The sequence below is a fragment of the Propylenella binzhouense genome (genome assembly GCF_009866965.1).
Classification (GTDB): Bacteria; Pseudomonadota; Alphaproteobacteria; order Rhizobiales; family Afifellaceae; genus Propylenella; species Propylenella binzhouense.
In genome coordinates this window covers 1-57,060 of sequence record NZ_SPKJ01000007.1, presented here as the reverse complement: position 1 = coordinate 57,060, position 57,060 = coordinate 1, and the positions used below count along the sequence as shown (strand labels likewise).

Genomic DNA, 57,060 nt, shown 5'->3' with positions numbered 1-57,060 from the left:
GCCGAGCGCTTCGTAGGACAGCAGCTCCTGGTAGGGCGTGACGTCGGTGAGCTCGACGAGGTCGAGCGACTGGCGCGGGTCCGAGATGCCGGCCTCCTCATAGGCCCGCCGCGCCGCTTCCTCCAGCGCCGGCGCCTTGGACAGCTCGCGGTCGCCGAGGAAGCCCGCTTCCGTCGCCCAGCCCATGCCGCGCACCCAGGCGGGATTCTCGATGCCGTGCTTGTCGACAAAGTCCTCCGAGGCGATCACCAATGCGACGGCGCCGGTGATCGGCTCGGACACCATGCCCTTGCGGACCGGCCAGCGGATCGCCTCGGAAGATGCGATCTCCGCCTCGCCGGCCGGGGCCTTGGCTGCGTCCGGATAGGCATGGGCGCCGTTGGCCCGGTTGCGCGCGGCGATCCGCGGTGCCAGCTGATGCGCCTGCGGCGCGGCCACGGCAAGCGCGGCAGCCTGCAGCGCATTGCTCGACAGCTCGTCCAGCGGCAGGGCGCGGTGGAAATAGGGGTCGGCGCCGAGGCGCTGCGCCTCCGACAGCGACGACGCCTCGGTCGGGCTCCAGGAGACGATCAGATGCGTGTCGTATTGGCCCGACGCGATGCGCAGCACGCCCATGACGAAGGCGTGCTCGCCGGCAGAGGGGGTGGACAGGATGTCGCGATCGACGCCCCCGACGGAACCCGAGGCGGCCATGATCGAGATCGCGCGGCCGTCGAACTGGTCGTTCGAGGCGACGACGATGCCGTCGATGTCATCGATGGTGAGGCCGGCGTCCTTCAGCGCGGCCTGGGCTAGCTCGTACAGGATCTCTTCAAGCGCTCGATCCTGCCGCGTCACCGGAGCGAATATCGCGCTCCCGATGACCGCAGTCTTCCGGTTCAGGGCCATGACTTTCCTCTTGCTTCATCGGATTCGGCCGCCGGCTCGCCACCGGCGAGCGCGGAGGCGCGCCTGGCGTACTCGCCATTGGCGGTTTCGGAATTGCCGGCCACGACCGTCGCCGGGCGCGATGCCGGCGGCTCGCCGTTGATCCAGACGGGCAGCAGCGCCTGCAGATCGCCCGCAGGTCCCCTGCGCACCAGCCTGCGCTCGTCGACCTGTTTCCCGGCCAGGGCCTCGCCGAGATCCTTCACGAGGGTGAAGCAGCAGTCGACCGATCCGAACCGGTCGGCCGCCTCGGCGCTGTCGATCCGGCTGAAAAAGTCCTGCACTTCCTGCCGCAACGCCTGCTGCGGGAAGGAATCGTCGTGGCGGGCGATCCAGTCCGGCCGGCCGGCGGCCCCGCAGAAAGCCCGCCAGAACTTCGGCTCGACGGCAGCCAATACGGCAAAGCGGCCGTCGCCGGTGCGGTAGACCTGGTAGTAGGCCGCCCCGCCGTTGAGATAGGTCGTGCCGCGCTTCGGCACCGTGCCGTTGGCGCCGTGATCGGCGACCTGCATCATCTGCAGCGGCATCACGGTGTCGGCGAGCGCCAAGTCGATCTCGCAGCCCCCGCCAGTGCGGTTGCGCCCGTGCAGCGCACCCAGGATGATCATGGCCGCGAACAGCGATCCGGCGACATCGGAGACCGGCGGGTCGAAAAAGGCCGGACTGTCGCCGCCGTTGCGGTCGAGCACACCCATCATCGCCAGGTAGTTGGCGTCATGGCCGGCCATCGAGCGCTGCGAGGCGTTCGTGCCGTAGCCGCTGATCGAACACAGGATGATCGCCGGATTGGCGCGCTTGAGCACCGGATAGTCGATCCCCAGGCGCTTCATGACGCCGGGGCGGAAGCCCTCGATGACGACGTCGGCGTCGCACACCATCTCCAGGAAGAGCGCACGCGTGGCATCGTCCTTGAGGTTCATGCGCATCACGGTCTTGCCGGCGTTCATGGTGCCATAGAAGACCGGCCGGCCCTCGGCGTCGCGGGGTCCGAGACGCTGCATCTCGTCGCCCTGCGGCGGCTCGATCTTCAGCACCTCCGCGCCCATGTCGGCCAAGAACAGGCTCGCCATCGGACCCGGGATATATTGCGACAGGTCCAGCACCCTGACGCCGCGCAGAAATCCCCCGAGCTCAGACATCGGATCGCCTCCCGCCCGTCACAGCACCGCCACCGGCGCGACCGGGCTGCCCGTGCCGCCGACGATCCGCAGCGGGGCGCAGAAGAACAGGAAGGTTTTCGCGCCGGCCTGCGCCAGTTCGCCGAGCACGAGGCCTTCGAGGATCGGAATGCCGTAGTCGCGGATCAGGCGCTGGTGCACCGGGAACACCTTGCCCTGCGGGAAAGGCAACGCCTCGAGCGCGAAATTGTCCGCGCCGACGACCGACACGCCGCTTTCGGCCAGGAATTCCGCCGCTTCGACATCGATGCCCGGCTCGGCATTGAAATCGACGTTCGCGCCCGGCGCCTGCCGCTCCTGCCATCCCGTCCGGATGAGGATCGCGTCGCCTTCGCGCGGCTCGGCTTCCGCTGCCGCCAGGGCCTTGCGGACGAGGTCGAGGCCGATGCTCGCGCCGTCGACAAGTTCGCCTCCATTGGCACGCACGCAGTCGAGCAGCACGCCGCGGGTCACGAGCGGGGGAAGCTTGTCCACGCCACAGCGGCCGGCGCCGAAGCTGCGCACCGTGTCGCCGGAAAAGCCATTATAGAGCTGGTCGTCATACCAGCAGTGGCACAAGGCATCGATATGGGTGCCGGAATGGACGGGCATCACGATGGTGTCTTCGGAGAACTGGAACCCGCCCGGCCGCCGGGCTCCCGCGGCATAGTCGCCGCCGTCACGGCCCAGAAGATGCAGGATGCCGGAGCGATGCTTGGGCACCGCGGTCGCGCCGGAGATCGGCTGGGCGAGGTTGAAGGCCCTGCCCTCGCGCACCAGTGCCGCGGCGTCGCAGACCTGCCGCGCGCCGATGGCGTTGACCGCGCCGGCCTCGTCCTCCTCGCCCCATCTCGCCCAGGCTTCCTTCACGAGGAGGCCTCCGCCTTGCCGCCGGCCAGCGCGATGGCGCTCGCCTTGAGCTGCTTGCGATGGAGCTTGCCGGTCGGGGTCAGCGGCAGCGCATCGCAGATCTCGATCCGGTCGGGGATCTTGTACTTGGAAAGCTGCCCCTTCAGGTGCCGCACCAGTTCCTCCGGCGAGACGCCAGCGCCCGGGTTCTCAACCACGAAGGCCACGATCACTTCGCCGCGCTCCATGTCGGGCACGCCTATCACCGCGGCGCGGGCGACCTTGTCGTGCTGCAGCAGCACTTCTTCGATCTCGGCCGGCGAGACGTTGATGCCGGCGCGCTTGATCATCTCGGTGCTGCGGCCCACGAAGACGAACGCGCCGTCGGCGTCGAGCCGCCCGAGATCGCCCGTGCAGTAGAAGCCGTCATCGGTGAAGACCTTGGCGTTGAGTTCGGCGCTCTTGCCCGAATAGCCCGGCGTGATGTAGCCGCGCACCTCCAACAGCCCCGGCTGTCCGGGCGCGACCAACTCGCCCGTTTCCTCGTCGCGGAAGCGGAACTCCTGTCCGGGGAGCGGAAAACCCTGGCAGGCGGCGCGGCGCGCCACCGGCCAGTAATGCCAGGTGACGGCGCAATTGCCGTAGGTCTCAGTCGCGCCGTAGATGTTGCAGAGCTCGGGCACGCCGAGCTTCTCGACGGCAACCATGAATTCCTGCGGGCTGCCGATGGTGAGCCCGGTGCGCAGGCTCGCGGTCCGCTTCAGGTTGAAACCCTCTTGACGGACCATTGCGCTGGTCATGGCCGGCAGCGTGTAGATCGCGGTGCAGCCCAACCTTTCGATCGCGTCGAGCGCGGCGGCGGGATCGAACTTCTCGAGCAGCACCAGACAGGCGCCGTGGGTGAATGCCGCCGGCAGCGCGTTCGCTCCGCCATAGGACCAGAATAGCGGCGCGGAAAGAAGCACGCGGTCGGAGGGACGCAGGCCCTGGCGCTCACCGATATTGAAGCCGTTCTCGACCACGCCGTGCTGCTTCAGGCGAACGGCCTTCGGCGCGCTGGTCGAGCCGGACGTATAGAGGACCAGGGCGTCGTCATCCGCGGTCGGCCCTTCGCCGGGCGGCAGCAGATCGTGGCTCGCAACTTCCTCGGAAAAGCTGGCGAAGTCGCCGAAGCCGTCGGGAAGCCCGCCCGTGGCTCCGACGATCACCACATCGATGTCGCCGACATCGATCTCGGTCAGGTCGGAGAGGAAGTCGCGGTCACCGAACCGGGCGAGCGAGAAGAGCACTTCCACCCGCGAATCGGGCAGCAGGAATTCCAGTTCCTTGCGCGTCGACCAGGTGCTGAACGGCACCACCACCGCGCCCGCCATCGACGCGCCGAAGCAGATCTCCAGCCACTCGATGCGGTTGCTCATGATCATGCCGACCCGGGCGCCGCGCCGGATGCCGAGGCGTCGTAGCCGGGCGCACACGCTCGCCGCGCGCGCGGCGAGTTCGGCATAGGTCACGGTCCGATCACCGCAGATGGCGGCCGGGGCATCGCCGCGGCACGCCGCGTTTTCGCGCAGAAGGTCAGGATAGGTTCTGCTGAAGGGAGGATTCATGCCAATGTCGTATTGATCGAACTGCCCGTTCGGCCATCTGACGAAATCAGGAGCCGATTACCGATTGGTATATCTTTCTTCCGGTCGGTACACAAGTCCGAAAGTGCCCCCCGCCGCGCCTGGAACCCGCGGCGACGGAGTTTGATCCGATCCTATTTCTCGGCTTCCGCCATATCGGCGCGGAATTCGGCCAGGACCGCGGCGGGATCTTCCAGCCCGTTCGCCTTGGCCTTGGCGACCCATTCGGCCTCGACAGGCGCGAGCGCCTGCTTCAGTTCCTGGACGAGCGAAGGGCTGGCGTCCTGGATGGTTACACCCGCCTGCTTGAGCTTGGCGTAAGCGGCCTCCTCCGATTCGGCGTAGTTCTTTCCCGCGGCGGCGGCGAGTTTCTCGCCGGAAACCTCCATGATCGCCTTGCGGTCCTCTTCGGAAATGGAGTTCCAGGTCGCCTCGTTGACCAGGAAGGCCATCACCGGCTGGCCGATACCGCCGGGAACCTTGGTCATGTAGGGCAGCAGCTCGGCGAGCTTCCAGTCGTTGATCGCCGTCGCGGCGAAAAAGGTGCCGTCCACCACGCCGGTTGAGGCCAGCTCGTACATTTCCGAGACCGGCTTCTGTACCGGCACCGCGCCAAGCGCATTGATGATGGGGATGCTGGTGACGGTCGGCGCGCGCAGCTTGAGCCCGCTGAAATCGGAGAGCGTCTCGATGATCTTCGTGTCGGTGACGAGCTGGTTCGGCGTCGTGGAGAAGATCGTCAGCACATGCGTGCCCTTAAGCGGTTCCAGCGCCGCGAAATGCTTGAAATAGGACCGATAGAAGGCCGGCGCGATCACAGCCGCATCGCTCGACAGAAGCGGGAGTTCGCCCATTTCGAGCAACGGGAAACGGCCCGGCGTGTAGCCCGGCAGGATGACGCCCATGTCGGCGAGGCCGTCGCGGACGACGTCGAACTGGCTGGCGGCCGTACCCACCGCCTTGGGCAGGAACTCGACCGAGACCCGGCCCTCCGTCACCCGCTCAACTTCCTTGATCCAGGGGCGGATCAGCCCGTCATGCACGGCGTGGTGGGCCGGGAGCCACGGCGAATAGCGGATCACCGTCCGCGCCGCGGCCGACCCCACGCCCACGGCCAGTGCAGCCGCCATGCCCAGGAGCGTCACGCCCAGGCGCGTCGAAACGAATCTCATCCTGATTTCCTCCTGTGAGATCCAGGGCCCTCTCGCCGCCTTGCCGGCAGGTCATCCCGGACTTACCGTCCAGTATAAATTCATTCGTGATAAAACCAAGTGGTTCCGGAAGGTAAAGAGGCCTCAGCGGCCCCGCCAGACGGGCGCGCGCTTCTCGGCGAAGGCGGAGGCACCCTCGCGCGCATCCTCCGATTCCAGGAGCTGGCCTGTGATCGCCTTCTGACGCTCGAACATCTCGTCGAGCGGCCAGTCGACCTGCTCGGTGATGACGCGCTTGCTGGCGGCGACGGAAAGCGGCGCGTTGGCGGAGATGGCGCGGGCAAGCTCGATCGCTCCGGAGAGCGCATGGCCCGGCTCGGTGAGGCGGTTGATCAGCCCGAACTGGTGCATGCGCTCGGCCGTGACCATCTCGCCGGTGAGCGCCATCTCCATTGCGACGCGCTGCGGGATGAGGCGAGGCAGGCGCAGCAGGCCGCCGGCCGCGGCCGCAAGCCCGCGCCGCGCCTCCGGCAGGCCGAATTTCGCGTCCCTGGCCGCCACCACCAGATCGCAGGCCAGCACGGATTCGAAACCGCCGGCAAGCGCATAGCCCTCGACAGCCGCAATCAGCGGCTTCTTCGGCGGCGTCTGGGCGATTCCCAGGATGCCGCGGCCCTCGACGCGCGTCACCTCTCCGGCCAGGAAGGCCTTGAGATCCATGCCCGCGCAGAAATTGCCGCCGGCGCCGGTGAGGATGCCGACCCGCAGCTCGTCGCTGGCGTCGAGCTCGTCCACCGCGGCGCACACCCCGTAAGAGACCGCGCGGTTCACGGCGTTGCGAACATGCGGGCGGTTGATCGTGATGATCATCAGCCCGTCCGTCTTCTCCACGAGAACTTCGTCGGTCACGGTCCTGCTCCTCGTCATTCCTTCGGCTGCAGCGCGACCAGGCGCTCCATCGCCTCCAGATATTCGAGCTGCATCTGGTACATCACGTCCTTCACCGTGGTCTCGCCGGCCATGGCGCCGACCACCTGGCCCGCGGGAAAGGAGAACAGGTCGCCACGCTGGGCACGCACCACCCGCGCATGCGCCTCGTTGTAGAGGATGCCCTGCAGCGGCGGCAGGAGATAGGACGGCGCGCCCGGCTCCTCCCAAGCCTCCGACAGCTTGCTCTTGAGCATGCGCACCGGCTTGCCCGTGCGCGCGCGTCGGCGCACCGCGTCCTCGGTGCGGGCGCGGAAGATCGCTTCCTTCTCGAAAGTGTTGAGCTCGCTCTCCTGCGTGCCGAGCCAGATCGTCCCGCACCACACGCCTTCCGCGCCCAGCGCGAGGGCCGCCGCCACCTGGCTGCCGCGGGCGATGCCGCCGGCCGCCAGCACGGGGATCTCGTTGTTCACGGCGTCGATCACCTGCGGCACCAGCACCAGCGTGGAGATGTCGCCCGTGTGCCCGCCGGCCTCCGTTCCCTGCGCGATGATCAGTTCGACTCCCGCCTCCTTCTGCCGGACCGCATGCGCCGGCTTGCCGCAGAGCGCGCCGAGCATCACGTCGCGCTGCTTCAACTCCGCCACTATATCGGGCGGAGGAGCCCCGAGCGCGCTGACGACGAGCTTCACCTGGGGATGCGCCAGCGCGGTGCGCACCAGTTTGCGCGCGCCTTCCGGCGTCATGGCGCCGCGCCCCTCCATGATCTCGCGGTGGACCCGCTCGCGCTCGTCCTCGGGCAGTTCCGGCACGCCTGCCTCGTCGAGGATGCGCTTCATGAACGCCTTGTGCTCGGGCGGGATCAGGTCGTGCAGGTCGGTCCTGCCCGTCTCGGCCTCCGCCTTGGCGTCGTATTTGGTCGGGATGATCACGTCGACGCCGTAGGGCCGGCCCTCGATATGGTCGTCGATCCAGCGCAGCTCGGCTTCGAGCTGCTCCGGACCGAAGGTTGCCGCGCCGAGTACGCCGAAGCCGCCTGCCTTCGTCACCGCGACCACGACGTCGCGGCAGTGGGAAAACGCGAAGATCGGCACGTCGCAGCCGAGCCGCTCCGCGATCCTGGTTCTCATCTGTCGTTTCTCCTCGTCCCGGCGGGGCGGAAACGCAGCACCGGCGTACCGTTCTCCTCGACATGGAAGCCGGCTTCGACCGGGAATCCGAGCCGCAGCGCACCGGCCTCCATGCCCTCCAGGCGCCCGAGCGCGCGCACCCCTTCCGCGAGGTCCACCGTCACCAGCGCGTAGGGAACCTCCCCGGCGAAGCCGGGATGGAAGACGTGATGCGCCACGGTCCAGGAATGCACTTCACCCTTGCCGCTCGCCTCGACCCACTCCACGCCCAGCGAATGACAGCGATCGCAGACGAGTTGCGGATAATGCCGCAGCTTGCCGCAGTTGGCGCACTTCTGGATCAGAAGCACGCCCTTGCGCGCCGCGTCCCAGTAGGGGCGCGACAGCTCGGTCTCGTGCGGTTCGGGTTTGGCCGCCATCGTCACCTCCTATGCCCGGGCCATGATCGTGAGGGCGCCGTCGCCGAGATCGCCGTAGCCGGTCGCGAGGCCAAGCCTGGCATCGGCGACCTGGGTCCTGCCGCCCTGCCCGCGCAACTGCCGGACCAGCTCCACGATGTGGTTCATGCCGAGCATGTGCGCCTGCGACAGGAGCCCGCCATGGGTGTTGGTCGGCAGTGCACCGCCGAGCCGCAGCCGGCCGCCCTCGACGAAGGCGCCGCCCTCCCCCTTCTTGCAGAAGCCCATGTCCTCGAGCTGGCAGATCACGATGTAGGTGAAGCAGTCGTAGATCTCGGCGACCTGGATGTCCTCGGGCGTGACGCCGGCCATGCCGAAAGCCTTGGGCGCGGCCTTGGCAATGCCAAGCCGGGTGATGTCGGGGCGCTGGGTGATCGAGCTCGGCGAGTCCGGGTGGCCTTCCGCCACGCCCAGGATCTCCACCACCGGCTGCCTCATGTCGCGGGCGCGCTCGGCCGCGCTGACCACGAGGGCCGCGCCGCCGTCGCTTTCGAGGCTGCAGTCGAGCAGCCGGAACGGGTCGGTGATCATGCGCGAATTCTGGTGGTCCTCGACCGTGATCGGCTTCTTCATCACGGCGTTGCCGTGCAGGATCGCATGCTCGCGCATGGCGATCGCCACCTCGGCGAACTGCCGGCTGGTCGTGCCGTAGAGTTCCATGTGGCGCCGCGCCATCGGCGCATAGAGCTGCGCCGGCGATATCGCGCCCAGCGGGTATTCGAACTCGGTGACGAGGTGGAACTGCGGCATCTGGTGGATGCGCACCCCGGCGCGCGCGCCGGAGGACACGTTGCGGCCCGAGGGGATCAGGACATGGTTGCAGATGCCGGCCGAGATCGCCGCCACCGCGGCCTGCAGCGCGGCGATGCCGCTTGCGCCGCCGAGCGGCGTGATGGCGGAGAAGCGGAGGTCGGGGATGCCGAAATTGGTGACGAAGGCCTCGGCCGGCGCGCCTGTGATGCCGATCGGGATGATCCCGTCTATGTCCCTCGGCGAGAGGCCCGCATCGGCGATCGCCTTCAACGATGCCTCGATCTGGAGCTCGAAAGCGTCTTTCGGCGAGGCCCGCATATAGTCGGTCTCGCCGATGCCGGTGACCGCACCCTTGCCTTTCAGCGACATCGTCTCTCGTTCCTTACCCGGCGTTCCAGTCGAAATAGGCGTCAAGCGCCTCCACCCGGTCGCCGCGCACCCAGAGCGGGTTGACGTCCAGGGCGGCAAGCTCTGGCCCTGCGGAAAGCGCGGCGCGCCCGATGGCGGCAACTGCCGCGGCGACCGCGTCGAGGTCGGCGGGCGGAATGCCGCGCTGGCCGTCCAGCAGCGCCTTGCCGCGCAACTCGCCCAGCATGCGGCGGACCTCCGCCTCGGAGACAGGCAGAAGGCGCAGCGACACGTCCTTCAGCACCTCCACGAAGATGCCGCCGAGCCCGACCGCCAGGACCGGCCCCCATTGGGGATCGCGGCTGCACCCGACGAACAGTTCCAGGCCGCCTTGGCGCATCGGCAGCACCAACGCGCCGTCGATGCGCGCTTCCGGCTTGCGCTCCCGCGCCGCCTCGACCACGCGCGCAAACCCTTCGGCTACCGCCTCCTCGCCGTCGAGGTTGAGGATGACGCCGCCGATGTCGCTCTTGTGCGCGATGTCGGGCGAGGCGATCTTCACCACCGCGGGGCCGCCGATCGCGGCGGCCGCGGCGGCCGCCTCCTCGCGGCTGCGCACCAGATGCGCCGGCACGACGGGCACCCCGTGCCCGGCGAGGAAGGCCAGCGCCTCGTGTTCGCTGCGCGGGCGCGCGGCCTGCCCCTGCCCCGCCCCCTCCACCGCCGCCGCGACATTCTCGCGGCCCGCGAAGCTGCGCTTGCGCTCCGACCACCGGGCGATGCCTGCCAGGGCGGTCAGCGCGCGGTCGAGGCCGCAGGCATGGTAGGGCATGTCCGACTTGGCCACGATCGAACGCGTCAGGTCGGTGACCACCGCATTGGTGTAGCTGACCAGCAGGCCCGGAATGTCGAGGCCCTTCAGGCCGCGCGACAGCCCGTCATGGAGGGCCGTGAGCCGCTCGTTGATCTGGTCGGGCGTGGAAGGCACCGGATAATAGGGGCAAAGCACCGCCGCATAATCCTCCTGCCCGCCGATCAGGCGCACGATCTGCTCTGTCCGGAGCGGGTCGATGCCGCCGGTGAGGTCGAGCGGATTGTGCGGCGTCCCGAAGCCGGGAATGAGCTCGCGCAGCTTCCGGCTCGTCTCGCCGGAGAGCTCGGGCATCATCAGCCCGCAGGCATCGGCGCGGTCGGCGGCGATCTCGCAAATCCCGCCCGAATTGGACAGCACCGCCAGGCCGCCCGGCCGGAGCATGCCGGTGCGGGCGGCGATGTCGGCGGTGACCAGAAGGTCCTCCACCGAGGAAACGCGGATGATGCCGTATTGGCGGCAGATGCCCTCGAAGACCCGGTCGTCGCCGACGAGCGCCCCGGTATGGGCCTCGGCCGAGCGCGCGGTCACCTCGCTCGCACCGACTTTCAGCGCCACCAACGGCTTGCCGCTGGCGAGCGCGCGCTCGGCGGAGCGGATGAAGGCGGCCGGATCGCGGATCGTTTCCAGGAAGACCGCGATGGAGCGCGTTGCCGGATGGTCGACCAGATAATCCAGGAAGACGGTACCGTCGAGATCGGCCTCGTTGCCGGTGGCAATGACGTGGCTCAGCCCGATATCCTGCTCGTGGGCGAGGTCGGCGAGGAACAGCGCGGTGGCGCCGCTCTGCGAGACAATCCCCACACCCTCGCGGCGCGAGAGCGGCCGCAGCGGCGTGGCCCAGGCGAAGACATTCTCGGCAAGGTTGATGAAGCCGAGGCTGTTGGGCCCGAGCAGACGCACGCCGCGCGCGCGGGCCGTCTCGACCAGCCTGCGCTGGCGCTCCGCCCCCTCCTCGCCGGTCTCGGCGAAGCCCGAGGTCAGGACCATGGCCGAGCGGGCGCCGGCCTCCGCAAGCTCGGCAACGACGTCGATCACCGCGTCCTGCGGCACCACGACGACACCCAAGTCGATCCCGGCCCCGATCTCGGCGCAACTTCTCGCAGCCGGCCGGCCGTGGACCGTACCGCCCTTTGGGTTGACCAGCGCCAGCCGCCCTTCGAAACCGGTCGCATCGAGATTCTGCACGAGCATCGAGGACCAGCGCGAGCGGTCTGAGGCCCCGACGATCGCGATCGAGCGCGGATTGAGCAGCGTGCCGGCCGCATCGGATTGCGCCGGTGGGTCTGCCCGCACAGCCTGGGCTTGACGCATCGTCTCCTCGTCCTCCCGATGGGGTCGCCCGCGTTTGTATTCTTGCTGGTATATGTTTCTACCGATCAGAATTCAAGCAGGCAAACCGGCGATGCCGGCGCGCTCACGCAAGCAGGGGCGCGCGGTTCGGCTCGCCCTTGTAGAGCTTGCGGTAGCTGTCGCTCGTTTCCGATTGCGAGACCCGCGCGTCGATGACGAAAAGCCCCTCGAAGCCCATGCCGCGCGCGACCGCTTCCGGCAGGGCGTCGAGGTCGGTCAGCGTCACGCCGTCGCCGCCGAAAGCCTTGGCGAGCGCCACGAAGTCGGGCGAGCTCCATTTCGCCGTATCGCCCGTGAAGCCCTTGAGCGGCAGGCGATGGAACTCGGCGCCGTAACCGCTGTCGTTCCACACCACCAGCACCATGGACACCTTGTGCCGCGCCGCGGTCTCCAGTTCCTGCATGTTCATCATCAGGCTGCCATCGCCTTCGATGACGAGATGCGGCCTGCCCGGCCGGGCCGCCCCGATGCCGATCGCCACCGGCAGCGTCTGGCCCACCGCGCCGAACTGGCTGGAGAACTCGACCTCGTTGCCGGGGCGCACCGGCAGGTACATGGCGACGAAACCCTGGAAATGGCCGACGCCGCAGGTGATCATCGCGTCGTCCGGCAGCGCGGCGCCAAGCGCGCGGGCGAGCCGGCGCGGATCGAGCCCGTCGGTGGCCGGGGGGAACGGCTCCGGCCGCTGCGCCAGCGTCTCGGCAGTTGCGGGCGTGCGGAAGCCTTCCCGGCGTACCTGCCGCTCTTCCAGGGCGGCCGTAAGGCGGGAGACGGTCTTGGCGGCATCGGCGCGGATATGCAGGCCGGGTGCCGCGGCCACATCGCCCAGGCTCGCCGCCGTATCGATACGGATCAGGCGCGCCTGTGGAAACAGCGTGCCGCCCCAGCTCGTATAATGGCCGATCTCGGCACCGACGCCGATGACGAGGTCGGCCTGCCGGCAGAGCCCCTCGGTGACGGCCGAGGAATAGCCGCCGACAATGCCGACCGACCACTCGTCCTGCGAGAAGGTCCCCTTCATCTGCAGCGATGTGCTCAGAAGCGCGCCGATGCGCTCGGCGAGCGCGCGGATGCCCGGCACGGCGCCCGAGAGCTTCGCGCCGCGCCCGGCGATGAGGATCGGCCGTTGCGAGGCCATCACCGCCTCGACCAGGCGCTCGACATCCTCCTCGTTCGGCGCCGGATCGGCCGGCGGGAGAAGATCGTCGGACGCGATGTAGCGCCAGGGATGGGCGAAGTCCCATTCCTGGATGTCGTTCGGCATGTTGAGCACGACCGGGCAGGATTCGAGCCGCGCCAGCCGAAAGGCTTCGACGATCTCGCGGGCCAGCGAGGCCGTGCCGGTGATCGACAGATAGCGCGCGCTGCAGGCCTCGACGAAACGGCGCTGGTCCATCGACTGCAGCCTGTTGACGGCATGCGGCGGGATTTCGCCGGTGAGCACCAGGATGGCCGACCTGTTGCGCGCCGCCGCCATCAGCGAGGTGCCGATCTGGGTCAGGCCGGGTCCGCAGGTGACGGTCGCTACGCCGAGGCGTCCCGTGGCGCGGAAATAGCCGTCGGCCATGGCGATCGCGCCGGCTTCGTTGCGGGCCGACAGGATCTCGGCCTGCCTGCGCGCCGCGACCGTCGACCACAGCGACATGTTGCCGTCGCCCATCAGCCCGAAGATCGGGTCCACGCGCTCAGCGGCCAGTGCGTCGGCAACGGCCTCGTAGATTTTCATCCCTGGCCCCTTTCCGCATCCGGCAGCTCGGCCCCGGCGCTTTCCCGCCTGCCGCGGCTCAGCTTCCACAATCCGCTTGTCTCCACGACGACCTTGCCGCCGACGCTGAGGATGCCCCGGAGATAGGCGACATGCGTGGTGCTGCGCAGCACCTCCGCCCGCGCTTCGAGGAAATCGCCGGGGATGACTGGCGCAATATACTGGACCTGCAGCTGGATGGTCGCCTGACGGTCCGCGCGCTCCTGAAGCCGCAGACTGCGACCGAGCGCGTGGTCGGCGAACAAAGCGAGCACTCCGCCATGCACCACGCCGCGGCTATTGGCGTGGCGCGCTTCGGTCTGAAAGCCGAACACGGGGCGACCATCCTCCTCGCGCAGCCAGAGCGGCCCGAGTAACGTCGCGAAAGAAGCGTCGGGGATCTGCCGCCACCCCGCGGAGCTGTCAGACTGCGCCCGAGCGCTCATCGGAGAACCATCGGTCATCCAAGACCTACCCAACGGTATCCGCAATTACCCTTCAGGACATCCTATTCGGCGCAATCCGTTCGCAATGCAAGCGTTTCGTGGCCGGCGGCCGAGCCGGCCGGCGCCATTCCTCTGCCGTCATGCTCGTCAACGAAAGCCGCATGGCCCACCGCCTGCTCATGCACGAGGGCCGACGAGGCGCGCTCGCCAGGATCCGCTGCTGTCCGGGGCAGGCAGGCGGAAGGCGGCGGCCTGCGACACCTGCCTCGCCCAGCCTCACTTCGCGCCGGTCTTGATCTCCACGCCCTTGAAGGTCACCTCGGCACCATCGACGAAGCGCTTGCCGTTCTTCTTGTCGTGGCGCGGGAAATCCGGCGCATCGAACCGGATCGTCAGGTCGTACTTGCCTTCGCCAGGCACCTTCCAGTTGCGGCCATAGTGATAGAGATAAGGGTGCCAGAGCAGCGGATGCTCGTGGGTGCCGATCTCCTCGCCGCTCTCGGCCTTCACCGTGACGCTCACCCGCAGACCGGGTATGAAGCGCCCGTCGGCGGCGTCGCGCACCAGCGCCTCGATATGGACGTTCTCCTCGTCCGGCTCGATCCAGCGCAGTTCACCGTTCTTGCGGTGATACATCCCCTCCGCTTCCTCGACCGCATAGCCGACGAGATATTCGTCTGATCTCGTCTCTGCGCCGCTTTCGGCGATCTTGCCGATCATGTGCTCGAGCGTGTCGCCGAGTGCCTTCCCCTGCCGGCACCCGAGCTCGAGACCTCTGCGATCGGCTTCTTCGCTTGGTTTCATGGCGGGTGATCTGTCGTTCATGGCGATCTCCTTTGCTGCCTGAAGCTCTGGTCAAAACCCGAGCCGGCCTTGTTCAAAAGCACGCATTTCGATCCAGGGAGATCTGATCGTTGCGCCCGTGCTCCGCCGGGGCCGGCGCTCGTGGAACGCCAAACCGCCCACGTGTGTTCAGCAACATGACCGCATCAGGCCGGACGCTGGATCACATAGACGATCAGTCGCTGGGCTGAGGAGCCGGCGCGCGGATGCGACGCGCTCGGAACGGCGACCGAGATGCGCGCCATGCGCAACTATGCCGGCCCTCGCCTCTCGCCCTGGCTCGGCCACCTGATGGTGTCACGCTCGGAGACCGCCGGGCCGCTGCTCACCCCGGGCGAGATCAAGCAGGTGCGCTGCCGGCTGACGACCAACCCGCCTTTGCCCGAGCCGGCGCAGGCCGCCGCCCGGGCTCAGGCCGGCGAGCGCTACGACGCGTTCGTCGCCGCGCTGGCCGCAGGCCCGCAAAGGGGCCGAAGCTGCGGCAGGAGATTTCGGAGGATATCGAGCCGGCATTGGCGCCTGAGCAGCAGTCCAAAGGGTCCGCGACCGCGCTTTGTGGGCTCACGACACTTCCCCACCGGGCGCGGCGATCCTGGCAAGCCATTCCGAGAGCAATCGCTGCTCACTGGCCGTGAGCGCATTGGTTTCGGACAGGGTAGCGCGAAGTGCGATCGCTGCCGACACGACGCCCGACGCTTTCCATTGCGGGGTTTGCGTGATGATGGTCGCAAGCACCGCTTCACGTGCGACGATCGACAGGTCGAGATCACGTTCAGCTTCCGGCATCGCCAGTAATGTGAACACCGTTCCGCATCCGCCAGCCCGGATCAAATTGGCCGCCCGCTCTTCGCTGACCCGAAGCCGCCCCGAGGCCGCCAGAAGTCGCATCCGTTGACGAAGAAAATCGACGGCCTTCGCGGCCGCCGGCGACGTCTTTCCGGGGCGTGGATCACCATACATGATCGAGAAGATGGCCGGGTTCGCCAGGCCGAAGCCGACGTGCAAATCCCACCCTGCCCGAAGCGCATCGATCGGATCCTGGCCTGGCTCATTAGGGCTTTTCTGTTTCAGGTAAGCAAGAAACCCATATTCGGCGACGGCATCGAGCAGGGCGTCCTTATCGCCAAACAGCCGATAAATGGTGGGCTGCTGCACTCCTGCTGCGGTTGCCACCGCTCGGGTCGTCAGCGCCTCGCGGCCGCCATGCCTCAGCAACTCGGCCGCACAGACCAAGATCCGCTGCCGGGCATCCGGGCCGTTCTCGCCTTCTTCGACGGTGTTTGCCTGATCCATGGGTGGACCATATCGCACATTTCGTATCAGTGATAGCGCGCCCTTGATATCGATGAATTATCGGTGATATGCTCCTGGCACTATCGATGATAACACTCGATGAAGGAGACGCTTTATGATCATCGTGACCGGCGCAAACGGCCAGCTTGGCGGAGCCATCGTTGCGCAGCTTCTGGCGCGAATGCCGGCAAATCAGATCGGCGTCAGTGTGGTCGATCCCGCGAAGGCGACTGCCTTCACAGAACAAGGGATCCGGGTACGGCGAGGTGACTTTACCGATCCGGCATCCCTCGCGGAGGCATTCGAGGGCGCGAGCCAAGTGCTGGTGGTTTCCACCGATGCGACCGGCGAGAGAGCCGTGCGCATGCACACCGAGGCCATTGAGGCCGCAGCAAAAGCCGGCGCGAGACGTATCCTCTACACCAGCCATATGGGCGCGCGGCCGGATTCGCCCTTCCCGCCGATGCCCGACCACGCCGCGACCGAAGCGGTGCTGCAGCATTGCGGCGTGGCCTTCACATCGCTGCGCAACGGGTTCTACGCCGCCAGTGCGCTCCAGCTGCTCGATCGCGGATTGAAGAGCGGGGAAATTTACGCCCCGGAAGACGGCAAAGTCGCCTGGACGACACACGCGGACCTTGCCGAAGCGGCCGCAATAGCGCTCGGCGGCGAAAGCGGTCTCGACGGCCTCACCCCGCCGCTGACAGCGGGAGAAGCTTTCGATTTCGACGATCTCGCCGCGATCGCCTCCGAAATCACCGGCCGACAGATCAAGCGCATCGTCGTCGCCGATGCGCGGTGGCGAGAGACGCTGGTCTCACATGGCGCGCCCGAGGCTCAGGCTGACCTGTTGGTGGGGATCTTCCAAGCGTCGCGGCGCGGCGATTTCGCGACGGTGGATCCGACACTGGAAAGGCTGCTCGGCCGCCCGCCACAGACGATGCGCGATGTGCTCGCGGCCACTCTGAAACCGTGAAGCCATCCATCCAGCTGGAAGAATAGCCCCATGTTAAGGATCATCTGTATCGAAGAACACGCCGCCGACCCGGCGATCGGCCAGGCGGCAGGCCCTGCGATGCAACGCGATGCGCCTTATATGGCGCTGTCGTGCACGGAGCGTGCTGCCTCGGCACCGCGAAACCCGCGCCGACCGACCTTTCTTCCCATGAAAAGGGTCGGGCCGCTCGCGGCCGACCTCGGCGCAATGCGCATCGCCGCGATGGATGAACAGGCAATCCAGATGCAGGTCGTCTCCTGGGCCTCGCCCATCCAGATGACGCCAGCCAGCGACGCACCAGGCCTTGCCCGCGCCGCCAATGATCGGCTCGCCGCCGCCATTGCCGAAAACCCGTCTCGCCTGAGCGGTTTCGCCACTCTGCCCTGGCAGGATCCGACGGCCGCGGCCGACGAGCTTTCGCGGGCCGTGACCGAGCTTGGCCTCAAAGGAGCGCTTATTGTCGGTCGGCCTGGCGACAGCTTCCTCGACGATCCGCGTTACCTTCCGGTCCTTGAAAGGCTGAATGCGCTGAAGGCGCCGCTCTACATCCACCCCTTCGTCCCTCTGCCGCCGGTGCAGCAGGCCTATTACGGCGGCCTGGATCCGGAGGTGACCGCCCAGTTTTCCCTTGCGGGGTGGGGCTGGCACCACGAGGCGGGCGTGCAAACCCTGCGGCTGATCCTGGCCGGGCTGCTCGACCGCCTCCCCGACCTTCGGATCATCAGCGGGCACTGGGGTGAGATGGTCCCCTTCTTCCTCGCCCGGCTCGACGATACGCTTCCTCCCGCCGTGACCGGGCTGTCGCGCAGCGTCAGCGAAACCTATCGTTCGCAGGTGTGGGTCACACCGAGCGGCATGTTCGATCGGCCGCACTTCGAGTTCATCCACAAGGTCCTGGGAGCGGACCGGATCATCTGGTCGGTGGACTACCCCTATGTCACGCTCGACGGGACGCGCGAGTTCCTCGAGACGCTTCCCGTCAGCGACGAGGACCGGGAAAAGATCGCGCATCGCAACGCGGAACAGCTCCTGGGTCTGTGACCGGCTCAGAAAGGAGCTGCCCCTCGCTCCGGGGCCAAAGCATGGTCAAGACGCCGGTCTGCATCATCTCGCATTCGAGGATCGGCACGAGCGAACCGTCGGCCACCAATCCGCCGCTGCCCGGGCCGGCCCAGGCGGCAGCACGCGCCCAGGCCGGCGAGCGTTACGACGCCGTCGTCGCGGCGCTGGGGCGCAGGCTCGCGAACGGGCCGAAGCTGCGGCAGGAGATTTCCGAGGATTTGAGCCCCATACCGGAGACGCGATAAAGCGTCGCGATAGACCTGATAAAAAGGCGGAACGGGCTCCGTGTCGGGGCGCGCACCAGCCTGCAAATGACGGTCGTGGGACATTCTTGCCGTTCGAACGTGACTGGTCGAACGGCAGCTGTTGCAAGGAGCCGATATTCAGCAGATCTCTACCGACCTCGCAGAATGACCGACGGTACCGGGAAAGATTGTGACCCCGATTCTGGTACCTAATTTGGGAAGACGTCCTCGGCCTTGAGTACATCGGCGTACATGCTGGTCGACGATGAAAGGGGGCCAACGCAATGATGGGCGCTGATGGCAAATTGCAACCACCCGCCAAGCGGCGACAAAGGCGACGTTCTGGTTTTGGCGGAATGCTGCTCCTGAATTGGAGCGTGGTGAAAGTCCGATGAAAGGCGACTTTAGACCACCACCGCTTTTGTGTACCGTAACCGTCATAGTAGACGGCCGGTAACTGAGGAGCTTTCGTGTTTATCCAACGTGTCGTCGTGAAGAACTACCGCTGCTTGAAAAAGGCGGACGTCACACTCAACGAAAAATTGAACGTCATCGTCGGCAACAACGAATGCGGGAAGTCGACGTTGCTCGAAGCCGTGCACCTCGCGATGACGGGGCAACTCAACGGACGGCCGCTCCTCGTCGAACTGCACCCCTACCTGTTTAATCTCGATCAGGTAAAGACCTACGCGAAGGCGCTGGCGAAGGGCGAGCCCGCAGAGCCGCCCAGCATCCTCATCGAGGTTTATCTCGCCGACGATCCCTCCCTCGCAAAGCTCAAGGGCGACAACAACAGCCTCGGTCTGGACCTGCCAGGCGTCTCGCTCGTAGTCGAACTCAACCCCGGCCACGCCGAGGATTTCCAGCAGTATGTCGCCGATCCCTCGGAGATCCGGACGCTGCCGGTGGAATATTACTGGATCAAGTGGCGCGACTTCGCGGAAAACGATATCAGCAACGCCCGCGGCATCCCGCTGCAGACCAGCCTCATCGACGCCAGCACGATCAGGAACAACGCGGCTGCCAATCGCTACGTTGTCAACATCGTGAAGGAGAGCCTGAGCAGCAAGGAGAAGGTCGACCTGGCGCTCAGCTACCGCCTGATGAAGGACCGGTTCCTCGAGCAGCCGAAGGTGAAGTCGATCAACGACGCGCTGGCCGCTCGGAAGGGCGGCATCAGCGACAAGGTCATCTCGGTGTCGCTCGACACGTCCTCGCGGGCAAGCTGGGAAGCGGGCATCATGCCACACTTGGACGAGATCCCCCTGACGCTCGTCGGCAAGGGCGAGCAGAACTCGGTGAAGATCAAGCTCGCGATGGAGACGTCGGCCAACTCGCACATCATCCTGATCGAGGAGGCGGAGAACCACCTCTCCTATGCGAGCCTGAACGAGTTGATCGGGCACATCTCGGCAAATTCCGGCTCGAGACAAATCTTCATCACGACCCACAGCAGCTTCGTGCTGAACAAGCTCGGCGTGGAATCCGTGCTTCTCTTCCAGCGCGGCGAAGGCCTCCACCTGACAGACCTGGAGGACAAGACGACCCAGGACTATTTCATGAAGCTGCCTGGGCACGACACGCTGCGGCTGATTCTCGCCCAACGGTCGATCCTGGTCGAGGGCCCGTCGGACGAACTGATCGTGCAGCGCGCCTACCAGCGCAAGCACGGCAGGATGCCGCTCGAGGACGGCGTCGACGTGATCTCGGTCAACTCGCTCGCGTTCAAGCGCTTCCTGCAGATTGCGGTGAAGCTGTCGCGCATCACCGACGTGGTGACCGACAACGACGGGGACGTCGCCGCTCTGCAAAGGAAATACGCCGACTACCTGACTTCCCCCCTCGTCACTGTCCAGTACGACGATGATGAGGCCGCGCGGACGCTGGAGCCCCAGCTGCTCAAGAAGAACGGGCTCGCCGTGATCAACGCCGTGCTCGGCAAGTCGTTCTCGGACGACGGTTCGGCGATCGAGTACATGACCAGCCACAAGGCCGACACGGCGCTCAGGTTCTTCGAGACCAACGTCAATTGGTCACCACCGGACTACATCGCCCGTGCCATCCGCTAGCCGCATCGTCATATCGGCCGCTGGCGGCGGCAAGACCACACGTGTCGTCGATCAGGCGCTGGCGAACGACAGCGGCATCACCGCGCTGATCACCTACACGCGGAACAACGTGCGCGAGATCCAGCTCAAGGCGTACGGACGATCGACTGTGATCCCGGCGAACGTCGAGGTGCTCTCGTGGTACTCCTTCCTCCTGCGCGAGCTCGCCCGGCCGTATCGGTCGGCGATGCATGGTCGGCGCATCGATGGGATCCATTGGGTCGAGGGCAAGTCGGTCCCGTATGTGCCTGAGGACAAGACGGACGCCCACTATTTCTTGGACAGCACCCGCATCTATTCCGACAAGATCGCCAAGTTCATCTGTCGCTGCGACGCGCGTTCCGGTGGTGCCGTCATGCGGCGGCTGAAGGCCCGCTATGCCCACCTCATCATCGACGAGATCCAAGACATGGCGGGCTACGATCTCGACCTGCTCGAGTTGATCCTCCGGTCAGGCATTCCGGCGACGCTGGTGGGCGATCACCGACAGGCGACCTTCGCGACCAACAACGCGGCGAAGAACAAAAGATTCGCCGGCCCGGCCATCATCAAGAAGTTCGAGCAGTGGAAGAAGGCCGGTCTCGTCGCCATTGATTACGAATGCCACACGCACCGCTGCAACCAAGCGATCGCCGACCTCGGCGACGGCTTCTTCCCGCTCGAGCCGAAGACCATCTCGAGGAACGCAGTGGTGACCGGCCACGACGGGATTTTCCTCGTAGCGAGCGCCGACGTTGGTGCATACATGGCCGCCTTCACTCCGCAGGTCCTGCGCTATTCCGCGAAGACGAAGTGCGAGCCCTACGAGGCGATGAACTTCGGCGAGGCCAAGGGCCTGACCTTCGAGCGTGTCCTGATCTACCCGCACGGAAAGGCAGCTTCATGGCTAGCCACGGGTGATCTCAAGCACGTCGAGAAGTCCGCGACCAAAATGTATGTGGCCGTCACCCGGGCACGGCATAGCGTTGCGTTCGTGTTCGACGGCAAGAGCTATGCGGTCCCCGCAACGCGCTGGCAGAGGTTGACGCAAGATCGAGTCTGAATCGATTGCCGTGGGATGCGACCGAGCGACAGATAGACCGCGGTCGCGTCCCACGGCCGTTTTCGCCATTCCGGCGTAAACGCCTAACCGCCCCATCGGCATATCGGGTCAGACAAGTACAGCGGACTGAAGCCAGTCTGCAATTGCTTCGTTCACTGCGGCAGGAGCTTCGAGCATGATCTGGTGACCGCCTTCTATCGTGACTTCGGAGAGCCGCTCGCAGTCCTCGCGCATAGGCTCGGCCAGCCGGCTCCGCGTCGTATCGCAGACAATGTCGTTGGTGGCGTGGATGAAGAGCGCTGGAAGCATGAGCCGACCGAAATTCGGCGCCTCTGCTGCATAAGCGGTATTGGGGGCGTCATTCATGTACCAGGCGTCAGCGCCTGAAAACCCGGTCACGGTGAAGGCTTCAACCATCGCATCGAAATCCTCCCGGTCCAGCAAGACAGTGTCGAGCGGTGTAGCCGGCGCGCGACCCGCCGGACCGAACCAGCCATTCCGCGCGCAGATATCGGCGGTGAAGGCCCGCTGTCCCGGCTGACGCGGTGGCGCCGTCCGATAGAGGAGCGCCAGAGTCGCGGCGACGTCGGCTTCGAATTCACGTGAAGCACGAACGAAATGCGCGCGGTAGAACAGCCAGTAATCCCATTGGCCAACGGGATAGCGCTCTGCGGGATACACGTCGCGATCGATCAGCGGCAGAACATTGGGAAGAGCGAACCCGCGCGCGAAGTATGGCACGCAGAGATTGACCACACCACGGCATCGTGACGCGTGATGCGAGGCCATGGACCAGGCGACCGCGCTTCCCCAATTATGCCCGACCCAAACCGCCGGAGCACCGCCGAGCGCGTCGTGCAACTCGATCATGTCAGCGACGAGTTCGCGAACGGTGTAGGCGGCGGTGCAATCGGGCCGCGAAGATCCACCGTATCCGCGCATGTCCGGCGCGACGCATCGCCAGCCCTGCGCCGAGAAATATTCGATCTGCCGTCGCCATACGAGCCCCAGCTCGGGCCAGCCGTGCAGGAAGATCATCAACGGCCCATCCGTCGGGCCGGCCTCCAGCCAGACCGTCCGATGGCGATCGCTTTCGGTGCTGCGGCGTCAAACGCCGGCGCCGATCACGACCGGATCCGCTGTTGGTGCGAGAACGCCATGGCGGGCGGCAAGATCATTGCGGCATCTCCGGTTGCGTCGTCACGATGAACTTCCAGTCCGCCAGCGCCGCGACGCGGTGAGGCTTGGCTTGCGAGGCATAAGCCGGGCTTTCCAGAATTCGGCGCAGCACGGCAAAGTTCGGATAACGAACGATGACGACATCATCCCACGCTTCGCCGTCGGTTCCCACCAGCACGCCACGGACATTGCCCACCCAGAAGAGCCCATAGTCCTCACCTTGCGCGACTGTGTTGAAGGCGGGAGCGTAACGCTGGAAATAGGCCTCGCGACCCGAGCAGGAGGGCAAGGTGCTTCCCGCTTCATAAGCCGCCTCGTCGCGGTAGCGGACAAGGTTGACCATGTAGACCGGTTGAGCTTCGCCGAGCCGTTCACCAGCGGCCTGCAGCGCCGCTGGAGTGCATTCGATCATCGACATGTTTCTCTTTCTCCTGCTTTCCCGGACTGAGCCGCATTGTGGCACCGGCGCGGGCGCTCGGAACTCGTCACCTGACATTGCCCCTTGCCTATCAATACGTCCAACTGTATTTATACGCAATGGCCAGACCTTCACTTCGCGAGAAAATCGTCGAATCCGGCGTTCAGACGCTGCACAAGCGAGGCTACGCCGGCGCCGGCGTCCGCGAGATCACCGCCGATGCCGGCGTCGCGCAAGGTTGCTTCACCAATCACTTCCGGTCGAAAGAGGCCTTCGCGGTCACGGTCCTCGACCGGTATCAGGAGCGGACCCAGGCGATCATGGACGCGACGCTCCGCGACGCGAGCAGGCCGGCCGTCGAGCGGCTGCACGCCTATTTCGACGCGATCGCTGAATGGCTCGAGGCAGCCGGCTGGCGATATGGCTGCCTGGTCGGCAACATGAGCCTGGAGGTCACCGAGCAGAGCGAGCTGCTTCGCACGCATCTGATCGACGTCTCGAGCGCGCTCACGTCATCTTTCGCGGAAGCCGTTCGCGCGGGGCAGAAGGCGGGCGAGATCCGCAGCGACCTCGATGCGGCTGACATGGCTGTCTTCATCCTTGCCTCCTGGCAGGGCGCCATGATGCGCATGAAGGTCGATCGTTCGCCGCGACCGATTGAGCAGTTCAGGCGCGTCCTGTTCGCGACCGTACTCGCGTCATGAAGGTGCGCCTCGCAGGTCACTCGGGCCTTGTAGCCCGTGTTCCTCACCGCTCATTATCACCAGAAGCGGCGTGCGAAGCTTCCCCATCCCGCGCGTCTGAACCCGGATTGCGTCGCACGGTCTTTGCAGCACGTGCTTCCCGGACGAAGGTACTTCGATCTCCGTTCAGTCGACAGCGGCATCCAACACAGCTGGGTCAGTCAGCTACATAAGACAGCCCGCTCCACTGGATCAGGGAACGATCACGGTTCGTTCACCGGGCCGATCGACGTGCGCCCATGCTTTCTCGACGTCAGCAAGTGGAACGATATGGGGGCGAACGCCGACCAAGCCGGATGCAAGAGCAGCGCTGAGCCCCGGGAGGTCCGCATCTTCCATGATCACGGAACCGAACCCGCTTCCGCTGATACGGAGCGCGTTGTGCCGTAAGGCGTTCCCCCCCAGCGTGATCGACATGCCCCCGGTGCCTCCCACCTGTACCCAATCCAGGATGCGCGTGTGTTCGGTCCGCGCACTGAGGATCGCCTGCATCGCCTGCTCCGCTGGCGGTCCCCACACATAGTCCAGCACGACGTCGATCTCTGCTGCCGCCGTGGCATACGCGACGGCGGTTGCGGCTTCATCGGACGTAAGGGGGACCAGTTCGTCTGCCCCCTCCGCTAGCAGTCCATCCAGACGCTCGCGATTGCGGCCCGCTGCGACGACGCGTGCCGCGCCGAGGTGCTTGGCGACCCTGACACCGGAGGAGCCGGCGTTGCCGGTGGCGCCGATCACCAGCACCGATTGACCCGGCTCGAAATGGACTCGCGCCTTCAGGGCGACCCATGACGACAGGGCCGCGTTCATCGTCGCTGCAACGACCGCCGGATCCGCGCCACGGGGCACTGGGACCAGGTCCTTCGGATCGACGAGGATTCGCTCGGCGAGCGAGCCGGTACCGGGAGACATCACGAAGGCAAGATCACCATTCTTTCTGCGGACGACGGCGTCGATACCAGCCAAAGCCGGAAGCGACTTTGGGCTGGTATAATGCTTCCCAGCCGCCGCACCGCGTGTGGCATGGCTGATGCCGACGGCGAGCACATCGACCAACTCCTTACCGGAGTGGGGACGCGGCACCGGCACGGAGCGGAGGTGCGGCGGCTCGTCAAAGGATTCCACCATTGCGGCCTTCATCATGGACATAAGCGTGCTTCCGTCAGTTGCGCGGTTTGAAGATGATCTTGCCCTTCGCATCGCCGCCGGCTTGCCGGGCGAACGCATCTGCGCCCTCCTCGAAGCGGACCATGCGGTCGAGGCGCACCTTGACGCCGTGATCGGCGCGCTCCGCGACATGCCCGAGCTTGGCGGCATCGGACCGGTGGAAGACGAACTTCGCCTCGACGCCCGCTGCGCGCGCGCGATCTGCGTCAGGCGGCACCGGAGTGGCAATCAGCGTGCCGCCCTGCTTCAGAACCTTGAGCGAGCGCTCCTCGACATCACCGCCCACCGTGTCGACGACCAGATCGATGTCGGACAGCTGATCCTCGAACCGCTCGTTCCGGTAGTCGATCACCTGTGCCGCGCCGAGGCCGCGGACATAGTCGGCATCCTGCGCCGAGGCGGTGGCGAAGACCTCGGCGCCCGCCTGGACGGCGAGCTGGGTCGCGAAGGCGCCGACCGGCCCGGCCGCACCGTGGACCAGCACGCGCTGGCCTGAAGCCACCGCGAACTCGTCGAACAGGATTTGCCAGGCGGTGCCGCCGATCGTGACGAGGCCTGCGCTCTCGGCGAGTGGCATCGATGTCGGCGCGCGAACCAGCTGGTCGGCGGGAACGGCGGCGAACTCAGCGAAGGCACCGCCCTTGGAAGGATCGAGCCGGGCGATGATCTCGTCGCCAATCTTCCAGCCTGAGACCCCGTCGCCAATCGCTTCGATGGTGCCCGAGATGTCGGTGCCCGGCACATAGGGGAAGGCGGCAAGGAAGAAGTCTGTCATGTAGCCGGCGTGGATCTTGGTATCGAGGGGGTTGAGCGCCGCGCCCGCGACCCGGACGAGCACTTCGCCCATCGCCGCCTGCGGCGCGGGGCGCTCAGCGATGGCCGGTGCTTGTCCATAATCATTGTATTCGAGGGTCTTCATGCCGGCTTGCTCCTTGATCGCCGGTCGAATGTGGCAAGCCGATCGCCATTGCGTAACTCAATAATCATGATATGGCATTATCTGTGGTGCTTATAATCCTGGTGCGAAAGCAGACGCCGGTCATGAATCTCAACAGTATCGATCTCAACCTGCTCGTCGGCTTCGAAGCGCTGATGGCCGAACGGAACGTGACCCGCGCCGCTGCGCGCATCGGGCGTACGCAGCCTGCGATGAGCGGCACGCTGGCGCGCCTGCGCGAGTTGATGGAGGACGAACTCTTCATCCGTACGGCGCATGGGCTTCAGCCCACCCCGCGCGCGCTCGAACTGCACGAGCCGGTCGGCAGGGCCTTGGCCCAGATCGAGGCGGCGTTCTCCTTTCGCGACCGCTTCGTGCCGGAGACCGCCGAAATCGCGCTTACCATCGCCATGTCTGATCCGCCGACGATCTCGCTGCTTCCCGCGCTGTTCGAGGAGCTGACGCGCGCGGCGCCCGGGATCACGATGCATGTGCGCGGGTTCGACGATCGCGACGAGGCGATTGCGCTCCTCGACAGCGGCGTGGTCGACGTCGCGATCGGTGTTCCGCCAACCGAGAAGGCAGGCCGTATCCTCTCGCGCCCGCTCTTCGAGGACGGGTTCGTCACGATGATGCGGGCCGGGCATCCCGCGGCCGAAGGTCCCCTGACCCGGTCTGCCTTCCTCGCTTGGCCGCATGTCCTGTTCTCGCCCGAGGACGACCGGTTCGGGATCGTCGACGAACGCCTCGAAGAACTCGGCCTGAAACGCAAACTCGTGCTGACCGTGCCCAATGCCACCGCCGCGGCGCTTGTCGTCGAGCGGACCGATGCGCTGTGCACGATGCTGACCGGTCTCGCGCTTCAGTTCGAGGCCGCCGGCAGGGTCGTGCTGGCCAAGACCCCGCTCGATTTGCCCTCCGCCCCGTTCACGATGAACTGGCACCGTCGCAACGATGCCAATCTCGCGCAACGCTGGTTTCGGGGGCTGATCGGCAAGGCGGCCATGCAACGCACTCGTTCGCCCGGGCAGGCAAGGAGCCAACCCGCCCGGACGAACGCCCCTTAGAGGGCCCGCTCCGACAGCACCGGGCGATGATGCGGTCGGTTCTGCCGGGGTTTCCGATCGCGAACAGGTGACGCACATCGCTGACCGGTTCGATCGATGCCGTCACGGGTTCGGCAAAGACGGCCAGCTGAGTGTGCTGAGATCGTAATCACCTGACAGTTGGCCACCGAAGAACCGGGTGGCGGGGTCTGGCGAGAGGGCCGCAGCAGCCTGCCGATGAAGCTATGGTGGACGCAGCTCGCTCTGAACTTCGCTTGGTCGTCCACCTTCTTCTCAGGCCATCATATCGATGCCGCGCTTGGCATAATCGTGCTGCTCCTGATCACGATCATCGGCTTCATCGCGGTGGCTTGGCGACAGGACAAGGTCGCATCGCTCCTGTTCGTGCCCTACGCTTCCTGGGTCGCGTTCGCTTCGGTCCTGAACGGCGCGATCTGGCCATCGAACTGACAGGACGCCGGATGCGCCGCCGCATTGTGATCGTCAACGACAGGATGCAGCAAGGCTATCGCTACGTGTCGTCCGCGCCGGCCGGCCGTGATTTCGACGCGCAGTTCCGGCCCGATCTGACGCCAAAGCAGATGCTCGAACTCGGCGTGTTCTGCGGCAAATACCTGACCGATTGTCGCGACGAGTTTCCCGCCAGCTGGTTCGCGCGGGCGAAGCTCTCGCCTGCGGGCCGCGACTGCTCCTTGAACTATTTCGGCGTGGACGCCAGCCAACCCCTGTCGGAATGGCGGAGAAAGGGCTGGATATATCCGGACGATCCGCGTGGCTGGTTCCAGTGGTACTGTCGGTACTACATGGGCCGGCGCCTGCCCGAGGAGGACGCTCGCCAGATCAGGCGCTGGAAGGCCATGAGCCGACACGTCTCGCAAATCAGGATGCATTGCGAGCCGGGAAACCTGGCTTGCCGCCCGCGCCAGCGCCAAGCGCTGCTACATTGGGCCTATGACAGCCGGAGAATCTAGAGCGGATTCATCCTATTCGCAGTCGTAGCCACAGGCGGCGAAGAGGTTGCAACATTCCCGCGGGGAGAATTCGTCGAGGGCGGCAGCGATGGCGTCCCACAGGTCGGCGACCGTGCGGGCGGCCGCCTTGCGCAGCAGGGCCTTCAGCTTGGCGAAGGCTTTCTCAATAGGGTTGAAGTCGGGCGAGTACGGCGGGAGGTAGAGCAGCGAGGCGCCGGCCTCCTCGATCGCCTGGGCAATGCCGGCAACCTTGTGGGTTGCGAGGTTGTCCATAACGACGACGTCGCCGGGGACAAGTTCGGGCACCAGAACGCGGGTCACATAGGCGCGGAAGGCGTCGGCATCCATCGCCCCGTCGATCAGGAACGGAGCGACGAGGCCGTCCTGGCGGATGCCGCGGGTGAAGGTGGTCGTCTTCCAGTGCCCGTGCGGGATGGCGGCGCGGCAGCGTACGCCGCGCGCAGCTCGCCCTCTGAGCCGGGCCATCTTCGTGCTGGCGCCGGTCTCGTCGATGAAGATCAGGCGGGCGGGATCGAGGCCGAGCCTGGCCCTCGAACCAGGCCGCACGCCGGCGGGCGACGTCCGGACGCTCCTGCTCGGCCGCATGCGCGGACTTTTTTGAAGGTAACGCCGCGCTTGGCAAAGAACTTCCACATCAGGACGCGGCTGTCGGCGACGCCGCGCTCCTCGCCAAGCAGCGCGGCAATCTCCGACAGCGTGATGTCCGGCCGCTCAATGACGAGGTCCATGATGAAGCCCTCGTGCGGATCGAGCTTGGAGCGCACCGGATGGCCCTGTCGAGCGGGCGCCACGCTGCCGGTGCGCCGCCACAGCCGGTGCCAGGCGCCAGCCGTTGCGATGCCGATCGCCAACCGCCGCGCGGCCGCGCGGGTGGACAAGCCTGCGTCGATCGCGTGCACCACCCTGAGCCGCCGATCCATCCCCAGCGCCCGACCCATCCCAGCCTCCCGAATCACTCGGGAAAAGCGAGTCACGCCGATCCTGACAGCCCATTACGACTCGGGGATAAGTGAGCCTGCTCTAGCCGACTTGAGCGAAACCACCATCGCAAAACCAGTCACTCTCCACCCGAGCGGACAGCCCGCAAGGTCTACAGGACGAGGGATGAAGCCAGGGCGGATGTGTTCGATTGCATCGAGCGCTTCCAAAACCCTCGGCGAAGGCACTCGACGCTGGGCCATATGAGCCCTGTCAAGTTCGAGGAAAACGCTATGTTAGCTTAACTGCGTGTCCGAAAGACCGGCAGCAGGCCACCCCCCCGAAGCTTCTGGGAAGAGCGGCGCGCCGCTCCGACTAACGTACAATTCGCACTGCAACCCCTCTAATCTATGCCTCCTGGTCACACTCTCTTGGGGGTAGTTGTATGGCCACGGCTAAAGGCGGCTAGCATGCTGAAGAAAAATTAAATGGCTTTTTCAAGTTCTGGCAGGATGGTGAAGAGGTCACCGACGAGGCCGTAATCGGCGACCTGGAAGATTGGCGCTTCCTCGTCCTTGTTGATGGCCACGATCACCTTGGAGTCCTTCATGCCGGCCAGATGCTGGATGGCCCCGGAGATGCCGACGGCGATGTAGAGCTGCGGCGCGACCACCTTGCCGGTCTGGCCGACCTGCCAGTCGTTGGGGGCGTAGCCGGCGTCGACCGCGGCGCGCGAAGCGCCAACTGCGGCACCCAGCTTGTCGGCCACCGGCAGGATAACTTCCTGGAACTTCTCGGCCGAACCCAGCGCACGGCCGCCCGAGATGATGATGCGCGCCGAGGTCAGTTCAGGCCGGTCGCTCTCGGAGAGCTTGTTCTCGACGAAGGCCGAGAGGCCCGGATCGGCCGCTGCCTCGACCGTCTCGACGGAGGCGGAGCCACCGTCTTCGGCGGCCGGGAAGGAGGCGGTGCGCACGGTGACCACCTTCTTGGTGTCGCCCGACTGCACGGTCTGGATGGCGTTGCCGGCATAGATCGGCCGCTTGAAGGTGTCGGCTGAGACGACTTCGACGATGTCGGAGATTTGCGCGACGTCGAGGAGGGCCGCGATGCGCGGCGCGACGTTCTTGCCGGTCGAGGTGGCCGGCGCGACGATCGCGTCATAGCCGCCGGCGAGCGACACGACGAGGGCGGACAGCGGCTCGGCAAGGCGCTCGGCCAGGCTGTCGGCCTCGGCCAGCAGCACCTTGCGCACGCCCGTCAGCTTGGCGGCGGCCTCGGCCGCTGCCTTGGCGTCCTTGCCGGCGACCAGAACGTCGACGTCGGAACCGATCTTGGCTGCTGCCGACAGCGCCTTGCCGGTCTGGTCGGAAAGCGTCGCATTGTCGTGCTCGGCGATCAGGAGAATTGCCATTTGTTCCAATCCTTTCCGTATCGCTCAGATCACGCCGGCGGTCTTGAGGCTGGCGACCAATTCCGCCACGTCCTTGACCTTGACGCCGGCCTTGCGGCCTGCCGGCTCCTCGGTATTCAGCACCTTAAGGCGCGGCGCAATGTCGGCGCCGAGATCGGCGGCGGTCTTTTCCTCGAGCGGCTTCTTCTTGGCCTTCATGATGTTGGGCAGCGAGGCATAACGCGGCTGGTTCAGGCGAAGATCAGCGGTGACGATGGCCGGCATCTTCAATTCGATCGTCTGCAGGCCGCCGTCGACTTCGCGCGTCACCCTGGCCTTTTCGCCGTCGAGCTCGACCTTCGAGGCGAAGGTGCCCTGCGCCCAGCCGAGAAGCGCCGCCAGCATCTGCCCGGTCTGGTTGGAATCGTCGTCGATCGCCTGCTTGCCGAGGATGACCAGGCCCGGCTGCTCGGCCTCGACCACGCCCTTCAGGACCTTGGCGACGCCGAGCGGCTCGACCGTCTCCTCCGCCTTGACGAGGATCGCCCGGTCGGCGCCCATGGCAAGCGCGGTGCGCAGCGTCTCGGCCGCCTGCTGCGGGCCGATCGAGACGACCACGATCTCCTCGACCTTGCCGGCTTCCTTCAGGCGGATCGCTTCTTCAACCGCGATCTCGTCGAACGGGTTCATCGCCATCTTGACGTTGGCAAGCTCGACGCCCGAACCGCCCGAACGAACGCGGATCTTCACGTTATAGTCGACAACCCGCTTGACAGGCACAAGCACTTTCATTGAGCGTCCTCAAAACAGGGCGTTGAACTTGATAGTCTTCGTTAAGCTGCTTCTACACGCTCGGGGTCCGACTTTTTGGCCCAGGCGGCAGCGCTCTCTCCTGCAAGCTTCCCGAAAACTGAGCCCGACATTAGGCCGGTGCCGCCGGGATAATTCTCATAAAACAGACCTCCAACGAGTTCGCCGGCGGCATAAAGCCCGGGAATTGACTGGTCGGTCATGTCCTGGACTTCACCCTTTGTGTTGATCTGTAGCCCGCCGAAAGTGAAGGTAATTCCTGTGGTGGTGGTGAAGGCAACGAAGGGCGGCTTGTCGAGCGGCAGTGCCCAGTTCGACTTCGGCGGTACGATGCCATGCGCCGACTTTCCGTCCAGCACCGCAGGGTTGAACGTCTCAGACCCGCAGGCAGCATTGAATGCTTTGACGGTGCGTTCGAGCGTCACCGGGTCAACCTCCAGCGCTTCAGCCAACCCTGCGATGGTATCGGCCTCGACCTTTGTGACCTGCTTGATGCGATATTCGTCCCGCAGCATACCAACCGTCTTCTGGTCGAAAATCTGGATCGCCGTGCGCCGGGGCTGTTTCATGATCTCGCGGCCAAACTTGGCGTAGGTCAGGTTCCTGTAATCCTCGCCTTCGTCGAGGAAACGCTCGCCATTGATGTTGACCATGATGCCGAGTGGATAGGAATGCTTCTGGAAATTGTCTAGCACCCAGCGGTCGCCATAGGGTGGGGCCGAGATGTCCCATTCGCATGCGTGACAGCTCGACCAATTTCCATAGGGCCGAGCCCCGATCGCGAGCGCCATCTGAATGCCTTCACCCATATTGTGGCGAGTACCGCGCACTCGACAGAGATCCCAGCCCGGCCCGAGATAACGAACGCGCATCTCCGGGTTCGATTCAAAGCCCCCGCAGGCCAGGATGACGGCCTTGGCAGAGATTTCGGAATAGCCGTCACGACCACGCACCCTGACCCCGGTCACGGTGCGATCATCCTTCTGGAGGAGCTCGATCGCGGCGGTGGCGTAGCGGATTTCCACGCCCAGAACCTGCGCCCGTGCGATTTCCGCCTCCACTAGCCCCGCGCCGCCTCCGACGGCCTCGATGTTCACGCCACCATAGAAATGGTGCTTGCCCTCGACCAGATAGGACTGACGTCCATACATGGGAACGAAACGAATGCCATGGCTGCGAAGCCAACCCATCGTGGGGCGGGAGCGGTCGATCAGCACCCAAGCCAGATCTTCGTCCGACTGATACTGAGTGACTTCCATGAGCTGATCGTAGAAGAATTGTCTGCTGTGCGACGGCAAGATGATCTGGTTTCTCTCGGTCTCGGACAGGTCCACCAACACGTCCCGCTGAACGTCCTCAAGGCCGTCATGGGCAAACCTGAAGCCCCCCGCCGTAAAATAGGAATTGCCACCCCGCTCATCCTCGGGCGCTTTCTCCAGAACGAGAACGCTGGAGCCGTTTTCAGCTGCCGAAAGAGCAGCACAAAGCGCGGCATTGCCCGCTCCAACCACAATGACATCATAGTCGGACATATTTTCCTCCTAACGTCGCGCGAACAAGTGCAATCTTTTCAGTCTGCAGGCTCTTGCGCTCAGTAAGACTTGGGCATACCGAGAACACGCTCGGCGATGAACGACAGCACGAGTTGCGGCGAAACCGGTGCGAGACGGGAGATCATGGCCTCCCGGAAGTATCGCTCAACGTGATACTCCTTGGCGTATCCCATGCCGCCATGCGTCGCTATCGCGGTCTCGCAGGCTCGGTATCCCGCCTCACAGCAGAAGAACTTGGCTGCGTTGGCTTCCGCGCCGCACGGCCTATCGTTATCGTACAGCCAGTCCGCCTTCTGGTAGAGCAGCGAGCCCGCCTCCACGTCGATCCACCGTTCGGCGAGAGGATGCTGGATGCTCTGGTTCTTGCCGATGGGACGATCGAAAACGATGCGTTCCCGCGCATAGTTTGCAGCGCGGTCCAAAGCGACGCGTCCAAGCCCGATGGCTTCGGCCGACACGAGGACACGCTCCGGATTCATGCCGTGCAGGATGTACTGGAAGCCCTTGCCTTCCTCGCCGATGCGGTCTTCGATCGGAATCTCGAGGCCGTCGATAAAGAGTTGGTTCGAATCGACAGCCTTGCGTCCCATCTTGTCGATTTCGCGAGCCTCGATCTTCGAACGGTCAAAATCCGTGTAAAACAACGACAGGCCCAAAGACGGCTTTTCGCACTCCTCGATTGCCGTGGTGCGTGCCAGGAGCAAAATCCTATTGGCGACTTGCGCCGTCGATATCCAAACCTTCTGGCCATTGACGATGTAGCGGTCGCCCTCTCTGCGAGCGAATGTCTTCAGCTTAAGCGTATTCAGGCCCGTATTGGGCTCCGTCACCGCGAAGCACGCCTTGTGCTCTCCCGCGATCAGCGGCGGAAGCCAGCGGGCTTTTTGCTCGGGCGTTCCGAACACTACGACGGGATGCAGGCCGAAAATATTGAAATGGACGGCCGACGCCCCCGAAAGCCCGGCGCCGGAGGCGACGATAGCCTCCATGAGCACCGCCGCCTCGCTTATGCCGAGGCCCGCGCCGCCATATTCCGCGGGCATGGCGATCCCCAGCCAGCCGGCATCCGCGAACGCTTTGTGAAAGTCATGCGGGAAACCACCGTTCTTGTCCTTTTCCAGCCAGTATTCGGCGGGAAACTTCACGCATATCTGGGCAACCGCTTCCCGGATCTGCAAGTGATCGTCCGTCGGGGAGAAATTCATGAATCGTTGCCTGCTCCCGTGAGTGTCGGGTCGATCAACCGCGGTCGCTACGCGACTTTGATCGATCGGTAGGCTGATAGTATCGGCGTTGCTGGGGGGCTGGAACCAAAAGCTGGGAACACTACTTGTGAGTATACGTCACAGCTGCACATCCCGTTTTCGGCTACATTGGGAAGAGTGCCGCTCAGTTCCTTGCAAATGTCACGACGCAGGTGCCTGAAAGCACACCCTCCCCTTCTTCCGGTTCAATGCGTGAAGTGAGAGCTTTGGGGCGGGGTGGATGAATTCTCGACCACAGCGACGACCGTTGACCACGGCGTCGAGACTGCCTCCCGGCCAGACCGAGCCGAGGAAACGAAACGTCGAATTTTGCGGATAGCATCGTCGCCGACGCGTTCTGCACCGCACGCCACGCCATGCCCGTGTTCAACTGCCATGAGCCATCACGCGGCGCAGGTTGGCGGCTCTCGTCGCAAAGACTTCGTCCGTGTGGATCGCGTCGGTAGTCACCGGACGCCCCGGCGAACTGGACAAGCTGCGGGCGGTGAGGCGGACACAAGTGCCCTTGCGGCCCCGTTTCTGCCATTTGCGACCAGGACGCGTCTCGGCGCTGAGCGCATCTCCGGTCCGGATCGGCCGGAAGGTATTCGTAACCCCGCTCGGCCGCAAGCCATGGGCTGCGCTGATTCCTGTCCACGCCGCTGTCCGTGGCGCCCGATCCTGCCCAGGGCTCTTCTGCATGGGCCGCAGATGCGAGTGCGGATCGAAGTGCGCCATGCGGCCAGGAACCAGGCGGTATTGTCAGATCGGCACCGCTCTCGATGGCCGTTTCTGTCGCCTCGCCACCGGCTCGGGCGTAGATAAAGACGTGCTCGCGCTCGATGGGAACCGGAACGAGCCCTCCCTCATGCCACAGTTTCAGGCGCGAAGCGGGGCAGCGACCACCCCCTCTCCTCGGCAGGATCGAAGGTCACCCCGACGCGGCTTCCGATCCTGACTTCGTCCGGGGCGATGCCGACTATGTTCGTCATGACCCGTGGCCCCTCGTCTAGCTCGACATAGGCCAGGACATAGGGGCCGCTGTCCTTGTAGGCTCCACTTCCGCGGCGCGTGATGGTGAAGGAATAGATGGTTCCACCGCCTGAGGCGGGAACAAGCTCACAATCCTCCGCCATGCAGAACGGACAGATCGACCGAGGATACCAAATGTAGGAGCGACACTGCCGACAACGGCAGATCCTCAGCTCTCCCTTGGCGGTTGCATCCCAGAAGGGCTGCGTTTCCAGCGAGATAAGCGGGTCGGGAGAAGGTAGCTTTTCGGTCATGCGTCCTCACTGCCCAGCAGCAACGTTACACTGCCCATTCGGGTGGAAATCGAGCCGCCGGTTCCATGCGCCAGCGCCAGCCGGCAATCCGGCACTTGCACCGCAGGATGCGCCTCGCCGCGAAGCTGACGGACAGCTTCGATCACCTTGGTCATGCCGCCGCGATTTCTCGGGTGGTTATTGCAAAGCCCGCCGCCATCCGTGTTGAAGGGCAGCTTGCCCACGCCCGAAATCAGGTTACCGTCCAAGACGAAGCGTCCGCCTTCACCCTTCTTGCAAAAGCCCAGATCTTCCAGCGTCATCAGCACCGTGATAGTGAAAGAGTCGTAGATCGAGGCATAGTCGATGTCGTCCGGCGTCAAGCGCGCTTCGGCGAAGGCTCTCGGACCGGACCAGACCGCCCCGGTATGGGTAAGGTCAAGGCGTCCCACATCGGCATGTTTAATAGCTTCACCGTGCCCGAGAACCTTCACGCAACGTCGCGGAAGAGCCCGCGCGACCTCCGGACTGACCACTACGAGCGCGCCGCCACCATCCGTCACCACACAGCAATCAAGCCGGTGAAGCGGATCGCTTATCATCGGCGAGGAAAGCACATCTTCGATGGTGACTACCTTGCGAAGGAATGCATTCTCATTGTGTTGTGCGTGAACGGACGCTGCGACCTTTATCTCGGCAAGTTGCTCACTTGTCGTGCCAAATTCATGCATGTGCCGTTTTGCACAGAGCGCATATTTGCCAGCAATCGACGTGCCGAAAACGTCTTCGAACCCATATTCAGGCGCATCGTCCCTCAGCGTCTGGACACTGCCCTTGGCCTTGGCGCTTTCTCTGGCCTTTCCAGCGAGCGTGATGAGGGCGACGCTGCATTTGCCCTGCGCGATCGCCGCGCGAGCATGGCCGATATGCGCCAGATAGGATGATCCGCCAGTGTCTGTGGAATCGATGTACGACAGCTTAAGCCCGAGATACTCTGCCATCGATATGCCGCCGAAGCCCGGCGCATCGCCGGCGCAGAAGAAGGCGTCCACATCGCGCAGGCTGAGACCGGCGTCATTGAGCGCTCCCACCGCGACCTCGGCATGGATCTGCGGGACGGTCTTGTCGGGAAGGCTCCTCTTCGGATGCTCGAATGCTCCGGCGATGAACGCTTGCGCTGTACGGGACATCAAATTCTCTTTTCGCTTTTTCTGTTCACCAGAAAGTCCGCCAAGCCTACGCGATGATAGGCTCTGTCACCGAACAGAAGCTCGGAAGCCTGGGCGCGCCGGAAGTAGAGATGGGCGTCATGCTCCGACGTGAATCCAATGCCGCCTTGAATCTGGATGTACTCGGAAGCACACCAGAGATAAGCGTCGCTCCAATGCGACCGGGCCACGTGGGCGGCGAGCGCCAGTTCATGATCCGACATGTCCAGAAGTGACGCCGCCATGCCGGCGGTCAGCGCGGCCGCGACCTTCACCAGCATATCGACGCATTTGTGCTTGATGGCCTAGAAGCTGCCGACCGTCTGGCCGAATTGATGCCTGGCCTTGGCGTAGTTGACGGCCATTTCCCGATACATTGCTCCACGGCAGCGCCCTCGAGCCTGTCTGCCGTGTTTGGCCAATCCGCAAGCGCCGGCGGAAACGCCCGGCCAATGACCGTTTGACGGTCGAGACGGCCTCGTTCGGCAGCCGCCGCGCTGGCCGCCTTTTCGAATTGGCCTTCATGCCGGCCCCGCATGGCCGAGCGCGAGCGACAGGCGGAAACCGCTCGAAGTTCAGCGTCGGCAACGCAACGTTCCACCCGCCATCGACCGTCCCTACAATCCCGTCGCCGCCGACATTGGCATTGTCAAAGAAACGCTTGGAAAAGGTGGGCCGGGCGCCAGCTGGCGGCCACGCCGGAAAGTGCTTGAGCGCCCTTCTAGTCAGCCCATTACTTCCAACAAGGGTCATCGACCACAGGTCTCGCTTTGTCGCGCCGTGAAAGAACGCATCCGGGGCGTCAGCACACAGTCCGAAATGTGGATATCCCAGACGGTGGCCAGAGGCTGGCGCTGGTAGTCGTCGAAGAGCTGACGGAATTGACCCGGCTCGGAAACCGTCGCGCCGCACAATCCAAAGCCCTCAGCCAGGGCCTTGAAGTTGGGACGGCCGAACACGGCACCGCTGTCGTCCAGCCCATCGGCCCGCAGCTTGTGGAACTCGGAACCGTAGCCCCCGTCATTCAGGATGCAGATCAGCAGCTTGATGCGATGCCGGGCTATCGTTTCCAGTTCCTGGATATGCATCAGCGCGCTGCCATCCCCGTCAAAGAGGACGACGGAACCATCGCCTCTCGCTAACGCGGCCCCTACGGCATAGGAAATGCCATTGCCGATTGCTCCAAATTCCCTGATCCCATAATAATCGTGCGGCCGGCGATTGCGCATTGCCGTGTGGAAATAGGACTGGTGACCGGAGCCGCTGACCACGCCGTAGGTCTTGGGGATCACGGCATCGATTTCGTGGATCACCTCGCGAGGATCGAGTTCGCCAGGTTCAACCGGATAAGCCGCACCATATGCAGGTTCGTCCGCGATCCGCCTGGCCAGGGAAGCGGACCGGATATCGGCAGGCTCGGCGCCATCGGGCAGTGCCGCCGTGACGGCGTCCACAGCCAGCTTGGCATCCCCAATCAGGATGACATCGTCCAAATTATTACGGATCGCGCCGATCGCGGGATCCAGGTCAATGCTCAAGACGCTTGCCTTCGGGAACATCTTCCCCTGGTCGAGGGTGAAAGGATTGAGGCTCGTCCCGATCGCCACCACGAAATCGGCCTTTTCACCCATCTCGCGCGCGATATCTCGGGCATAGCCTCCGGCGATCCCGATCGAGAAGGGGTGATGGTCGAACAGGCCACGCATGGGCAGGGTCGTGGCCAGCAGCGCCCCTGTCTTATCCGCGAGGCGCTCGACGCTCTTTTCGGCCTGTGAAAGAACGACACCCCGGCCGGCCAGAACGACTGGGAACGAAGCACAGCGAAGGCGCTCGGCGGCGAGACGAACCTGTGATGGATCAGGGTCGACAGGCGGTTGCATGGCCAGCTTCGGAGCAGGCCTGTACTGCTTCTCTTCGACCGCCAGTTGCTGGAGATCGTAGGGAATGCCCAGGACGACGGGCTTAAGATGGCGGCGCGCCTGGAATACTGCGTCGCGGACATAATCGTGAATCCTGCGCGGGTCGTGCCCGGAGATGTAAATGCAGTCGCTCGCCGCGACGAACGGCCTCTGTTCAATGGCCTGCAGATGCCATCCTACGCCAAGTGGTGTTTCTCCCGCCAGGATGACCATGGGCGTCCGCGCCTGCGCAGCCGTAACGAGTGCAGTCATGATCTGGGTCAGGGCTGGTCCGCACGAGACGGATACCAGCGGTAGGTTTCCGGTCGCGCAGTAGTAGCCGGAAGCCATTGCGCAAGCGCAATGCTCATGACGAACGAAGACAGACTGGACGCCTTCGACATTCTTAAAGGCGGTAAAAAAGTGCATGTTGCCGTCGCCCATCAGTGCAAAGTGAGCCTTGACGCCTTCGGTCGCAAAACATTTCGCAAGATCGACGTAGATGGGAACCGAAGTGGGCATGCTTCCCTAAGCCAAGTGCTGGTTGTTCAGCGATGGGAGTACGGTCTCCGCGATCGAATTGTCCAGCGCCTCGAATCCGCGCAGGTCGATCAGGTCGTATAGTTCGGCGCGAGTCTGCATTTGGTCGAGCACAAGGGCGGAGCTCCCATCACGACGCAGCGCCGCGTAAAGCCTTTCCTGCGCCTTGTTCGCTACCCTGAGGGACGAGACCGGCCAAATCACCATTCGGAAGCCCATCTCCTCGAACTCCGCAGCCGTGAAGAAAGGGGTCCGGCCGAATTCCGTCATGTTGGCAAGTAGCGGTACGCCGGGAAGCCGGGACGAAAATTCACGGAACATGTCGGCGCTCGTCAGCGCTTCCGGAAAGATCGCGTCAGCGCCCGCTTTGACATAGAGCCTGGCTCTTTCGATGGCGGCATCCAGTCCCTCACTGGCTACAGCGTCAGTACGCGCGATCACGTAGAGGGAGCGTCGCGCCGCGACCGCCCCGGCAACCTTCGCTGCCATTTCATGCGGCTCGACGAGCTTCTTGTCGTTGAGATGGCCGCATTTCTTTGGAAGCAGTTGATCCTCGATCTGAATGGCGCCGGCGCCGGCATCCTCGAAGGCGCGCACGGTGTGCATGGTGTTCAGGGTGCCCCCGAAGCCGGTATCGGCATCGACGAGTACTGGCAGGCCGCTGCTGCGGGCAATCTGTGTCAGAAAGAAAACGACCTGATCGATCGTGATCAGCCCGACATCGGGGAATCCCATGGAGGCCGTCATGGCGGCGCCCGACAGGTAGACTGCTTCGAAGCCTTCCTTCTTCGCTTGTAGGGCTGCCATTCCGTTATGCGCGCCAGGAATCTGCACGAACCCCTTCTCGACGAGAGTCCGAAAGCGTTCACCTGCCGGCAGATTGTCGGATCGTGTCAGGTAGGGCATGGAAGCTCCTCGTCAGCGAGATAGAGAATACAGGACGCGGCCTTCGAAGAGCCGGCGCGACGTCCGGTAGATCGCGCCATAAGTCGCCCGCGCCTCAGCCGGGTTTTCGGTGCCCACGACCTCGGCATCCACGGACAGGATCCCGGAAGGATGACCGATCCTTATCGGCCCGCTCGACGCTGTAGCCAGTCCGTGGGGTATGGTTCCGTTGATGCGGACGGCAACCGCAAGGCATAGCGCCCCGGTGATCATCAGGGCGCGGTGGGGCTGGCCGTTCGATATCGCCCGCACCCCGATCGAGTAATCCCGCGCGCTGAGCCTTTCGCCAGACGTAGTGCGCATGTCGGCTGGGGCGCTCACCATGATGATCTGCGGAATGGAAGAGATGCGGTGAGCCTCAACGAGGTTTGCCGCCAGGCCCATCCGTACGGACCCGGCGCTGCGGATCGCTTCCAGGCGTTCGAGCAGTAGAGCGTCGCCATCGAGTTCGTCCGGGCGTTCATTGCCGACCTTGCCAAGCGCGGAGGCAGGGACGAACACGCAAGGGTTGGCCGCATCGAGGAGCGTAACCTCCGTCTCCCCAAGACCCGGGACATTTAGCACGTCACGCGCCGCTCCGGTTGGTAGGAGTGTCCCGGTTTTGGCACCGCCGGGATCCATGAACTCCAGCCGGATGGGCGCGCCACTACCGGCAACACCGTCGATCCTGAAGTCTCCCGCGACGACAGCTTTCCCGTTCCTGGTTTCAAAGGATGCGCAGATGATCTTAGCGGTGTTCGTGTTGTAGATCCGGATGGTCGCGGTTCCGTCCGCCGGAGGGTCGACCAGCCCTTCATCCACCGCAAAAGGCCCTATTGCGGAAGACATGTTTCCGCAATTGCCCGCATAATCGACGGTTGCCTCGCGGATGCCGACTTGCGCGAACGTATAGTCGACATCCGCATCGGAGCGTTTGGATCGACCCACCACGCAGATTTTGGACAGGGACGACAAACCGCCTCCCATTCCGTCCAGCTGCCGGCCATTGGGGTCGGGAGAACCCATCAGCGACAGGAAGATGGGATCCCAGTCCTTCTGTTCTTCCGGCAGGTCCTCCCGCCGGAAGATGACGGCCTTGGAGGTTCCGCCACGAATGAAGGCTGCTTTGATGGCTTCCTGCGTCACACCGAACATGGTCTTCAGTCCTCTACGAAGACCTCTTCGCGCTTGCGCGAAAAGTAGGGCAACGCAACCACCGCCAGCATGATGGCTGCAGCGACGATCAGCCCGGCGCTGATCGGACTATTGACGAATATGCTGAGGTTTCCTTGTGACATGATCGTGGCCCGACGCAGGTTCTCCTCCAGCAGCGGACCGAGAACAAAGCCCAGGAGAAGAGGCACCGGTTCGCAACCCAGCCTGATAAGGATGTATCCCCCGAGTCCAAACGCGGTGATGGCATACACATCGAACGAATTGAAGCTGACAGTGTATGCGCCGATAGCCGAAAACACCATGATGGACGGGAACAGAACCTTGTATGGGACGCTCAGCATCTTCACCCATAGGCCGACCAGCGGCAGGTTGAGAACAACCAGCATCAAATTGCCGATCCACATCGATACAATGAGCCCCCAGAACAGCTCAGGATTGGTGTTGACGACATTTGGGCCCGGCTGAATACCCTGGATCATGAGGGCGCCTATCATCAACGCCATGACGCCGTTCGACGGAATGCCGAGCGTGAGCATCGGGATGAACGAGGTTTGCGCGCCCGCATTGTTCGCCGACTCGGGACCAGCAACACCTTCTATTGCGCCATTGCCGAACATTTCGGGATGCTTAGAAAGCTTCTTTTCGATCGTGTAGGAAGCGAAGGAGGATAGAAGCGCACCGCCGCCTGGCAGCACACCCAGCAGGGAGCCAATCACGGTTCCCCTGAGAATGGGCTTGACCGAGGCCCGAGCCTCAGATCGATTTGGAAACAGTGACGTAACCTTGATGGCGTCGACGTCATTTCCCATAGGCAAGCCGAGATTGCGCAGGATTTCGGCTACACCAAATAGGCCAACAGCCAGTGGCACTATACTTAGTCCCTCGGCCAACTCATAAAAGCCGAAAGTAAATCGCGGCACGCCTGCATAAATGTCGGTCCCGACCGTGCCAAGCAGCAGTCCGAGAAGGATCATCGCAAGGGCCTTGGCTATCGAGCCATGCGCCAGCGTGACCGAAGACACCAATCCGAGTATGATAAGAGAGAAATATTCAGCGGGCCCAAAATCCAGCGCGATCCGCGTCAACGGAACCGCAAACATCGCGATGAGCAGGGTGGCCACGCACCCGGCAACGAACGAGCCGACGGCCGCCACCGAGAGAGCGGCGCCAGGCCGACCCTTCAACGCCATCTGATAACCATCCAGAGTCGTCACCGAGGCGGATGCTTCGCCGGGGAGGTTGATCAATATGGCCGTGGTCGAACCGCCATAGGCTGATCCGTAGTAAATGCCCGCCAACATGATGAGGGCAGCCTCGGGCGAGAGGCTGAATGTGATCGGCAGCAGCATGGCGACCGTGGCTGTCGGACCAATGCCCGGCAGGACGCCTATGATGGTGCCGAGCAGCACGCCGATCAGACAATAGAATAGATTTCCAGGCGACCCGGCAACCTGCAACCCCAGTGCGATGTGAGAAAGGATGTCCATTGGTCAGCCTATCCCCACAGCCACAGGCCGACGACCGGGAGAGACAATCCCAGACCATATACGAACACCAATGTGCAGAATGTGGCGAGACAGAGCGCGAGAACTACTGCGAAAAACAGCGTCATGCCCTTGCTGGCATAAGCCGCGCTCACTGTCGCCAGGATCGTCGCCGGCACCAGCCCGAAGCCGCGAACGGTGGCGCCGAAGAGAATCGGTGCCAGCGAAATGAGGATTATGCCCCGCCAGGGGAGACCCTTCATGGCGAAGTCGGTATGCTCCCCGCCCTGCAGGGCGACAACTATTCCAAAAAAGACAAGGCCAACGCCAATGATCACGGGAAAATAGCCCGGCCCCATTCTCAATGCCGAGCCGACTTGCATGTCCATGACCGCCCACAAGGCGGCAAAGGCGCCAATGGCTACGAATATGGCTCCCGTGAACAAATTATTAGTATTCAGCGTCATCGTCTTCTCCCACATTGCGGCTGGCTCGCCTGTGACAAGCCAGCCGACTTTCTTGTTAAATCCCTCAATCTCTCAGTTTGAGATGCAAGGACTCGATCAGCTTCCGCCAGGTGACCGAGCCTGATTTTATACGCTCTCCCAGTTCCTCTGGTGTGCTGGACTGTGCGATAACCCCATTCTCCAAAAGACACTCCGAGAAATTGTTCATCTTTACCGCCTCGACAGTAGCCTTGTTCAGCTTGTCGATAATTTCCTTGGGGGTTCCCGCCGGCGCAACGAGCGCAAACCAGTTGATCAAGGCCAGTTCGGGGTGGCCGAGTTCAGCAATTGAGGGCACGTCCGGCACCGAGGGCGAGCGCTTGTCGTCCATTACGGCGACGATCTTGCCATTGCCATTCTTGTGCATCATCAGCGAGCCGGTCATGCCGTCCGGATAGACATCGAGCCGGCCGGCTGCGAGATCGAGACCGGCGTCCGCCGACCCCTTGTATGGCACCTCGACGAACTGGAGACCGAAGGCCTGCTCCACGGCCTTGCCGACGAGATACGGCCCGCTTCCGACGCCGAGCGATCCGACTTTGATGCTCGCGGGTCGCTCCTTCGCGAGCTTGATGAGGTCGTCGAAGGTCTGAGCAGGGAATTTGGCTCCTACCATCACCGTGTAGGGAGTCGTTGCCACGAGCGATATCGGTGCAAAATCATCGGCGCTGTAGGAAATCTTTTCATATAGATGAGGGTTGGAAACTAACGCCGTAGCACCGGTAAAAAATAGCGTATATCCATCTGCAGGCGCCCTCGCCACGGCTTCAGCAGCAATTTTGGTTGCGGCTCCGGGCATATTTTCTACAATGAAATTCTGGTCGAGGATCTTTGAAAGATTATCACCAAGGAGTCTCGAATAAATATCTGTTCCACCACCAGCAGAAAAGCCAATGATGATGCGCACAGGCTTTTCCGGATAGGATTGCGCTGCACCCGGCGTGATATTTCCAAAGGCAAAGGCGGCAGAGACCACCGCAGCCAATAGATATCTAGAACGCATTTCTTCCTCCTTTTTCAATGCCCGACTGCTTGGCGAACGGCACCTCCGTCACGGGCCATTTTATCCAGCACCGCAGCGGTATCGGCGCCCAATATCGGTGCTGGAATATTCACGCCACTCAATCGCCCGTCAAAGCGCCAAGGGGGGATGAAGACTTCGCGTGTGCCCAGGAACGGATGCTTGACATTCATCGTGAAAGCCCGCTCAGCTTTCCAGGCTGATCCAGTCATATCCTCGAAAGAGTTGACGGGTGCCGCCGCAACGCCAATAGCCAATAGCTCGTTCACAAGCTGGTCCCGAGGCAGACCCGACGTCCACTCGGCGACGGCGCTTTCGATCTCGGAAACCTGCCTCAGGCGCCCGGCCGAATCGAGATCCCGGAACCGGGCAAGTCCGCCACTCCCGGATTTGTCGACCAGCTCTCGCCACTGCTCGTCGGTCCTGATGCAGATGGCTGTCCAGCTGTCTTGCCCCTTACAGGGAAAATGGCCGTGTGGAGCGTAGAGCGTATGACGGTTTCCCAGGATCGGCACATCGCCTTCAACCTGATGCTGGAGAAGCGGCGCCGGCATGACCGAGAGCATCGCCTCGATCTGCGATAGATCGATCCAGCATCCACGACCAGTGCGGCGCTGCCGGACAATCGCCGACAGAAGCGCCGTGGTGGCATGGATAGCGGCATTGGGATCGCCCAGCGCCGTCATCATCATTCCCACGATGTCGGGTTCGCCACCGTCGGAAACATAGCCAACGAGCGATTCCAGCCCGGCCATGCTCGACATGATCCCGGCATAGCCTTTCATCTGGCTGAGCGGCCCGGTCTGTCCCACCATGGACATCGAAAGCATGATGACTCCGGGATTTGCGGCGGCAAGGTCCCGATAGCCGATGTTCAGGCGGTCCAGCACGCCTGGCCGCATATTCTCCACGACGACATCGCAGGACGCCGCGAGCCGACGTATCTGCTCCTGGCCTTCTGGCGACTTGATGTCGATCGTCACGCTTCTCTTGCCGTGGTTGAGCTGGTTGAACCAGGGGCTGACCTCAACCTCTGGCCCCTCGATGGGCTTGCCGTTGATGATTGGACGGCCGCGCAGGCGCACGGAGTCGAGATGCGAGGGGTGTTCGATCTTCAGGACCTCCGCGCCGAAATCGACCAGGATCGAGGTCACCATCGGCCCCGACCACACCCAGGAAAGGTCCAGCACCCTGAGACCGCCAAGATAGGATGACGGCTCCTGTGGCTGGCAGTCCGCAGGGGGTCTGGTGACGGGCGCGGCATGAGGCTTTTGAGACGTGTCCAGTTCCTTCAGGAGCCAGGGCATTCTGGGAGCGACGACTGGCGAGCCGGCTGTCGCTGCCCTGCCTGCGCTGATCGCCTCGAACGCTTGCCTGTGCGCGAATTGCCGATCGCCGAGAACTTCGTCCAACGACTTGACCGGACCGACCGCAAACCCGCGATCGAGAGCCAGCGCCATCAACTCGTCCTGCGAATGCCTGGCGAGCCACGGTAACAGGTGCGAGTCTGCCTCGTCCGCATGTTCACGCGCCACGACCCGCGGATCGCTGAAGCGCTCCTCGCGCGACCACTCGGGATCGCCCATCGCGGCCAGTATGCCACGCCATTCGTGGTTGCTGCGGCAATAGATCACGACATATCCATCGCTGCAGGAGAACAGGCCGCAGGGATACACACCACCCGACATGGACGGTCGCCGGCCGGAACGAGACCACGGCCTGCCATAGGCAAGATGATGAGGAGCCAGCATGCCGACGATGTAGGCCAGCACATCCCGCCCCGAGACCTCAATGTCACGACCGCTCTTTGCCGGGCTGGCAGCCGCCAGCGCGGCTGCTGCGGCCGCGTTGACGCCCACCAGATAGTCGGCGATGTCGTAGGGAAGCGTCAGAGGCATGCGGGAACGTTCGCCGATTGCCCAGCTCATGCTGCCCCAGGCGGCGCTGGTAAGGCCGCAGCCCGGCAGTTCGCCGGCGATGTCCGCAGCCGGAGTGATCACGATAAGGGTAGCGGCGGACGCTATTCCTTCACGCGCCTTGAAGTCGTTGACCAGTTCCGGGTAACCAATTGTGGTTCCTCCAGTCTCGATGATGACGAGATTTGCAGCGGCCAGCGCCGGGTGGCCAGCGACGTTCTCCAGCGGCTCGCATGCCTTCGAGCCATGCAGGACTTCCTGTAGCGCATCCGCTGTTCCGGCAGAGACTATGGCGGCGGTGTCGGGGCCGAAACGGGTCACCTCGGCGCCCAGATCGGCCAGCACCTTGCCGCAATACGCGCCTGCAATGCTGTGGGACACCTCCACGACCTTCAGGTCGCAAAGCAGATCTCGAGAGATCACCTGCAGAAGATCGTTGCTCATGATTGCCTTTTCTTTGCCTCGTCGGATACGGATCGGCCGTCATGCCGAAGCGGCAGCAGCAGCAGCGCATCGCCAAGGGTCTTGCCCTGCGGGTCGAGCCGCAACGATCGGGCCGGCCCGCCGTCCAGTATGCGTGTCAGGACGAGATTGACCGCCCAGAGGTTAGGCAGCTCATAGCGCGTGACGCTGCCGTGGCAGATGTCGGAGAAATGTTCTTTCACCCGATCCGCCGTGACTTCCTCCAGAAGAAGGCCGTAGTCATTCCTGTCCCAGACGACGACCCCGAGATTGATATTGTCGCCCTTGTCACCCGAATGGACCCAGGCAATATCGCGAAGCAGCCCCTCATCCATGGCAGTCCTGCCCTCCCATGAACTCGACTGTTGGGGTGAGGAGATCGCCCGGAATCAGGGTTGGCCAATGTGAATAGACACTGAGGACCTGTCCCTTGCCGCCGGCGATCTGGCCTGCCAGACCGGGAGGCCCATAGTGCATCGGCGCCTGCTGCGACGCCAGGCGGCCCGCGTCTTCCTTGTGCTCCGTATGGGCCGCGAAGCGCGCGATGACCTCGAGCGGCTCCGCCGCGCGGGGCAGCACGTTTGAGCGCCGCCCATGGATGGCGCCTGCACCGAAGATGTCCGCCCTCGTTTCGTCAAACCGAAGTCCATGCCGCTTGATCGTGTGCTCGATCTTCCGGAAGGCGGCCTGCGCCTTTTTCTCGGCATCGGGCCAGGCGTAGGGCCACATCAAGATCGCCTTGTAGCCGTCCCGATAGGTCATCGACACTTTCAGCGTCGAGGGCGGGGGCGTTCCCTTGATTCCCGAAAGGCGGACGCGGTCGTCGCCGAGTTCGTTCAGTTCGATGGTCGTCCAGTCCACCGTCACGTCCGGCGAGAGGAAATGGCGTGGATCGAACACCTCATGCAGGAGCTGGTCAGTCACGGTCCGGCGGTTCACGGCCCCGCCGGTGCCGGAAGCCTTCGTCAGCACCACATCGCCATTTTCGGAAACTTCCGCGATGGGATAGCCGACATGCTCCAACCCTGGAATGTCCTGCCATCCCTGGTGGTTTCCACCTGTCGCCTGAGGGCCACATTCCAGAAGATGGCCAGCGACGGTGCCGGCGGCCAGCCTGTCCCACTCCTGCTCGCCCCAGCCGAATTCATGGATGAGCGGTCCAAGCGTCAGCGCTACATCCACGCAACGTCCGGCGATGACAATCGAGGCGTCTCCGTCGAGCGCTTCGCGGATCGGTTGTGCTCCAAAATAGGCATTCGCGCTGACGATGCGCCGCGCGACCTCTGAAAAAGGCCGGCCGTCATCGGCGTTGTCGAAGGGAAGAGCGGACGAGAATTCGGAAAGTCGCGGCAGCAGGTCGTCGCCATCCACAATGGCGACCTTGATGCGCGAGGAAAGGCCCGCTTTCTCCACCAGTTCCGCAACCATCCTGCCGCAGGTCCGGGGGTTGAGTCCGCCAGCATTGGTGACGATCTTGGTGCCGGACTTGGCGATGAGGGGCAGAATGTCTTCCAAGACGGCCAGGAAATCGGTCGCGAAACCGGCTTCAGGATTGCGGTCCATCTGCCGGCGCATGATCGACAGCGTCAGCTCGGCGAGATAGTCCATCACCAGATAGTTCACATGGGTGCGGCTGAGCAACTCGCGCGGTTCGGTGATGTCATTGCCCCACGATCCGGACCCGCTTCCGATGCGGATGATGCGTTCGTCGGCCATCGGTCAGCGACCTTTCCAGTTGGGCGCGCGGCGTTCCTTGAACGCCTTGGGACCCTCGATCGCGTCCTCGCTGAGATAGGCGGCTCTGAAGCACAAATCGCCTGCGGCGAAGCTTCCGGTCCGTCCGGTGTCGGCCGCCAGATAAGCCAGTTCTCGCCCCGCCTTCACGCCGAGCGGCGCATTCCTGGAGATCGTGCGCGCCAGGTTCATTGTCACTTCGGCCAGCTGATCAGCAGGCGCCAGCCTGTTGACGAAGCCAAGCTCATAGGCGCGCCGGGCCGACAGCGGCTCCCCGGTGACCAGCATTTCCATCATGATCCGCTGCGGTAGCATCCAGAGCAATGGCCCCGCCCATGGTGCGCCGCGTCCCCAACGCACCTCGGTCAGGCCAAACTCAGCATCCTCCGAGGCGGTGCACAGGTCGCACATCTGCGCTAGAAGGAAGCCGCCGGCATAGGCAATCCCATTGACCTGGGCGATCGTCGGCTTCGAGACGTGCAGCGTGCGGCCGAGATGAGGAATGGCCATAGCCCCGGGAATTTTCTTGCCCGTATCCACCATCTCCTTGAGATCGGCCCCTGCGCAGAACGCCCGGCCCTCCCCGGTCAGGATGGCCACCTTTGCCTCCGGATCGGACTCGAAACGGACGAAGGCATCGACCAGGCCTTCGCGGACGGCCTTGGTGACCGCATTGAGCTGGTCCGGGCGCCGTATCGTCACAAGAGCGACCCCATCCGCCAGTTCATAGGTGACCGCCTGCATGCCTTCCATAAGTCTATCCGTTGTCCAGCCGAACGATTATCTGGCTGGAGGGTAAGGGCGAGCCGCCGGAGCTGCTAGAAAGCATTTGGAACATTCGCTGTGAGATTCCTTCACAGCAGCCCTGGTGTATGCTTTTCCGGCGGAGCATGATCGCCGCATTGAATTGGGGGCTCCATGAACCGGTTCGACGAGTTCAACATGATCGCCGCCGTCGCGAAGAACGGCAATTTCTCCTCTGCCGCGCGCGCCTTGCGGCTTTCGCCGTCGGCGATCAGCAAGATGGTCAACAGGATCGAGGACAGGCTCAAGATACGCCTGTTCGATCGCACCTCCAAGTTCGTCATGCTGACGCGTGAAGGAGAACTTTATCTGAGCAGTATCACCCGAGTGCTGAACGCGATTCAGGAGGTGGATGAACTGGCGGAATCGCTGATCAAAGTCCCTCACGGCACGATCAGGATTCACACGTCGCCGGCTTTCGCACAGGGACAGATTGCTCCGATACTGCCGGAATTCCTGGCGCGATATACGAGCCTGAAATTTGAACTCCGCGTCGGTCCGAAGTTCTTCGGGCTAACCGAAGACACGGATATAGCGATTCAGTTCGGCGAACTGGCAGACTCGTCCTTGGTCGCGAGGCGGATCGCGGCCAGCAAGCGCGTTGTATGCGCCTCGCCCCTCTACCTCGAACGCGCAGGTGTACCGACAAAGCCGAGCGAGTTGGCAACGCACCAGCTCCTGAATTATTCCATGCCCGAACGGGACGCTTGGCCTTTCGTGAAGGAAGGCGTCGTGACCCGTGTGCCGATCAACAGCAAGGTCGTAGTCGATCAGGCCGGTTTCCTGCTTGGGCTGGTGCTGGATGGCGTCGGCATAGCGCGACTGCCGGGATATATGATCGCCAAGGATCTGGAGGAAGGCCGGCTAGTCGAACTTTTTACGCCGTATACATATCTGGAAGGGATATACGCCATCTACAGGGCGCGAAAGAATTTAAGCCCGCGTCTGCGATTGTTCATCGAATATATCCGTCGAAAGCTGTCGGCCCAGGACTGGAACCTGGACAGGAATATCATCCAGTCGAATTGACCGGCGGCATTCGCGCGGCAACAACCTCATCCATCCTACACGCATGCAGCATGGCACGTTCAGAAGAACGTTTTCAAACAAGAAGACACATCATGATGGCGGTGCAAAGAGACGCCATGATGAACTGGACGTCGGTTAGACCGGCCTTTGAACGACCGACTGATAACCCAGGGGCTGCAGCATGCCGGACAGTTCGGCTTTCAGGATGGCATCAATCTTCTGGGCCGACCAGTCACGGCGAACGGCCGGTGGACAAAGCAGGGCCGGATGTGTGACGGTATTCAGCTCATCCCCCGCCAGACGGAACACCTGTCCGATTATTCCCTCGCTCAGGTCGGACAGGAGAAAATTGACCAGAGGCGCATTAGCGGCGGGCTCCGGCAATGCTGCCGCACGAGCCGGCTCACCCTTCCTGTGCCGAAAGGCATCCGTCGCCTGCGACATGCGTGTCTCGGCGTAGGGCGACACGGCATTCACGCGTATGGGCGAGCCATCCAATTCCAGCGCCCATGAATATGTGAGGGATGCAACCGCGCCCTTGGTGGCGCTGTACACGCTCGCGCCGGCGAGACCCATCTGCGATCCGGACGTGACGTTCACGATCGACGCGTTACCGTCCTGCGCCTTCATGCGCGCCACCGCGTGACGCCCGCAATGGATGGTCCCCATCACATTGACGCGCAACAGCGCATCAATGTCTTGCTCATCCATTTCATCGATCGAATGATGTTTTATCAGCGCCGCGTTGTTGACCAAGCCGTCTATTCTACCAAAACTGTCGCAGCAGCAGGATATAAGTTTGAGAGCTTCCGCAGAACTAGAGACGTCGCAAGCGAACCCGATGGCTTGCCCGCCTTCCTCGCGGATTTCGGCAACCACCTTGTCCACGAGGTTGCCGGCAACGTCGTTGATGACGACCTTGGCGCCCTCCGAGGCGGCCGAGCGGGCACAGGCTGCACCAATCCCCCGGCCTGAGCCAGTAAACACCACGGCCTTTCCGTCAAGGACGGTCAAGTTAGGCCGCCCACGCGGAAGGGAGGGCGCTTGACAGCGCCGCTCCTGAAAGCCCAAAAGAACTCGCTTCAATTTTTCATCCTCGATAAACTTATTTCAGGTTGATCTTCGTCTTCTAGAGAATATTGGTATACATTTCCACATCATCTTTGTTCTTCTTATCGAAACTGGCGACTTCTTCACCGGCTGGAATTCCCCCTATTTGCTCGATGCGCTGCACCACATCGGGAAGCTTCAGGATTTCCACCACCTCCTTGTTCAGAGTTTGGATGATCTCCGGCGGCGTCCCCTTTTTGACGATCAATCCTACCCAGGATTCGGCATCCATTTCTGGAAGCCCCTGCTCCGAGATTGTCGAGACATCAGGCAGCGTCGAACTCCTGCGTTTGCCCAGGACGCCCAGTGCGCGGATTTTCCCCTCGGCCAGCGGGCCTGCCAGAGTCGTAGCGCTGAAAACGCCCAGCGCAACCCGCCCCGACATGAGGTCGACCAAAAAGGTCGAATCCTTGTATGGAACGTGGCGCATGTCTATTCCGGTATTCAGCTTGAGCAATTCGCCGGCGAGATGGGTGCCGGACCCGGCCTCATAGGCGGCGAATGTGAGCTTGCCGGGGTTTTCCTTTGAGTATGAGACGGCCTCGGCTATACTGTCGAAGGGCATATCCAGGCTGGCAGCGATGATGATCTGCAGGTCGATGAGCCTGGTGACTGGATCAAAGTCCTTGACTAGATCATAAGGAGCACCGGCGGCCGTGTAGATGGCGATCGACGCGCCGGGAGAGAATACAGTGTAGCCGTCTGCAGGCGCATCCAGGACAGCCCTGGCGCCCGGAACATTCTTTCCGCCAGCGATGTTTTCCACCACTGTATTCCAGCCGAGGCGCTCATGCAGTTTGGACGCTACCAGCCGCGTTACGATGTCCACCGAATTGCCCGGCCCGTTCGGAACGATGAAGCGAATGGGCTTGCTTGGATATTCCTGGGACATTGCGGCAGGGCCGAACCCAAAGCAGAAACCCAGGGCCAACGCAGCGCCGAAAAACCTTCGGCTGATATTCTTCATTTTTCTATTCCTCCCGAATAATGGTGTCAGATGTTCTCATCAAAGGAACTGATATGATCTATGAAAAGACGCACCACCTTTTCGGCGTTAGATCAGTTCATGGAACTCAATAACGTTTCCAGAAGGATCCATAACATAGATCTGCTTGAGGCCTATACTTGCCCAATCTCCCGCATCTGTGTACATGATATTTGCCGCGTCCAGCCTTTTTCGAAGCGCCGAAATGTCGGGAACGGTAAAGGCTGCATGGCCACCAACGGTGGGATTAATGGAAAACCGACGCCTCAGCGTGACATCTGGATTCGGCATGCACAGATGCAGTCCTCGCCTTTTCTCGCCGAACCAATATGATTCCTGGATGTAAGCGCCATCCTTATCCGTAAATGCAGGGCGATGTTCTCCGGCATCAAAACCAACTATATCCTTATAAAAGGAAACACTTTTGGCCACATCATAGGAATTTACGTTTACATGGTGCAGTCTTATTTCCACTTTAGATCCTCCATTCTCTCATAGTCGTATTTTCTGTCGTCATTCGGCAGAGTGTCAACGCGCACCTTGGAAAAGTTGCGTTGAAATTTGTTCACAGCTAATCTGCTGGGATGGTATAGTCGCGGCTTGGGCGTCAAGTGTTTCAATTCGCTTTCAATCGTCACCCCGTTTTCGCGTCCGAAGTCATCCTCCTCGTGTGACGCGGACGAGCGCGGCCGCCCCGGCGGAGATGGTCGGGGTTTCGCAGCCCGGGCGGCTGCGGTCCCAGAGTGCGGTGACGTCGTGAGGCTCAGGCGCGGTTTTTGAAGCGCCAGCTTTCATTGCCGGTTTCGACGTCGCAATGATGGGTGAGCCGGTCGAGCAGGCGGTCGTCATCTTTGCATCGCCGAAGACCTGCGGCCAGTCGGCGAAGGCAAGGTTGGTGGTGATGATGATGGAGGTGTTCTCGTAGAGCTTGCGGATCAGGTGGAAGAGCAGCTCCGCGCCCGACTGGCTGAAGGTCAGATGGCCCAGTTCGTCGATGACGATGAGGTCATGGCGCAGGAGCGTCTCGGCAGTCCTTCCACTTCGGCCAGCGGCCTTCTCCTGCTCGAGTTGGCTGACGAGGTCGACAAGGTTGAAGAAGCGGCCTCTCGCCGTGACGCGCTAATGCCCGATAAGGAGTAATGGCGGCTTCCATCTTTTCGGATCTATTGCTCTCTATCTCCTCACTTGGAACCAGAGGAGACGCAACTTGAGCACTCACGCTATCACGCCGATCAAGAAAACGAGTCGGCGGCAGCAGTTGCGCGAGATCGTGCCATTGGCTGACAGCACAATTTACGAAATGGAGTAGCGCGGCGAATCTCCGCGGCGCTTTGCTTTGACCCCAAGATGCGTCGTTTGGGATTTGGACGAGGTTCAGGCGTGGCTTGCGGCTCGCCGTTCAAAACCAATTCTCCGCGCTCCGAGACCGGATGTGAAACAACGCAGGACTCGGCCCGTCAAAGAGTCCACCGATAGGCATCGATAGATACAGACAGGAATACTTATTTATATCAATGAGTTAGATCGTATCCTAGCGTAGTTTTGGATATGTCCGGATAGACCAAAATCATTCCCACTCGATGGTCCCGGGGGGTTTGGAGGTCACGTCGTAGACGACGCGGTTGACGCCCTTCACCTCGTTGATGATGCGGGTGGCGGCGCGGCCGAGAAAGGCCATGTCGAAATGGAAGAAGTCGGCGGTCATGCCGTCGACCGAGGTGACGGCGCGCAGCGCCAGCACGCTGTCATAGGTGCGGCTGTCGCCCATCACGCCGACGGTCTGGACCGGAAGCAGCACGGCGAAGGCCTGCCAGATCGCGTCGTAGAGGCCCGCCTTGCGGATCTCGTCGAGATAGATCGCGTCCGCCTTCCTGAGCACGTCGAGCTTCTCGCGCGTGACGGCGCCGGGGCAGCGGATCGCAAGGCCCGGCCCCGGAAAGGGATGGCGCCCGACAAAGGCCTCCGGCAGGCCGAGCTCGCGCCCGAGCGCCCGCACCTCGTCCTTGAAGAGCATCCGGAGCGGCTCGACGAGCGCCATGTTCATGCGCTCGGGCAGCCCGCCGACATTGTGGTGCGACTTGATGGTGACGGACGGGCCGCCGGTGAAGGAGACGCTCTCGATCACGTCCGGATAGAGCGTGCCCTGGGCGAGGAAGCCGGCGCCGCCGATCTTCTCCGCCTCCGCCTCGAAGGTCTCGACGAAGAGGCGGCCGATCGTCTTCCGCTTCGCCTCGGGATCGGCGACGCCCGCGAGCGCGGCGAGGAAGGTCGCGGCCGCATCCACGTGGACGAGCGGGATGTTGTAATGGCCGCGGAAGAGCTCGACGACCTGCCGCGCCTCGTCCTGCCGCATCAGGCCGTGATCGACGAAGATGCAGGTGAGCCGCTCACCGATCGCCTCGTGGATGAGGACGGCCGCGACGGCCGAATCGACGCCGCCGGAAAGGCCGCAGATCACGCGCCCCTGCCCGACCTGCGCCCTGATCCGTCCGATCGCCTCGTCCTTGAACTTCGCCATCGTCCAGTCGCCGGCGAGGCCGGCGATGCGATGCACGAAATTGGAGATGAGCTTCGCCCCGTCCGGCGTGTGGACGACCTCGAGATGGAACTGGACGCCGTAGATCCGGCGCGATTCGTCGGCGATCGCGGCGAACGGCGATCCTTCCGTCACCGCGATCGGCCGGAAGCCGGGCGGAATGGCGACCACCTTGTCGCCGTGGCTCATCCAGACCTGATGCCTTGTGCCGGGCTCCCACACGCCCTCGAAAAGCGGGCTCTCGGCCACGATCTCGACGAAGGCGCGGCCGAACTCGCGCTCTTCCGCCGGAACGACCGACCCGCCGAGCCGGGCGCAGATCGCCTGCTCGCCGTAGCAGATGCCGAGCACCGGGACGCCGGCCTCCAGAAGCGCCGGCGCGGCCTGCGGGCTCTCCGCGCCGTGGACGCTCGCCGGCCCGCCGGAAAGGATGATCGCCTTCGGGGCGAGGCGCGCGAGCGCGGCCTCCGCCGCCTGGAACGGCACCACCTCGGAATAGACCCCGGCCTCGCGCACGCGCCGCGCGATGAGCTGCGTCACCTGGCTTCCGAAATCGACGATGAGGACCGTGTCGTGGACGGCGCTGACGGGCTCTGTCATGGCACGCGTGTAGGCAATACCGCAGGCATCCGCAACGGCCGCGACGGGGAGCGCGCGCGGCCGGGCGCCGCTCCCCCCTCCCTCCAGCGCGCAAGCGCAGGACGCGCGCATCCCAGGCATGCATTCACTCAGCGCATGGCAGCGCTGCGGTGGTGTATGTTGCGGTGCACCATCGCTGGTATTATTTCTACCACGACAGCGATGGAGGTCTAAATGTCTGTCGGAACGACAACTCTCACCCACGCCCCGGCCGAAGGCGGCTTCCGTGGCTTCGGCCGCCGCGTTTCGGAATGGGCCGACCTGTTCTTTGCCAGCGTCGCGGTCGCGAACGCCTGGGAGAGCCGGCGCCGCGCCCGTCCCGAGGATCTGATGATCGTCGGCATCGACCCCGAGATCGAGGCTCGCCTTCTCGGCGCGAAGTAAGCGGCCGGGATCCCGTCCGCAACAACGAATGCCGGGCGGCAAGGCCGACCGGAACGGAGCATGCCGCCGATTTCCGGCGGCATTGCTTTTTCTGGCGCTACCGCGTCACCGGCAGGCTTCGCCGGCAGGGTCGAGCGCCACGATGCCCCAATGGCTGGTCCGCCAGCCCGCCGGCCCGAACGGCCGCGACCAGGGCTCGTCGATCGCCACCACCGCGCTTCCCTCCGCCGGCGCCGCCGGCCCGAACTCGCTCGCCATCCGGTCGAGCGGCGGCGGCCTGGAGCCGTCCGGACCGGAATCGTAGACGAGCAGGCAGACCTGCTGCCGCGCCGGGTCCGCGGGCGGCCGGAAATAGCTCATCCGCAGTCCGAGCACCCGCGCCTCGGGAAAGAGCCGCCTCAGATTTCCCGCAACATATTCGTCGCCGCCGATCAGGGTGCCGGTCGCCGCACCGCGTTGCGCGAGCGCTTCGGCGAGCCGGTCATAGGGCTTGATGTCCCGGCAGATCGGCGTGCAGAAGGGCCGGTCCTTCCAGACGAAGGCGCCGATCTTGACGGCGAAGGTGAAGAGCGCCGCGGCCGCCACCAGCCGGACGAACAGCCGGACGCGCCGGGCGGACGGCGCCGACGCCTCGACCCGCGCGAAGAGCCAGAGCGGCGCGAGCAGGAAGAGCGCCTGCATGTGGCTCTCCTTGAACACGCCCACGCCGAAGAAGAGCAGGCCGACCACCATCAGCGCGAGGGCGAAGAGCGCCTGATCGCGGAAGAGGCGGGCGAAATCGGGCTCGCCGGAGGCGGCGCGGGCGAATTTCGGCGAAAAGGCGCGTGGAAAGAACACGACGAGAAGCGGCAGGAGCGGCGACAGGAACCCGAGCACGGTGAGCGGGATGTCGAGGAGCCCGCGAAGCACCCGCTCGCGATAGGTCTCGTCGGTGAGGAGCCGGTTCTCGACCTGCTGCAGGAGGCTCTGCCCGCCGAAGGCGAGCCAGAGCGCATAGGGCAGATAGAGCGCGACCGCGGCGAGGACGGCGAGCGGCGCGGTGCGGACGGCGAGCCTGGCGCGGATCGGCGCCTGCAGGAGCGCGGCCGCCAGGAAGGTTCCGATGAAGGCGGCGAAGCTGTGCTTCGCGTAGAAGCCGAAGGCGATGGCGGCTCCGAGCGCGACCGCCCGGCCGGCATCCGGGCGCTCCAGCCAGCGCAAAGCCGCGAGCGCGCAGACCGGGACGGCGAGCACGACCAGCGCCGTGTGCGTGAAGACCTGATGCTGCAGCCATCCGATCTGGTAGACGAGCGTCAAAGAGAGGGCCGCCACGACCGCCCAGGCCCGATCCCGCAGGACGTGCCGGGCGAGCGCCGCATAAGCGAGGATCGCCAGGATCAGGGTCGCATAGCGGATGACGAGGAAGGACGGCAGCTCGGGCCCGGTGACCGTCTGGAGCGAGATCAGGAGCCAGTCGTAGAGGGGCGGCTGGCGGGCGGTGTAGCCCCATTGCCAGCTCTGGGTCAGCACGTTCTCGTTGACGTCGTCGGTGCCGAGCGAGGGCGAGGCGAGAAGCCGGGCGAGCGCGAAGGGGAGCGCGTAGAGGACGGCGACGGCCGCCGTGAGCGCGAGCGGACGGCGGCGCGCGAGCGCGAGGAGCCGGTCCTCGCGCACGGCCCCGGCTTCCGCCGGCCGGTCGGCGGGCGCGCCGGG

Annotated in this window: 50 protein-coding genes and 5 pseudogenes (1 of these 55 only partly in view); 13 read left to right on the top strand and 42 right to left on the bottom strand. The window is 63.8% G+C overall.

Annotated elements, in window-relative coordinates; all coding sequences use genetic code 11:
* From E4O86_RS04070 to E4O86_RS03995, 14 genes are all read right to left on the bottom strand, one after another.
* Positions 1–888, bottom strand: the 5' portion of a protein-coding gene (locus E4O86_RS04070) for a thiolase C-terminal domain-containing protein (RefSeq protein WP_161139236.1). The gene continues 282 nt to the left of window position 1, outside the view; 888 of the gene's 1,170 nt are visible here — the first part of the coding sequence; the start codon lies at positions 886–888; its stop codon lies off the left edge, out of view.
* Positions 879–2,066 carry a CaiB/BaiF CoA transferase family protein gene (locus E4O86_RS04065; protein WP_161139235.1) on the bottom strand — a complete coding sequence of 396 codons (1,188 nt, stop codon included), beginning with the start codon at positions 2,064–2,066 and terminating at the stop codon, positions 879–881. Before E4O86_RS04065 ends, E4O86_RS04070 begins: the two co-directional genes overlap by 10 nt.
* Before the next feature lie 18 nt (positions 2,067–2,084).
* The gene (locus E4O86_RS04060; protein ID WP_161139234.1) at positions 2,085–2,954 is read right to left on the bottom strand and encodes a cyclase family protein; all 870 of its coding nucleotides are present in this window, start codon (positions 2,952–2,954) and stop codon (positions 2,085–2,087) included.
* Positions 2,951–4,540, bottom strand: a complete 1,590-nt coding sequence (locus tag E4O86_RS04055; RefSeq protein ID WP_161139233.1) for a class I adenylate-forming enzyme family protein — start codon at positions 4,538–4,540, stop codon at positions 2,951–2,953. The genes E4O86_RS04060 and E4O86_RS04055 overlap by 4 nt, the downstream gene beginning before the upstream one ends.
* Positions 4,541–4,692: 152 nt before the next feature.
* A complete protein-coding gene (locus tag E4O86_RS04050; protein WP_205520686.1) occupies positions 4,693–5,703 on the bottom strand; it encodes a TRAP transporter substrate-binding protein in 1,011 nt (336 codons plus the stop codon).
* A 150-nt stretch (positions 5,704–5,853) separates the two neighbouring features.
* Entirely contained in the window at positions 5,854–6,618 is a 765-nt protein-coding gene (locus tag E4O86_RS04045; protein ID WP_161139232.1) for a crotonase/enoyl-CoA hydratase family protein, read from the bottom strand.
* 14 nt (positions 6,619–6,632) lie between these two features.
* Positions 6,633–7,766: a nitronate monooxygenase gene (locus E4O86_RS04040; protein WP_161139231.1), complete on the bottom strand. Its 1,134-nt coding sequence runs from the start codon at positions 7,764–7,766 to the stop codon at positions 6,633–6,635.
* Entirely contained in the window at positions 7,763–8,185 is a 423-nt protein-coding gene (locus tag E4O86_RS04035) for a Zn-ribbon domain-containing OB-fold protein (RefSeq protein WP_161139230.1), read from the bottom strand. The genes E4O86_RS04040 and E4O86_RS04035 overlap by 4 nt, the downstream gene beginning before the upstream one ends.
* 9 nt (positions 8,186–8,194) lie before the next feature.
* The gene (locus tag E4O86_RS04030) at positions 8,195–9,346 is read right to left on the bottom strand and encodes a thiolase family protein (protein ID WP_161139229.1); all 1,152 of its coding nucleotides are present in this window, start codon (positions 9,344–9,346) and stop codon (positions 8,195–8,197) included.
* 13 nt (positions 9,347–9,359) lie between these two features.
* Entirely contained in the window at positions 9,360–11,510 is a 2,151-nt protein-coding gene (locus E4O86_RS04025) for an acetate--CoA ligase family protein (protein WP_161139228.1), read from the bottom strand.
* 103 nt (positions 11,511–11,613) lie between these two features.
* The gene (locus E4O86_RS04020; protein ID WP_161139227.1) at positions 11,614–13,275 is read right to left on the bottom strand and encodes a thiamine pyrophosphate-binding protein; all 1,662 of its coding nucleotides are present in this window, start codon (positions 13,273–13,275) and stop codon (positions 11,614–11,616) included.
* Positions 13,272–13,757, bottom strand: a complete 486-nt coding sequence (locus E4O86_RS04015) for a PaaI family thioesterase (RefSeq protein WP_161139226.1) — start codon at positions 13,755–13,757, stop codon at positions 13,272–13,274. The genes E4O86_RS04020 and E4O86_RS04015 overlap by 4 nt, the downstream gene beginning before the upstream one ends.
* A 258-nt stretch (positions 13,758–14,015) precedes the next feature.
* Positions 14,016–14,564, bottom strand: a complete 549-nt coding sequence (locus E4O86_RS04010) for an iron transporter (protein WP_161139225.1) — start codon at positions 14,562–14,564, stop codon at positions 14,016–14,018.
* Positions 14,565–15,143: 579 nt separating this feature from the next.
* Entirely contained in the window at positions 15,144–15,875 is a 732-nt protein-coding gene (locus E4O86_RS03995; RefSeq protein WP_161139224.1) for a TetR/AcrR family transcriptional regulator, read from the bottom strand.
* A 115-nt stretch (positions 15,876–15,990) separates the two neighbouring features.
* On the opposite strand from E4O86_RS03995, the gene E4O86_RS03990 reads away from it, so the two are divergent.
* The 5 genes and pseudogenes from E4O86_RS03990 to E4O86_RS03970 all read left to right on the top strand — a co-directional run bounded on the left by E4O86_RS03990 (position 15,991) and on the right by E4O86_RS03970 (position 21,329).
* Positions 15,991–16,851, top strand: a complete 861-nt coding sequence (locus tag E4O86_RS03990) for an NAD(P)H-binding protein (RefSeq protein ID WP_161139223.1) — start codon at positions 15,991–15,993, stop codon at positions 16,849–16,851.
* A 30-nt stretch (positions 16,852–16,881) separates the two neighbouring features.
* A complete protein-coding gene (locus E4O86_RS03985) occupies positions 16,882–17,913 on the top strand; it encodes an amidohydrolase family protein (protein ID WP_205520684.1) in 1,032 nt (343 codons plus the stop codon).
* Positions 17,914–18,017: 104 nt separating this feature from the next.
* A pseudogene (locus tag E4O86_RS03980) lies at positions 18,018–18,179 on the top strand (CopG family transcriptional regulator); the annotation flags it as partial.
* Positions 18,180–18,649: 470 nt separating this feature from the next.
* A complete protein-coding gene (locus tag E4O86_RS23905; RefSeq protein ID WP_161139222.1) occupies positions 18,650–20,248 on the top strand; it encodes an AAA family ATPase in 1,599 nt (532 codons plus the stop codon).
* A complete protein-coding gene (locus tag E4O86_RS03970; RefSeq protein ID WP_161139221.1) occupies positions 20,235–21,329 on the top strand; it encodes a UvrD-helicase domain-containing protein in 1,095 nt (364 codons plus the stop codon). Before E4O86_RS23905 ends, E4O86_RS03970 begins: the two co-directional genes overlap by 14 nt.
* Before the next feature lie 108 nt (positions 21,330–21,437).
* On the opposite strand, the gene E4O86_RS03965 is transcribed toward E4O86_RS03970, so the two are convergent.
* Both E4O86_RS03965 and E4O86_RS03960 read right to left on the bottom strand, forming a co-directional pair.
* Positions 21,438–22,367, bottom strand: a complete 930-nt coding sequence (locus E4O86_RS03965) for an alpha/beta fold hydrolase (RefSeq protein WP_161139271.1) — start codon at positions 22,365–22,367, stop codon at positions 21,438–21,440.
* A gap of 136 nt (positions 22,368–22,503) precedes the next feature.
* A complete protein-coding gene (locus E4O86_RS03960) occupies positions 22,504–22,926 on the bottom strand; it encodes a DUF1330 domain-containing protein (RefSeq protein ID WP_161139220.1) in 423 nt (140 codons plus the stop codon).
* 38 nt (positions 22,927–22,964) lie between these two features.
* Between E4O86_RS03960 and E4O86_RS03955 the strand changes: the two genes are divergently transcribed.
* Positions 22,965–23,630: a TetR/AcrR family transcriptional regulator gene (locus E4O86_RS03955; RefSeq protein ID WP_343039087.1), complete on the top strand. Its 666-nt coding sequence runs from the start codon at positions 22,965–22,967 to the stop codon at positions 23,628–23,630.
* Positions 23,631–23,861: 231 nt separating this feature from the next.
* Here the strand turns inward: E4O86_RS03955 and E4O86_RS03950 are convergent, their stop codons facing one another.
* Both E4O86_RS03950 and E4O86_RS03945 read right to left on the bottom strand, forming a co-directional pair.
* Complete coding sequence (locus E4O86_RS03950; RefSeq protein WP_161139219.1) at positions 23,862–24,815, bottom strand: quinone oxidoreductase family protein; 954 nt, start codon at positions 24,813–24,815, stop codon at positions 23,862–23,864.
* A gap of 13 nt (positions 24,816–24,828) precedes the next feature.
* Entirely contained in the window at positions 24,829–25,752 is a 924-nt protein-coding gene (locus E4O86_RS03945; protein WP_161139218.1) for an NADP-dependent oxidoreductase, read from the bottom strand.
* Positions 25,753–25,874: 122 nt separating this feature from the next.
* Here E4O86_RS03945 and E4O86_RS03940 point away from each other — a divergent pair, with 122 nt between their 5' ends.
* The 3 genes from E4O86_RS03940 (at position 25,875) to E4O86_RS03930 (ending at position 27,808) form a co-directional block, all read left to right on the top strand.
* A complete protein-coding gene (locus E4O86_RS03940; RefSeq protein WP_161139217.1) occupies positions 25,875–26,837 on the top strand; it encodes a LysR family transcriptional regulator in 963 nt (320 codons plus the stop codon).
* A 216-nt stretch (positions 26,838–27,053) separates the two neighbouring features.
* Positions 27,054–27,287 carry a TspO/MBR family protein gene (locus tag E4O86_RS03935; RefSeq protein ID WP_161139216.1) on the top strand — a complete coding sequence of 78 codons (234 nt, stop codon included), beginning with the start codon at positions 27,054–27,056 and terminating at the stop codon, positions 27,285–27,287.
* Positions 27,288–27,298: 11 nt separating this feature from the next.
* Complete coding sequence (locus E4O86_RS03930; RefSeq protein WP_161139215.1) at positions 27,299–27,808, top strand: hypothetical protein; 510 nt, start codon at positions 27,299–27,301, stop codon at positions 27,806–27,808.
* 12 nt (positions 27,809–27,820) lie between these two features.
* Here the strand turns inward: E4O86_RS03930 and E4O86_RS03925 are convergent.
* Positions 27,821–28,767 (bottom strand): annotated as a pseudogene (locus E4O86_RS03925) (IS630 family transposase).
* 132 nt (positions 28,768–28,899) lie between these two features.
* Between E4O86_RS03925 and E4O86_RS03920 the strand changes: the two are divergent.
* Positions 28,900–29,052 (top strand): annotated as a pseudogene (locus E4O86_RS03920) (IS3 family transposase); the annotation flags it as partial.
* 179 nt (positions 29,053–29,231) lie between these two features.
* Here E4O86_RS03920 and E4O86_RS03915 read toward each other — a convergent pair.
* The 17 genes from E4O86_RS03915 to E4O86_RS03835 form a co-directional block, all read right to left on the bottom strand.
* Positions 29,232–30,161, bottom strand: coding sequence for an electron transfer flavoprotein subunit alpha/FixB family protein (locus tag E4O86_RS03915; RefSeq protein WP_161139214.1), 930 nt, complete (start codon positions 30,159–30,161; stop codon positions 29,232–29,234).
* A gap of 24 nt (positions 30,162–30,185) precedes the next feature.
* Complete coding sequence (locus E4O86_RS03910) at positions 30,186–30,932, bottom strand: electron transfer flavoprotein subunit beta/FixA family protein (RefSeq protein WP_161139213.1); 747 nt, start codon at positions 30,930–30,932, stop codon at positions 30,186–30,188.
* 41 nt (positions 30,933–30,973) lie between these two features.
* Positions 30,974–32,482, bottom strand: a complete 1,509-nt coding sequence (gene tcuA / locus E4O86_RS03905) for an FAD-dependent tricarballylate dehydrogenase TcuA (protein ID WP_161139212.1) — start codon at positions 32,480–32,482, stop codon at positions 30,974–30,976.
* Between the two features lie 59 nt (positions 32,483–32,541).
* Positions 32,542–33,708, bottom strand: coding sequence for an acyl-CoA dehydrogenase family protein (locus tag E4O86_RS03900; protein ID WP_161139211.1), 1,167 nt, complete (start codon positions 33,706–33,708; stop codon positions 32,542–32,544).
* Positions 33,709–34,613: 905 nt separating this feature from the next.
* Positions 34,614–35,033 (bottom strand): Zn-ribbon domain-containing OB-fold protein, encoded by a 420-nt coding sequence (locus E4O86_RS03895; protein ID WP_161139210.1) that lies wholly within the window; start codon positions 35,031–35,033, stop codon positions 34,614–34,616.
* Entirely contained in the window at positions 35,030–36,202 is a 1,173-nt protein-coding gene (locus tag E4O86_RS03890; protein WP_161139209.1) for a thiolase domain-containing protein, read from the bottom strand. Before E4O86_RS03890 ends, E4O86_RS03895 begins: the two co-directional genes overlap by 4 nt.
* Positions 36,202–36,522 carry an acyl-CoA dehydrogenase family protein gene (locus E4O86_RS03885; protein ID WP_343039092.1) on the bottom strand — a complete coding sequence of 107 codons (321 nt, stop codon included), beginning with the start codon at positions 36,520–36,522 and terminating at the stop codon, positions 36,202–36,204. The genes E4O86_RS03890 and E4O86_RS03885 overlap by 1 nt, the downstream gene beginning before the upstream one ends.
* Positions 36,523–36,969: 447 nt before the next feature.
* Complete coding sequence (locus E4O86_RS03880; protein ID WP_161139207.1) at positions 36,970–38,640, bottom strand: thiamine pyrophosphate-binding protein; 1,671 nt, start codon at positions 38,638–38,640, stop codon at positions 36,970–36,972.
* Positions 38,641–38,646: 6 nt separating this feature from the next.
* Positions 38,647–39,564, bottom strand: a complete 918-nt coding sequence (gene prpB / locus E4O86_RS03875; RefSeq protein WP_161139206.1) for a methylisocitrate lyase — start codon at positions 39,562–39,564, stop codon at positions 38,647–38,649.
* 12 nt (positions 39,565–39,576) lie between these two features.
* Positions 39,577–40,737, bottom strand: a complete 1,161-nt coding sequence (locus tag E4O86_RS03870; protein WP_205520683.1) for a 2-methylaconitate cis-trans isomerase PrpF family protein — start codon at positions 40,735–40,737, stop codon at positions 39,577–39,579.
* A 5-nt stretch (positions 40,738–40,742) separates the two neighbouring features.
* A complete protein-coding gene (locus E4O86_RS03865) occupies positions 40,743–42,245 on the bottom strand; it encodes a tripartite tricarboxylate transporter permease (protein WP_161139205.1) in 1,503 nt (500 codons plus the stop codon).
* Positions 42,246–42,253: 8 nt separating this feature from the next.
* Positions 42,254–42,709 carry a tripartite tricarboxylate transporter TctB family protein gene (locus E4O86_RS03860; RefSeq protein WP_161139204.1) on the bottom strand — a complete coding sequence of 152 codons (456 nt, stop codon included), beginning with the start codon at positions 42,707–42,709 and terminating at the stop codon, positions 42,254–42,256.
* A gap of 64 nt (positions 42,710–42,773) precedes the next feature.
* Entirely contained in the window at positions 42,774–43,769 is a 996-nt protein-coding gene (locus tag E4O86_RS03855) for a Bug family tripartite tricarboxylate transporter substrate binding protein (protein WP_205520682.1), read from the bottom strand.
* Positions 43,766–46,129, bottom strand: a complete 2,364-nt coding sequence (locus E4O86_RS03850; protein WP_161139202.1) for a CaiB/BaiF CoA-transferase family protein — start codon at positions 46,127–46,129, stop codon at positions 43,766–43,768. Before E4O86_RS03850 ends, E4O86_RS03855 begins: the two co-directional genes overlap by 4 nt.
* A complete protein-coding gene (locus tag E4O86_RS03845; RefSeq protein ID WP_161139201.1) occupies positions 46,126–46,482 on the bottom strand; it encodes an AtuA-related protein in 357 nt (118 codons plus the stop codon). Before E4O86_RS03845 ends, E4O86_RS03850 begins: the two co-directional genes overlap by 4 nt.
* Positions 46,475–47,863, bottom strand: coding sequence for an acyclic terpene utilization AtuA family protein (locus E4O86_RS03840; RefSeq protein ID WP_161139200.1), 1,389 nt, complete (start codon positions 47,861–47,863; stop codon positions 46,475–46,477). The genes E4O86_RS03845 and E4O86_RS03840 overlap by 8 nt, the downstream gene beginning before the upstream one ends.
* A 3-nt stretch (positions 47,864–47,866) precedes the next feature.
* Positions 47,867–48,634 carry an enoyl-CoA hydratase/isomerase family protein gene (locus tag E4O86_RS03835; protein WP_161139199.1) on the bottom strand — a complete coding sequence of 256 codons (768 nt, stop codon included), beginning with the start codon at positions 48,632–48,634 and terminating at the stop codon, positions 47,867–47,869.
* Positions 48,635–48,799: 165 nt separating this feature from the next.
* Here E4O86_RS03835 and E4O86_RS03830 point away from each other — a divergent pair, with 165 nt between their 5' ends.
* Complete coding sequence (locus tag E4O86_RS03830) at positions 48,800–49,714, top strand: LysR family transcriptional regulator (RefSeq protein WP_161139198.1); 915 nt, start codon at positions 48,800–48,802, stop codon at positions 49,712–49,714.
* 135 nt (positions 49,715–49,849) lie between these two features.
* Here E4O86_RS03830 and E4O86_RS03825 read toward each other — a convergent pair whose 3' ends face one another.
* The 4 genes and pseudogenes from E4O86_RS03825 to E4O86_RS03810 form a co-directional block, all read right to left on the bottom strand.
* The gene (locus E4O86_RS03825) at positions 49,850–50,728 is read right to left on the bottom strand and encodes an SDR family NAD(P)-dependent oxidoreductase (protein WP_161139197.1); all 879 of its coding nucleotides are present in this window, start codon (positions 50,726–50,728) and stop codon (positions 49,850–49,852) included.
* Between the two features lie 115 nt (positions 50,729–50,843).
* On the bottom strand, positions 50,844–51,791 hold the full coding sequence (locus E4O86_RS03820; RefSeq protein WP_161139196.1) for a Bug family tripartite tricarboxylate transporter substrate binding protein: 948 nt from the start codon (positions 51,789–51,791) through the stop codon (positions 50,844–50,846).
* Between the two features lie 87 nt (positions 51,792–51,878).
* The gene (locus E4O86_RS03815; protein ID WP_161139195.1) at positions 51,879–52,283 is read right to left on the bottom strand and encodes a VOC family protein; all 405 of its coding nucleotides are present in this window, start codon (positions 52,281–52,283) and stop codon (positions 51,879–51,881) included.
* Positions 52,284–52,572: 289 nt separating this feature from the next.
* Positions 52,573–52,916: pseudogene (locus tag E4O86_RS03810) on the bottom strand (ATP-binding protein); the annotation flags it as partial.
* A 160-nt stretch (positions 52,917–53,076) separates the two neighbouring features.
* Between E4O86_RS03810 and E4O86_RS03805 the strand changes: the two are divergent.
* Positions 53,077–53,295, top strand: a pseudogene (locus E4O86_RS03805) (helix-turn-helix transcriptional regulator).
* An 81-nt stretch (positions 53,296–53,376) separates the two neighbouring features.
* On the opposite strand, the gene guaA reads toward E4O86_RS03805, so the two are convergent.
* The gene (guaA, locus tag E4O86_RS03800; RefSeq protein ID WP_161139194.1) at positions 53,377–54,945 is read right to left on the bottom strand and encodes a glutamine-hydrolyzing GMP synthase; all 1,569 of its coding nucleotides are present in this window, start codon (positions 54,943–54,945) and stop codon (positions 53,377–53,379) included.
* A gap of 213 nt (positions 54,946–55,158) precedes the next feature.
* Here guaA and E4O86_RS03795 point away from each other — a divergent pair, with 213 nt between their 5' ends.
* A complete protein-coding gene (locus E4O86_RS03795; RefSeq protein WP_161139193.1) occupies positions 55,159–55,368 on the top strand; it encodes a hypothetical protein in 210 nt (69 codons plus the stop codon).
* 105 nt (positions 55,369–55,473) lie between these two features.
* On the opposite strand, the gene E4O86_RS03790 is transcribed toward E4O86_RS03795, so the two are convergent.
* A partial coding sequence (locus tag E4O86_RS03790; protein WP_161139192.1) for a glycosyltransferase family 39 protein occupies positions 55,474–57,060 on the bottom strand: 1,587 nt, incomplete at its 5' end.

Coding starts and splice junctions, on each gene's coding strand:
- E4O86_RS04065 (WP_161139235.1), bottom strand. CDS start 2,066: ATGTCTGAGCTCGGGGGATTTCTGCGCGGCGTCAGGGTGCTGGACCTG.
- E4O86_RS04055 (WP_161139233.1), bottom strand. CDS start 4,540: ATGAATCCTCCCTTCAGCAGAACCTATCCTGACCTTCTGCGCGAAAAC.
- E4O86_RS04040 (WP_161139231.1), bottom strand. CDS start 7,766: ATGAGAACCAGGATCGCGGAGCGGCTCGGCTGCGACGTGCCGATCTTC.
- E4O86_RS04035 (WP_161139230.1), bottom strand. CDS start 8,185: ATGGCGGCCAAACCCGAACCGCACGAGACCGAGCTGTCGCGCCCCTAC.
- E4O86_RS04030 (WP_161139229.1), bottom strand. CDS start 9,346: ATGTCGCTGAAAGGCAAGGGTGCGGTCACCGGCATCGGCGAGACCGAC.
- E4O86_RS04025 (WP_161139228.1), bottom strand. CDS start 11,510: ATGCGTCAAGCCCAGGCTGTGCGGGCAGACCCACCGGCGCAATCCGAT.
- E4O86_RS04020 (WP_161139227.1), bottom strand. CDS start 13,275: ATGAAAATCTACGAGGCCGTTGCCGACGCACTGGCCGCTGAGCGCGTG.
- E4O86_RS04015 (WP_161139226.1), bottom strand. CDS start 13,757: ATGACCGATGGTTCTCCGATGAGCGCTCGGGCGCAGTCTGACAGCTCC.
- E4O86_RS04010 (WP_161139225.1), bottom strand. CDS start 14,564: ATGAACGACAGATCACCCGCCATGAAACCAAGCGAAGAAGCCGATCGC.
- E4O86_RS03995 (WP_161139224.1), bottom strand. CDS start 15,875: ATGGATCAGGCAAACACCGTCGAAGAAGGCGAGAACGGCCCGGATGCC.
- E4O86_RS03990 (WP_161139223.1), top strand. CDS start 15,991: ATGATCATCGTGACCGGCGCAAACGGCCAGCTTGGCGGAGCCATCGTT.
- E4O86_RS03985 (WP_205520684.1), top strand. CDS start 16,882: ATGTTAAGGATCATCTGTATCGAAGAACACGCCGCCGACCCGGCGATC.
- E4O86_RS03965 (WP_161139271.1), bottom strand. CDS start 22,367: ATGATCTTCCTGCACGGCTGGCCCGAGCTGGGGCTCGTATGGCGACGG.
- E4O86_RS03960 (WP_161139220.1), bottom strand. CDS start 22,926: ATGTCGATGATCGAATGCACTCCAGCGGCGCTGCAGGCCGCTGGTGAA.
- E4O86_RS03950 (WP_161139219.1), bottom strand. CDS start 24,815: ATGTCCATGATGAAGGCCGCAATGGTGGAATCCTTTGACGAGCCGCCG.
- E4O86_RS03945 (WP_161139218.1), bottom strand. CDS start 25,752: ATGAAGACCCTCGAATACAATGATTATGGACAAGCACCGGCCATCGCT.
- E4O86_RS03940 (WP_161139217.1), top strand. CDS start 25,875: ATGAATCTCAACAGTATCGATCTCAACCTGCTCGTCGGCTTCGAAGCG.
- E4O86_RS03935 (WP_161139216.1), top strand. CDS start 27,054: ATGAAGCTATGGTGGACGCAGCTCGCTCTGAACTTCGCTTGGTCGTCC.
- E4O86_RS03930 (WP_161139215.1), top strand. CDS start 27,299: ATGCGCCGCCGCATTGTGATCGTCAACGACAGGATGCAGCAAGGCTAT.
- E4O86_RS03915 (WP_161139214.1), bottom strand. CDS start 30,161: ATGGCAATTCTCCTGATCGCCGAGCACGACAATGCGACGCTTTCCGAC.
- E4O86_RS03910 (WP_161139213.1), bottom strand. CDS start 30,932: ATGAAAGTGCTTGTGCCTGTCAAGCGGGTTGTCGACTATAACGTGAAG.
- tcuA (WP_161139212.1), bottom strand. CDS start 32,482: ATGTCCGACTATGATGTCATTGTGGTTGGAGCGGGCAATGCCGCGCTT.
- E4O86_RS03900 (WP_161139211.1), bottom strand. CDS start 33,708: ATGAATTTCTCCCCGACGGACGATCACTTGCAGATCCGGGAAGCGGTT.
- E4O86_RS03895 (WP_161139210.1), bottom strand. CDS start 35,033: ATGACCGAAAAGCTACCTTCTCCCGACCCGCTTATCTCGCTGGAAACG.
- E4O86_RS03890 (WP_161139209.1), bottom strand. CDS start 36,202: ATGTCCCGTACAGCGCAAGCGTTCATCGCCGGAGCATTCGAGCATCCG.
- E4O86_RS03880 (WP_161139207.1), bottom strand. CDS start 38,640: ATGCCCACTTCGGTTCCCATCTACGTCGATCTTGCGAAATGTTTTGCG.
- prpB (WP_161139206.1), bottom strand. CDS start 39,564: ATGCCCTACCTGACACGATCCGACAATCTGCCGGCAGGTGAACGCTTT.
- E4O86_RS03870 (WP_205520683.1), bottom strand. CDS start 40,737: ATGTTCGGTGTGACGCAGGAAGCCATCAAAGCAGCCTTCATTCGTGGC.
- E4O86_RS03865 (WP_161139205.1), bottom strand. CDS start 42,245: ATGGACATCCTTTCTCACATCGCACTGGGGTTGCAGGTTGCCGGGTCG.
- E4O86_RS03860 (WP_161139204.1), bottom strand. CDS start 42,709: ATGACGCTGAATACTAATAATTTGTTCACGGGAGCCATATTCGTAGCC.
- E4O86_RS03850 (WP_161139202.1), bottom strand. CDS start 46,129: ATGAGCAACGATCTTCTGCAGGTGATCTCTCGAGATCTGCTTTGCGAC.
- E4O86_RS03845 (WP_161139201.1), bottom strand. CDS start 46,482: ATGGATGAGGGGCTGCTTCGCGATATTGCCTGGGTCCATTCGGGTGAC.
- E4O86_RS03840 (WP_161139200.1), bottom strand. CDS start 47,863: ATGGCCGACGAACGCATCATCCGCATCGGAAGCGGGTCCGGATCGTGG.
- E4O86_RS03835 (WP_161139199.1), bottom strand. CDS start 48,634: ATGGAAGGCATGCAGGCGGTCACCTATGAACTGGCGGATGGGGTCGCT.
- E4O86_RS03830 (WP_161139198.1), top strand. CDS start 48,800: ATGAACCGGTTCGACGAGTTCAACATGATCGCCGCCGTCGCGAAGAAC.
- E4O86_RS03820 (WP_161139196.1), bottom strand. CDS start 51,791: ATGAAGAATATCAGCCGAAGGTTTTTCGGCGCTGCGTTGGCCCTGGGT.
- guaA (WP_161139194.1), bottom strand. CDS start 54,945: ATGACAGAGCCCGTCAGCGCCGTCCACGACACGGTCCTCATCGTCGAT.
- E4O86_RS03795 (WP_161139193.1), top strand. CDS start 55,159: ATGTCTGTCGGAACGACAACTCTCACCCACGCCCCGGCCGAAGGCGGC.